56 protein-coding genes (2 of these 56 cut by a window edge) are annotated in these 57671 nt (G+C 43.8%); 25 read left to right on the forward strand and 31 right to left on the reverse strand.

The annotated features are described in order from the left end of the window. Positions 1 to 536: the beginning of a peptidase T gene (pepT, locus tag R7Q46_RS14270; RefSeq protein WP_053304524.1), read on the reverse strand. It extends 694 nt beyond the left edge of the window; 536 of the gene's 1230 nt are visible here — the first part of the coding sequence; its start codon is at positions 534 to 536; its stop codon lies beyond the left edge, outside the window. Positions 537 to 705: 169 nt separating this feature from the next. Further along, positions 706 to 1569 carry a DUF6279 family lipoprotein gene (locus R7Q46_RS14275; protein ID WP_262647044.1) on the reverse strand — a complete coding sequence of 288 codons (864 nt, stop codon included), beginning with the start codon at positions 1567 to 1569 and terminating at the stop codon, positions 706 to 708. 261 nt (positions 1570 to 1830) lie between these two features. Here R7Q46_RS14275 and R7Q46_RS14280 point away from each other — a divergent pair, with 261 nt between their 5' ends. Next, positions 1831 to 2004 (forward strand): hypothetical protein, encoded by a 174-nt coding sequence (locus R7Q46_RS14280; RefSeq protein WP_005373524.1) that lies wholly within the window; start codon positions 1831 to 1833, stop codon positions 2002 to 2004. 90 nt (positions 2005 to 2094) lie between these two features. Here R7Q46_RS14280 and R7Q46_RS14285 read toward each other — a convergent pair whose 3' ends face one another. Beyond that, on the reverse strand, positions 2095 to 2727 hold the full coding sequence (locus R7Q46_RS14285) for a response regulator (RefSeq protein WP_262647045.1): 633 nt from the start codon (positions 2725 to 2727) through the stop codon (positions 2095 to 2097). Then, on the reverse strand, positions 2714 to 4450 hold the full coding sequence (gene narQ / locus R7Q46_RS14290; RefSeq protein ID WP_031781281.1) for a nitrate/nitrite two-component system sensor histidine kinase NarQ: 1737 nt from the start codon (positions 4448 to 4450) through the stop codon (positions 2714 to 2716). The genes R7Q46_RS14285 and narQ overlap by 14 nt, the downstream gene beginning before the upstream one ends. A 247-nt stretch (positions 4451 to 4697) precedes the next feature. Between narQ and napF the strand changes: the two genes are divergently transcribed. The 6 genes from napF to R7Q46_RS14320 all read left to right on the forward strand — a co-directional run bounded on the left by napF (position 4698) and on the right by R7Q46_RS14320 (position 9312). After that, positions 4698 to 5183, forward strand: coding sequence for a ferredoxin-type protein NapF (gene napF, locus R7Q46_RS14295; RefSeq protein ID WP_005373529.1), 486 nt, complete (start codon positions 4698 to 4700; stop codon positions 5181 to 5183). A 47-nt stretch (positions 5184 to 5230) separates the two neighbouring features. After that, positions 5231 to 5539, forward strand: coding sequence for a chaperone NapD (locus R7Q46_RS14300; RefSeq protein ID WP_005373535.1), 309 nt, complete (start codon positions 5231 to 5233; stop codon positions 5537 to 5539). After that, positions 5536 to 8025 (forward strand): periplasmic nitrate reductase subunit alpha, encoded by a 2490-nt coding sequence (napA, locus tag R7Q46_RS14305; protein ID WP_005389060.1) that lies wholly within the window; start codon positions 5536 to 5538, stop codon positions 8023 to 8025. Before R7Q46_RS14300 ends, napA begins: the two co-directional genes overlap by 4 nt. Before the next feature lie 78 nt (positions 8026 to 8103). Continuing rightward, entirely contained in the window at positions 8104 to 8559 is a 456-nt protein-coding gene (locus R7Q46_RS14310) for a nitrate reductase cytochrome c-type subunit (protein ID WP_005389061.1), read from the forward strand. A gap of 28 nt (positions 8560 to 8587) precedes the next feature. After that, a complete protein-coding gene (locus tag R7Q46_RS14315; protein WP_005373542.1) occupies positions 8588 to 9166 on the forward strand; it encodes a NapC/NirT family cytochrome c in 579 nt (192 codons plus the stop codon). An 11-nt stretch (positions 9167 to 9177) separates the two neighbouring features. Further along, positions 9178 to 9312: a TIGR02808 family protein gene (locus R7Q46_RS14320; protein ID WP_005373546.1), complete on the forward strand. Its 135-nt coding sequence runs from the start codon at positions 9178 to 9180 to the stop codon at positions 9310 to 9312. A 170-nt stretch (positions 9313 to 9482) separates the two neighbouring features. On the opposite strand, the gene phaC is transcribed toward R7Q46_RS14320, so the two are convergent. The 4 genes from phaC to R7Q46_RS14340 form a co-directional block, all read right to left on the reverse strand. Next, complete coding sequence (gene phaC / locus R7Q46_RS14325) at positions 9483 to 11258, reverse strand: class I poly(R)-hydroxyalkanoic acid synthase (protein WP_213883397.1); 1776 nt, start codon at positions 11256 to 11258, stop codon at positions 9483 to 9485. Between the two features lie 66 nt (positions 11259 to 11324). After that, positions 11325 to 11672, reverse strand: a complete 348-nt coding sequence (locus R7Q46_RS14330; protein WP_005373550.1) for a phasin family protein — start codon at positions 11670 to 11672, stop codon at positions 11325 to 11327. Positions 11673 to 11716: 44 nt separating this feature from the next. Further along, complete coding sequence (locus tag R7Q46_RS14335) at positions 11717 to 12925, reverse strand: acetyl-CoA C-acetyltransferase (protein WP_318077566.1); 1209 nt, start codon at positions 12923 to 12925, stop codon at positions 11717 to 11719. 12 nt (positions 12926 to 12937) lie between these two features. Further along, positions 12938 to 13678 (reverse strand): SDR family oxidoreductase, encoded by a 741-nt coding sequence (locus R7Q46_RS14340; RefSeq protein ID WP_318077558.1) that lies wholly within the window; start codon positions 13676 to 13678, stop codon positions 12938 to 12940. A 739-nt stretch (positions 13679 to 14417) separates the two neighbouring features. Here R7Q46_RS14340 and R7Q46_RS14345 point away from each other — a divergent pair. Together R7Q46_RS14345 and R7Q46_RS14350 are read left to right on the forward strand one after the other, a co-directional pair. Next, on the forward strand, positions 14418 to 15038 hold the full coding sequence (locus R7Q46_RS14345; RefSeq protein ID WP_262647050.1) for a LysE family translocator: 621 nt from the start codon (positions 14418 to 14420) through the stop codon (positions 15036 to 15038). Between the two features lie 15 nt (positions 15039 to 15053). Continuing rightward, a complete protein-coding gene (locus tag R7Q46_RS14350; protein ID WP_005373566.1) occupies positions 15054 to 15320 on the forward strand; it encodes a hypothetical protein in 267 nt (88 codons plus the stop codon). A 58-nt stretch (positions 15321 to 15378) separates the two neighbouring features. Here R7Q46_RS14350 and secF read toward each other — a convergent pair whose 3' ends face one another. From secF to R7Q46_RS14370, 4 genes are all read right to left on the reverse strand, one after another. Beyond that, complete coding sequence (secF, locus tag R7Q46_RS14355) at positions 15379 to 16281, reverse strand: protein translocase subunit SecF (RefSeq protein ID WP_005373567.1); 903 nt, start codon at positions 16279 to 16281, stop codon at positions 15379 to 15381. A 2-nt stretch (positions 16282 to 16283) separates the two neighbouring features. Next, positions 16284 to 18122 (reverse strand): protein translocase subunit SecD, encoded by a 1839-nt coding sequence (gene secD, locus R7Q46_RS14360; RefSeq protein ID WP_154204239.1) that lies wholly within the window; start codon positions 18120 to 18122, stop codon positions 16284 to 16286. A 164-nt stretch (positions 18123 to 18286) separates the two neighbouring features. Then, a complete protein-coding gene (locus R7Q46_RS14365; protein WP_005373572.1) occupies positions 18287 to 18766 on the reverse strand; it encodes a hypothetical protein in 480 nt (159 codons plus the stop codon). 168 nt (positions 18767 to 18934) lie between these two features. Further along, the gene (locus tag R7Q46_RS14370) at positions 18935 to 19603 is read right to left on the reverse strand and encodes an SH3 domain-containing protein (protein ID WP_047101210.1); all 669 of its coding nucleotides are present in this window, start codon (positions 19601 to 19603) and stop codon (positions 18935 to 18937) included. Positions 19604 to 19713: 110 nt separating this feature from the next. On the opposite strand from R7Q46_RS14370, the gene R7Q46_RS14375 reads away from it, so the two are divergent. Continuing rightward, positions 19714 to 20262, forward strand: a complete 549-nt coding sequence (locus R7Q46_RS14375) for an ATPase (protein ID WP_213897921.1) — start codon at positions 19714 to 19716, stop codon at positions 20260 to 20262. Positions 20263 to 20788: 526 nt separating this feature from the next. On the opposite strand, the gene R7Q46_RS14385 is transcribed toward R7Q46_RS14375, so the two are convergent. Then, positions 20789 to 21412 (reverse strand): class I SAM-dependent methyltransferase, encoded by a 624-nt coding sequence (locus tag R7Q46_RS14385; protein WP_053304531.1) that lies wholly within the window; start codon positions 21410 to 21412, stop codon positions 20789 to 20791. Between the two features lie 5 nt (positions 21413 to 21417). Next, positions 21418 to 21873, reverse strand: a complete 456-nt coding sequence (locus R7Q46_RS14390; RefSeq protein WP_005373581.1) for an Lrp/AsnC family transcriptional regulator — start codon at positions 21871 to 21873, stop codon at positions 21418 to 21420. Between the two features lie 148 nt (positions 21874 to 22021). Between R7Q46_RS14390 and R7Q46_RS14395 the strand changes: the two genes are divergently transcribed. Both R7Q46_RS14395 and R7Q46_RS14400 read left to right on the forward strand, forming a co-directional pair. Further along, positions 22022 to 22948: a DMT family transporter gene (locus R7Q46_RS14395; RefSeq protein WP_053307237.1), complete on the forward strand. Its 927-nt coding sequence runs from the start codon at positions 22022 to 22024 to the stop codon at positions 22946 to 22948. 95 nt (positions 22949 to 23043) lie between these two features. Further along, on the forward strand, positions 23044 to 23706 hold the full coding sequence (locus R7Q46_RS14400) for a flagellar brake protein (protein ID WP_064369362.1): 663 nt from the start codon (positions 23044 to 23046) through the stop codon (positions 23704 to 23706). Between the two features lie 2 nt (positions 23707 to 23708). Here R7Q46_RS14400 and R7Q46_RS14405 read toward each other — a convergent pair whose 3' ends face one another. The 8 genes from R7Q46_RS14405 to R7Q46_RS14440 form a co-directional block, all read right to left on the reverse strand. Then, complete coding sequence (locus R7Q46_RS14405; RefSeq protein ID WP_017635179.1) at positions 23709 to 24746, reverse strand: DUF2955 domain-containing protein; 1038 nt, start codon at positions 24744 to 24746, stop codon at positions 23709 to 23711. A gap of 12 nt (positions 24747 to 24758) precedes the next feature. Beyond that, positions 24759 to 25817: an HlyD family secretion protein gene (locus tag R7Q46_RS14410; RefSeq protein ID WP_005373588.1), complete on the reverse strand. Its 1059-nt coding sequence runs from the start codon at positions 25815 to 25817 to the stop codon at positions 24759 to 24761. Positions 25818 to 25852: 35 nt separating this feature from the next. Further along, positions 25853 to 26308, reverse strand: a complete 456-nt coding sequence (gene slyA / locus R7Q46_RS14415; protein ID WP_017635177.1) for a transcriptional regulator SlyA — start codon at positions 26306 to 26308, stop codon at positions 25853 to 25855. Positions 26309 to 26603: 295 nt separating this feature from the next. Continuing rightward, entirely contained in the window at positions 26604 to 29180 is a 2577-nt protein-coding gene (luxQ, locus tag R7Q46_RS14420) for a quorum-sensing autoinducer 2 sensor kinase/phosphatase LuxQ (RefSeq protein WP_158155831.1), read from the reverse strand. Beyond that, complete coding sequence (locus R7Q46_RS14425; RefSeq protein WP_005385634.1) at positions 29180 to 30277, reverse strand: autoinducer 2-binding periplasmic protein LuxP; 1098 nt, start codon at positions 30275 to 30277, stop codon at positions 29180 to 29182. Before R7Q46_RS14425 ends, luxQ begins: the two co-directional genes overlap by 1 nt. Positions 30278 to 30608: 331 nt before the next feature. After that, positions 30609 to 30926 carry a GIY-YIG nuclease family protein gene (locus tag R7Q46_RS14430; protein WP_053304534.1) on the reverse strand — a complete coding sequence of 106 codons (318 nt, stop codon included), beginning with the start codon at positions 30924 to 30926 and terminating at the stop codon, positions 30609 to 30611. Next, positions 30923 to 31573 carry a YceH family protein gene (locus R7Q46_RS14435; RefSeq protein ID WP_318077559.1) on the reverse strand — a complete coding sequence of 217 codons (651 nt, stop codon included), beginning with the start codon at positions 31571 to 31573 and terminating at the stop codon, positions 30923 to 30925. Before R7Q46_RS14435 ends, R7Q46_RS14430 begins: the two co-directional genes overlap by 4 nt. Before the next feature lie 165 nt (positions 31574 to 31738). Continuing rightward, a complete protein-coding gene (locus tag R7Q46_RS14440) occupies positions 31739 to 31963 on the reverse strand; it encodes a hypothetical protein (protein WP_005385630.1) in 225 nt (74 codons plus the stop codon). 220 nt (positions 31964 to 32183) lie between these two features. Between R7Q46_RS14440 and R7Q46_RS14445 the strand changes: the two genes are divergently transcribed. Then, the gene (locus tag R7Q46_RS14445; protein ID WP_005373603.1) at positions 32184 to 32498 is read left to right on the forward strand and encodes a DUF496 family protein; all 315 of its coding nucleotides are present in this window, start codon (positions 32184 to 32186) and stop codon (positions 32496 to 32498) included. A gap of 121 nt (positions 32499 to 32619) precedes the next feature. Next, on the forward strand, positions 32620 to 33963 hold the full coding sequence (locus R7Q46_RS14450; protein WP_318077560.1) for an MATE family efflux transporter: 1344 nt from the start codon (positions 32620 to 32622) through the stop codon (positions 33961 to 33963). Between the two features lie 68 nt (positions 33964 to 34031). Here the strand turns inward: R7Q46_RS14450 and R7Q46_RS14455 are convergent, their stop codons facing one another. Further along, the gene (locus tag R7Q46_RS14455) at positions 34032 to 36668 is read right to left on the reverse strand and encodes an ATP-binding protein (protein WP_318077561.1); all 2637 of its coding nucleotides are present in this window, start codon (positions 36666 to 36668) and stop codon (positions 34032 to 34034) included. Positions 36669 to 37283: 615 nt separating this feature from the next. Between R7Q46_RS14455 and R7Q46_RS14460 the strand changes: the two genes are divergently transcribed. After that, positions 37284 to 38717: a glyceraldehyde-3-phosphate dehydrogenase gene (locus R7Q46_RS14460; RefSeq protein ID WP_025767937.1), complete on the forward strand. Its 1434-nt coding sequence runs from the start codon at positions 37284 to 37286 to the stop codon at positions 38715 to 38717. Between the two features lie 240 nt (positions 38718 to 38957). Beyond that, a complete protein-coding gene (locus R7Q46_RS14465; RefSeq protein ID WP_104976599.1) occupies positions 38958 to 39179 on the forward strand; it encodes a hypothetical protein in 222 nt (73 codons plus the stop codon). A 125-nt stretch (positions 39180 to 39304) separates the two neighbouring features. Here R7Q46_RS14465 and R7Q46_RS14470 read toward each other — a convergent pair whose 3' ends face one another. The 4 genes from R7Q46_RS14470 to R7Q46_RS14485 form a co-directional block, all read right to left on the reverse strand. Further along, a complete protein-coding gene (locus tag R7Q46_RS14470) occupies positions 39305 to 39634 on the reverse strand; it encodes a hypothetical protein (protein WP_213886158.1) in 330 nt (109 codons plus the stop codon). Positions 39635 to 39963: 329 nt separating this feature from the next. Next, positions 39964 to 40578 (reverse strand): LysE family translocator, encoded by a 615-nt coding sequence (locus tag R7Q46_RS14475; RefSeq protein ID WP_005373611.1) that lies wholly within the window; start codon positions 40576 to 40578, stop codon positions 39964 to 39966. A 109-nt stretch (positions 40579 to 40687) separates the two neighbouring features. Next, positions 40688 to 41602 (reverse strand): LysR family transcriptional regulator, encoded by a 915-nt coding sequence (locus tag R7Q46_RS14480; protein WP_017819875.1) that lies wholly within the window; start codon positions 41600 to 41602, stop codon positions 40688 to 40690. Positions 41603 to 41642: 40 nt separating this feature from the next. Then, on the reverse strand, positions 41643 to 42098 hold the full coding sequence (locus R7Q46_RS14485) for an Lrp/AsnC family transcriptional regulator (protein WP_005373615.1): 456 nt from the start codon (positions 42096 to 42098) through the stop codon (positions 41643 to 41645). 327 nt (positions 42099 to 42425) lie between these two features. Here R7Q46_RS14485 and yjeH point away from each other — a divergent pair, with 327 nt between their 5' ends. Continuing rightward, a complete protein-coding gene (yjeH, locus tag R7Q46_RS14490) occupies positions 42426 to 43688 on the forward strand; it encodes an L-methionine/branched-chain amino acid transporter (protein WP_005373616.1) in 1263 nt (420 codons plus the stop codon). On the opposite strand, the gene R7Q46_RS14495 is transcribed toward yjeH, so the two are convergent. Next, positions 43689 to 45134, reverse strand: coding sequence for a PLP-dependent aminotransferase family protein (locus R7Q46_RS14495; protein ID WP_318077562.1), 1446 nt, complete (start codon positions 45132 to 45134; stop codon positions 43689 to 43691). 100 nt (positions 45135 to 45234) lie between these two features. On the opposite strand from R7Q46_RS14495, the gene R7Q46_RS14500 reads away from it, so the two are divergent. Further along, complete coding sequence (locus tag R7Q46_RS14500) at positions 45235 to 45891, forward strand: pyridoxamine 5'-phosphate oxidase family protein (protein WP_206970339.1); 657 nt, start codon at positions 45235 to 45237, stop codon at positions 45889 to 45891. Here R7Q46_RS14500 and R7Q46_RS14505 read toward each other — a convergent pair. Beyond that, the gene (locus R7Q46_RS14505; RefSeq protein ID WP_318077563.1) at positions 45872 to 47194 is read right to left on the reverse strand and encodes an ATP-binding protein; all 1323 of its coding nucleotides are present in this window, start codon (positions 47192 to 47194) and stop codon (positions 45872 to 45874) included. The genes R7Q46_RS14500 and R7Q46_RS14505 overlap by 20 nt on opposite strands. 3 nt (positions 47195 to 47197) lie before the next feature. Continuing rightward, positions 47198 to 47890, reverse strand: coding sequence for a response regulator transcription factor (locus R7Q46_RS14510; RefSeq protein WP_005373624.1), 693 nt, complete (start codon positions 47888 to 47890; stop codon positions 47198 to 47200). Between the two features lie 366 nt (positions 47891 to 48256). On the opposite strand from R7Q46_RS14510, the gene R7Q46_RS14515 reads away from it, so the two are divergent. Together R7Q46_RS14515 and R7Q46_RS14520 are read left to right on the forward strand one after the other, a co-directional pair. Beyond that, positions 48257 to 49798, forward strand: coding sequence for a hypothetical protein (locus R7Q46_RS14515; protein ID WP_318077564.1), 1542 nt, complete (start codon positions 48257 to 48259; stop codon positions 49796 to 49798). Positions 49799 to 49810: 12 nt separating this feature from the next. Further along, on the forward strand, positions 49811 to 50500 hold the full coding sequence (locus R7Q46_RS14520) for a hypothetical protein (protein ID WP_031778188.1): 690 nt from the start codon (positions 49811 to 49813) through the stop codon (positions 50498 to 50500). Between the two features lie 91 nt (positions 50501 to 50591). Here the strand turns inward: R7Q46_RS14520 and R7Q46_RS14525 are convergent, their stop codons facing one another. After that, positions 50592 to 51593, reverse strand: coding sequence for an AraC family transcriptional regulator (locus R7Q46_RS14525; protein WP_213871424.1), 1002 nt, complete (start codon positions 51591 to 51593; stop codon positions 50592 to 50594). Positions 51594 to 51700: 107 nt separating this feature from the next. Between R7Q46_RS14525 and R7Q46_RS14530 the strand changes: the two genes are divergently transcribed. The 5 genes from R7Q46_RS14530 to codB form a co-directional block, all read left to right on the forward strand. Beyond that, positions 51701 to 52027 carry an MFS transporter gene (locus R7Q46_RS14530; RefSeq protein WP_017635162.1) on the forward strand — a complete coding sequence of 109 codons (327 nt, stop codon included), beginning with the start codon at positions 51701 to 51703 and terminating at the stop codon, positions 52025 to 52027. Next, positions 52027 to 53250, forward strand: coding sequence for an HlyD family secretion protein (locus R7Q46_RS14535; protein WP_213871425.1), 1224 nt, complete (start codon positions 52027 to 52029; stop codon positions 53248 to 53250). The genes R7Q46_RS14530 and R7Q46_RS14535 overlap by 1 nt, the downstream gene beginning before the upstream one ends. Before the next feature lie 101 nt (positions 53251 to 53351). Then, the gene (locus R7Q46_RS14540) at positions 53352 to 54674 is read left to right on the forward strand and encodes an ABC1 kinase family protein (protein ID WP_213871426.1); all 1323 of its coding nucleotides are present in this window, start codon (positions 53352 to 53354) and stop codon (positions 54672 to 54674) included. Positions 54675 to 54786: 112 nt separating this feature from the next. Further along, a complete protein-coding gene (locus tag R7Q46_RS14545; protein ID WP_005373641.1) occupies positions 54787 to 56133 on the forward strand; it encodes a magnesium transporter in 1347 nt (448 codons plus the stop codon). Positions 56134 to 56936: 803 nt separating this feature from the next. Beyond that, on the forward strand, positions 56937 to 57671 hold the 5' portion of the coding sequence (gene codB, locus R7Q46_RS14550) for a cytosine permease (protein ID WP_213871427.1). Its footprint extends 504 nt past the window's final position; the window shows 735 of its 1239 coding nt (coding positions 1-735); its start codon is at positions 56937 to 56939; its stop codon lies beyond the right edge, outside the window.

The raw sequence follows: 57671 nt of genomic DNA on the forward strand, positions 1-57671 counted from the left end.
CCACGACCGATTTCTTCATCCGGAGTAAAGCCGATACAAATGTCGCCGTGTGGAATGTCTGGGTTTTCCAGTAGCAGAGCTACCGCGGAAAGAATCTCTGCGATACCGGCTTTGTTATCCGCGCCAAGTAATGTAGTGCCATCGGTAGTAATAAGATTGTGGCCATGTAGGTGATGTAAATCGGGGTATTGCACGGGAGATAACACTTCATCCCCCAACCCTAATGCAATATCGCCACCTTGGTAATCTTCGATGAATTGCGGCTTTACGTTTTTGCCAGATGCATCCGGCGCGGTATCCATATGGGCAATGAAGCCGATAGGAGGAACCTCATAATCAATATTGGCTGGCAGTTTAGCCATCAAATAGCCATTTTTATCCAAAGTCACGTCACTTAAACCAAGCTCGATCATCTCTTTTTTAAGTAACTCAGCAAACACAAGCTGACCAGGTGAACTTGGGCAAAGCGTCACATGTGGATTGGATTGGGTATCAAACGTGACGTATCGAAGAAATCTTTCAACTAAATGTTTCATATTTATTCTCATTGTTTTGTACGATGAGGCCTTATCACGCATTATAAGCTGACGTTGCCTCATCAAACCTCACGCTATGTTACGCTCTTAGTTCAATAAGAATTTGCTTTGAATCATTTTTTGATAAGAAAGGCTTTTGCGCTTTGCTTCCGCTCATTGAAGCATGAATTTAATCTAAAAGTTCCTCTGCCAGTACTCGCCACTCTTTAACCTTTTCACGAAAATGACGCCATTGCTTATCGGTCATCGAACGAGAAACATCTAATGTCAGTTGATCAACCAATGCAAAGTTAGAGTCAATATTCAGAGAAAGCTGCTCACTATAATAACTCTCTGGCTCGAACAAGAGTCGCATAAATATATCTTGATAAGTCACAACATTAGATTTGTTGTCGAACAAGTATTCGAGCTCTTGATATACCGTGGCTCGATAATCTCTCCATAAAGGGCTGTTTAAAATAACTTGCTGAGAAAATCTTTGAGCTAATTGACGCTGATTTCCTGATAGATTCCCCAGCCATTCTTCCATCCACTCTTCAGTGTTATCCAGAATAATTTCACGCACTTCGTCTTCTGTCTTATCGGCATATTTTGCGTTTCGCTCTTGATAATGTTCTTGTACATTACTCAAAAACTCGCGTTCTTGCTCTTTCGTTAATTGCAAACTTAACGCAAAAAGATCTGGTGCTACTTTGCTGACCACTCTATCGTAATGCGCTCGCATTCTATCTCGATTTTTTTGTAAGTAATTTAAGGTGATATCGCTCGCTTTTAATCTCTCAAGGTCTTTTAAATGTTCGATATATATTGGTAACTCCTCTTTCTTGTGCCAGTCTGCCAACAATAATAAACGCTCTTCCACTAGGACTTCTTGTTCCCCTTGCAACGAGACATAGTCCTCTAAGTAATCGAGCACGAACCAATCGATATTGCTGTATAAAAACTTTTTCGCACAACCGGCAAGCAGAAATACGAAACAAAATAGAAGGCCATAACGAAGCGCCTTATTAGATACATCCTTTAATTTAGTCACTTATTCGTATTCCCTTTTCTGTTGATTAAGTTCTATACTCAACCTGTATCACTTAGTATTGCGGCAAACTTACACCAGTGTGACAAATATTGATTGCCACCTTAATAATATATAGAGTTTGAAATTAACTTTTTGATCACAGCTATCCGCAAAAAAGTGAGTTAGAGCGCAATTATCGGCTAAAAAACGTACCGAACGACGCTCCCTATAACGGCATATAATTTGCATGGATGTTTTTTGGATGGTTTATGGAGGCGAAGTATGGCAGCCGCTGAGCAACTTGATACCAGTGTAGAATATGAGATTCGATATTTTGAACAGGGGAAAATGCACTGCATGAGAGTCATTGCTGAAAGCAAAAAAGTGGCTTATCAGTACTATTTGGAGTGTGGTAAGCACAACAGTGACTTGTACTCTATTCGCCCAGACAAGTAAAAAAACCGCCTAACAGGCGGTTTTTTTATTCGTCAGAAACAATATAACTATTTGATTTTATTCATTATTACAGATTAAAATCCAACAATGTTATTTGATGTCGCCAAAGCGCTCAAGATAAAGGACGGTTGCTGCAGTACGAGAAGGGACTTGAAGCTTTTTAAGTAAACTCTTCATATGTACTTTAACCGTAGACTCAGAGATAAAAAGACGATCGGCAATTTGCTTGTTGCGGAAACCTCTTGCCACCTCTCTTAAGATCTGAGATTCACGATCGGTCAGTGTATCAAACACGTCCTCTTGCTCTGAACGTTCACTCAAATACTTAGAAACTTCTTGGCTGTATGCCTTGTCCCCTTGGTGCGCTTGTTTTAGCAACTCAACCAACTCATCGGGCTCAGTGTCTTTCAATAAATAGCCATCGGCACCACTTCGAACTATTGCTTCGATATCTGCTGGGCTATCTGAAACGGTTAGAATGACAATTCTGGCTTCACAGCCATCTGCACGCAGTGCTTGCAAAGTATCAAGGCCAGACATGCCTTTCATATTAAGATCAAGAAGTACAAGATCCAGTTCCAGCTCATGCGCTTTCGCTACTGCATCCGCGCCATTACTTGCTTCTGCAATAACCTCAAACTCAGACTCAAAGCTTAAAAGCTGGTGGATACCTCTTCGCATGAGTGGATGATCATCCACCAGCATTACTTTACACACTGTCACTGTTTACTTCCTTACTATGTTGGAATTCTAATTTTACGGTACAACCTTTGTTTATCGATGCTTCGATGTGCAGATCGGCATGCAGTCTAGCGGCCCGCTCTTGCATGATACTCATACCGTAATGATTTAATTTTTCGTCTTGATGTTCAAAGCCTATTCCATCGTCGCTAACGGTTACTGTGACTTTTCCATCATTATCGAGACATTGAATGTGAATATTATCTGCTTGCGCATGTTTGATAGCATTAATTGCCGCTTCTCTTATCAACTGTAGTAAATGAACCTGCTGATGTGCATCCAGTTCAGTTGATGAAAGTCTATTTTTTAGCGTAATGTCCGCAGCAGTTTGTTCACTGAGCGTTTCAACCATGTCTTGCAATGCTTGGCCAAAACTGCCCTCTTTAATCGTAAGACGAAACGTCGTCAGTAACTCGCGTAACTGCGTATAAGCCGCAGATAAGCCCGTATCTAGCTCAGCAATAACTTGATTAGCCTGCGCGATCGCCTTTTCGTCAGGCAAGTTCTTTACGCTTCTCTTTAACAAAGCGACCTGAATTTTTAAGTAAGAGAGTGCTTGAGCCAATGAATCATGCAACTCCCGAGCAATAGTGGCTCGCTCTTCCATCAGCAGAATTTGTTCTGCTTGGCGCTGCGCCCGATTGTAATACACGGCGCGTGATAAAATCTGCACGAAGTTGTCAATAAGAGCCTCGTTCGGACAAGGTAACCCTGCTTTCCAATATAAATAACCCAAGTGCTCGCCATCTAGCATCAGGGCTTTACCGTGGCAATCTTCATCACAATCTTGGCAGCATTCTTCTCCTTCCATCAATATCCAGCTCGGTTCTCCCAGCTGCTCGATTTCAAGTTTGGCCGCTTTAATGCCCTCAAGACTGACGATATGCTGCAAAATCGCCTGGAAATTGTCTTGATTAATACGCGACGCCGTGAGTTCTTTTGACGAGTCATACAGCACTTCTAAAGACTGGTTGGCATGCTGCAATTTACGTGTTTTCTCATCAACCGCTTGTTCTAATCCTCGGTACAACTTACCAAGGTCTGTCGCCATCCGGTTAAAGGTTCGAGTCAGTATTCCCATTTCATTATCGCTAGATACATTGAGCGATATATTGAATGAGCGATTTTTAATTTGCTCGCTAGCAAAAACTAAGGCACGCAGAGGCCGAACAACTTCGAGGCGCACAAAATGAACGACAAACATACTGACACAAAGAATGCCCCCCAACCCTAACCCGCCGATCCAGGCTAAGTTAATCAGTTTTTGCTCCGAAAAGCTTTGCAGCTTAAATACAAACTCATCGATTTGTTCAACAAAACCGGCCACTAGGAGTTGATATTCTGCCGGGTTGTCTCCTCTCAGCACCGCCTTGAGTTCATGCCATCTGATAATAAGACGGTAGTAATCGTGAGTGATGTCTTCAGGCACAGACCAATGCTGAAGCGCTTTCATTGAAGGTGAATATATCGAATGTTCAAATGCGTCAATATGTGAAGAATAGTCAACAGATTTAACCTGAATATCATTCGCCAGACGGTAGCTTTGCATTCGCATTGAGCCAGCAACATTGACGGCTTCAGCATCGTTCAAGCTAGACGCTAAAGTAAAAATCGCAAAACCAGTCGTAGCGACTGAGAGCAGCAAAATAAGAAGCATCGCGGACGCAATCGTGCGCGTCACCGACTTTTTCACATTTTTAAACAATCTGAGTTCCTCGCCAATTAACAATCCTATTTGTACGTGCAATGAACCCATTACCTTTCAACTTTATCAATATGTGATCACCTGCGACGGAATTTATTGATCCAAAACAATATTGCATACCATTTACCCCCTAAGAGGTATTTATACAAATATGTCAAAAACTACAATTTCGTTAGTTTAAATGACAGTTTATTAATGAAAATTGTGGACTATGCTTAGTTTGGGTTCCAAGTTTCGAGGTGACTAAGTGGTAGACCTTTCCAGAAGAAGACTCTTTGCAAGAAAAGCGCACCCCGACAACGCCGTACGTTTGCCTTGGTTAACTAAACCGCAACAGTTTACGGACGATTGCACTCGCTGCGGTAAATGCATTGAGGCCTGTGAAACAAAGATTATAACCAAAAGTGATGGCGGATTCCCCTCGGTCGATTTTTCCATCGATGAATGCACATTTTGCTATCAATGTGCAAACGCCTGTCCTGAGCCCCTTTTCTTGCCAGAAACAGAACAACCTTGGCAAGCAAAAGCAAGTATCAACGATAACTGCTTAGCAAAACAAAATGTCGAATGCCGAAGCTGTGGGGATATGTGCGACCCGATGGCAATTCAGTTCAAATTAGAACTGGGGAAAGTAGCACAACCCAATTTAGACCTTGATGAGTGTAACGGCTGCGGCGCCTGTGTTTCAGTGTGCCCGACTTCATCCATCAATGTGAGCAATACAACAGCCTAAGCCGAATGTCGTCGGCCAAAGGCAATAAAAATAAATGAGAGAGCTATATGTCACTAAATGAAGTGCATATTTCAAGTTTGGTAGTACATGTGCTGCCGGAACATTTGGACGAAATCAAACAAAAGATAGAAGCACACGAAAATGCGGAAATCTATGGTGACAGTCCTGAAGGCAAGATTATCGTCGTACTTGAAACTGAGAACCAAGGTTTCATCACAGACACTATCGATGCCATTAACAATTTACCGAACGTCTTAAGCACGGTATTGGTTTATCACCAAATCGAAACTGGGCTTGAAGAAACGGATGAAGAAGACACTGGAACACAACATTCCCAAATCGAGGGTGAAGTATGAAAATGACAAGACGTGCGTTTGTGAAAGCAAACGCGGCTGCATCAGCTGCTGCTGTCGCAGGTGTGACACTACCAGCATCTGCAGCCAACCTGATTGCAAGCTCTGATCAAACCAAAATCACATGGGACAAAGCACCTTGTCGTTTCTGTGGTACAGGCTGTTCTGTTCTTGTTGGCACTCAAAATGGCAAAGTGGTAGCAACACAGGGTGACCCAGAAGCACCAGTAAACAAAGGTCTAAACTGCATCAAAGGTTACTTCCTTTCTAAGATCATGTACGGTCAAGACCGTCTAACTCAACCGATGCTACGAATGAAAGATGGCAAATTCCACAAAGATGGTGAATTTACACCTATCTCTTGGGATGACGCTTTCGACATCATGGCTGAGAAATGGAAAGCTTCCCTCGAGAAAAAAGGCCCAACAAGCGTAGGTATGTTTGGCTCAGGCCAATGGACAGTAATGGAAGGCTACGCTGCATCAAAGTTAATGAAAGCAGGCTTCCGATCAAACAACATTGATCCAAACGCTCGTCACTGTATGGCTTCTGCCGTTGTAGGTTTCATGCGCGCATTCGGTATCGATGAGCCAATGGGTTGTTACGATGACTTCGAGAACGCAGACGCTTTCGTTCTTTGGGGCTCAAACATGGCAGAGATGCACCCGGTTCTATGGACTCGCATTACTGACCGCCGCCTAAGCCACCCTCACGTTAAAGTGAACGTGCTTTCTACTTACTACCATCGTTCATTTGAGTTGGCTGACCACGGCTACATTTTCAATCCTCAGTCTGACCTTGCAATTGCTAACTTCATCGCAAACTACATCATCGAAAACGATGCAGTAAACTGGGACTTCGTGAACAAACACACGAACTTCACTCAAGCAGACACTGACATCGGCTACGGTCTACGTGACGACGATCCGCTACAAAAAGCAGCGAAGAACCCGAACTCTGGCAAACTCACTTCTATCTCATTCGAAGAGTACAAGAAATCAGTAGCGCCATACACAGTAGAGAAAGCATCTGAAATCTCTGGTGTTGAGAAAGAGAAGCTTATCGAGCTTGCGAAGCAATACGCGGATCCAAACACGAAAGTGATGTCTCTATGGACGATGGGTATGAACCAGCATACTCGTGGTGTATGGATGAATAACTTGGTTTACAACATCCACCTACTAACCGGTAAGATCTCGACTCCGGGGAACAGCCCATTCTCACTAACGGGCCAACCATCAGCATGTGGTACCGCTCGTGAGGTTGGTACGTTTGCTCACCGCCTACCAGCGGATATGGTGGTTGCTAACCCTAAACACCGTAAGATTGCAGAAGACATCTGGAAACTGCCAGAAGGTACGATTCCACCAAAACCTGGCTTCCACGCCGTATTGCAAGACCGTATGCTGAATGACGGCGTTCTGAACTGTTACTGGGTTCAATGTAACAACAACATGCAAGCAGGTCCAAACATCAACACAGAACGTCTTCCAGGTTACCGCAACCCAGAAAACTTCATCGTTGTGTCTGACCCATACCCGACAGCAACAGCACAAGCAGCAGACCTTATTCTTCCTACCGCAATGTGGATTGAAAAAGAAGGTGCTTACGGTAACGCAGAGCGTCGTACTCAAGCTTGGTACCAACAAGTGGGCACGGTCGGTCAAGCAAAATCCGACCTTTGGCAGCTAATGGAGTTCTCGAAACGCTTCAAAATGGAAGAAGTGTGGCCTGAAGAGCTTCTAGCGAAAGCGCCTCAATACCGTGGTAAAACAATGTACGACGTACTTTACCGCAATGGTAACGTCGACAAATTCCCTATCGAAGAAGCTCGTGAACTGAATGACGATGCTCACCACTTCGGTTTCTATGTTCAAAAAGGTCTGTTTGAGGAATACGCAACATTTGGCCGTGGTCACGGTCATGATTTGGCTCCATACGACCGCTACCACCAAGTGCGTGGTCTACGTTGGCCTGTTGTTGATGGTAAGGAAACACAGTGGCGCTTTAAAGAAGGTTCAGACCCATACGCGAAAGAAGGTTCTGGTTGGGACTTCTACGGCAATGCTGACGGCAAAGCGAAGATCATTTCCGCGCCATACGAAGCGCCACCAGAAGTACCGAACGATGAATTTGATATGTGGTTATGTACTGGTCGTGTTCTTGAGCATTGGCACACAGGCACCATGACTCGTCGTGTACCTGAATTATACAAAGCAGTACCAGACGCAGTGTGTTACATGCACCCAGAAGACGCAAAAGCACGCAATGTTCGTCGTGGTGAAGAAGTACTCATGGCAAACAAACGCGGTGAAGTACGCGTTCGTGTTGAAACTCGCGGTCGTAACCGTCCGCCAAAAGGCTTGGTATTCGTACCGTTCTTTGATGCACGTATTTTGATTAACAAGCTTATCCTAGATGCGACTGATCCACTGTCTAAACAGACAGACTTTAAGAAGTGCCCAGTCAAAATCACTAAGATTGCTTAACCTTCAGATACTGAATGCTACGGCCGTCATTATGGCGGCCTAATAAAGAATTTAAGCCATAAAGGCGGAGATGAAATGATGAAAAAATTACTTGTCGCAGTTTTATCTGTAGGTGCGTTAGTGACAGGCATTGCGCAAGCTGAGTTGGATAATCCAGGTGGTATTGGTGGTCTAGAATCTTTACGTGGAATGTCTCAATTGGAAGATACGCGTCCAGCAGACGAGTTCAAAGACTTCCCTAAAGATCAAATTGTTGAAGACAGCTATGTTTATCAACCACCGTTGATCCCACACAGCATTCGTCACTACGAAATTTCGTTAAATGCTAACAAGTGTCTTGCATGCCATAGTTGGAAAAATGCAAAAGAGTCAGGTGCGACTAAAATTAGCGTAACGCACTATGTAAACAGAGAAGATGCGGTACTGGCAGATATGTCTCCTCGTCGTTACTTCTGTTTGCAATGTCACGTTCCACAAACGGATGCAAAACCACTAGTGGAAAACGAGTTTAAGGCAGTCGATTCGCTTCAGTAATTGAAACGCGAGTACTAAGAGGTTACTTATGAAAATACTTAAAGCGTTTTGGAAGAGACTGTCGAGCCCGAGTAAAGCTGCCGCTGGTGTGGTTTTATTTCTAGGCTTCGCTGGTGGCCTTCTATTTTGGGGCGCATTCAACACAGGTATGGAAGCAACCAACACAGAAGAATTCTGTTCTGGCTGTCACGCGCCGATCGTTGCTGAAATTCAAGAAACAATTCACTACTCCAACCGCTCTGGTGTTCGTGCGATTTGTTCAGACTGTCACGTTCCTCATGAATGGACGGATAAGATCGTTCGTAAAGTACAGGCATCTAAAGAGCTATTTGCACACTTCGTAACGAAGACGATCGATACGCCAGAGAAGTTCCAAGAGCGTCGTGGACACCTCGCAGAGCGAGAGTGGGCACGTATGAAGAAGAATGACTCTCTTGAATGTCGTAACTGTCATGAGTTTGATTTCATGGATTACTCTCAGCAAGGATCACGTGCGGCAGAACAACACTCCACCGCTCTCGCTTCAGGCGAGAAAACATGTGTAGACTGTCACAAAGGTATTGCGCACAAACTACCAGACATGAGCGGCGTTGAAGGCTGGCACTAAGGAGACTTACCATGAGTACATTAGAATCTGTAATTTGGCATATCCTTGGCTACAGTGCTATGCCAGTGATTATTCTTTCCGGCTTTGTGGCGGTAGCAGCAATCTCTCTCTGGCTGCTGTCATTTGGTAAGGATAAAGAGGTGTAACGTAACGCATCTCTACTCGTCAACTAGCCTATTTGTTGACACTGAGCGCCGAGCAAATGCTCGGCGCTTTTTATTTATTACTCAATGGTACTTGCCAACCATAAACAAGCAATCATACATAAAGAAAGCGACCATAAAGGCCGCTAAGATTTACTGCTATAGGGAGTTGTTTAAGATTCTTTTACTGGCAGAACCTGTTTGACGTATTGTCCTGGCGCCTCATCAATAACCGGATGGTTTTCTGAGCCAATAGGGAAAGGCTCAACTTGCTCTTTAGGGTTGAATTGGAGTAACCACTCGTTCCAGTGTGTCCACCACGATCCCTCTCTGTGTTCCGCGTTATTCAACCACTCATCAGCAGAGTCATCCAAATTATCGTTCAACCAATAACCATACTTATTTTTAGCTGGAGGGTTCACGATGCCCGCAATATGACCAGACTCACCGAGGACAAACGTTTTGTTACCACCCGTGTTCAGCGCACCACGGTAAGTTCCCTGCCATAACGCAATGTGGTCTTCTTTCGTTGACACAAAATAGCTAGGAATTTTGATCTTATTTAGATCAATCCATACTCCACCAATTTTGACGCCTTTATCTTGCACCAGCTTGTTCTCTAAATAGAGCTCACGAAGCAAGAAATTATGAGACGCGGCACTGACGTTGGTGCTGTCACTATTCCAGTACAACAAGTCAAAATCGACTGGGCTATTGCCTTTCAAGTAGTTGTCTACGTAGTAGTTCCAGTACAAGCTGTTTTCACGCAGTAAACTAAACGTCACGCTTAAGGAACGGCCGTCCATATACCCTTTTGCGTTATTTTGCGCTTCAATAGCACTAACAATGGTGTCATTGATATACGCGCCGACTTCACCTGGTTGAGAGAAGTCGAGCAACGTGGTGAAGAAAGTGGCAGACTTAATGCGCTTCTTCATACGTTTTGCAGCGTAGTACGCAACCGTGCTTGCTAAAACAGTACCACCAATACAGTAACCAGCGGCATTGATTTGCTCTTGTCCTGTTATATCTTCAATTGCAGCGACGGCTTTCACTACGCCTTCTGTCACGTAGTCACCAAACTCTATGTGCGCTTGTGCCTTGCCTGGATTGCGCCAAGACATCATAAATACACTGTGCCCCTGCTCTAACAACCATCGAACCATTGAGTTCTTTGCCGTTAAATCAAGGATGTAGTATTTATTGATGAAAGGTGGGACGATGAGCAGCGGCGTCGCATTCACTTTCTCTGTTAGAGGTCGATATTGAATCAACTCAAACAATTCGTTTTGAAAAACCACATTGCCCTGTGTCGTCGCAACGTCATCTCCCACGCGGAATGCATTGTTATTCGTCATACGAATTTTTAAAATGTCTGCGCTCGACTCAACGTCTTCTTTCAACTGCTCTAAGCCTGCCAGTAAGTTTTGACCGTTTTGCTCAAGTGTCAGCTTCAAAAGCTCTGGGTTAGTGGCGATGAAGTTGGAAGGAGAAAGGGCGTTAATGGCTTGGCGAGAGAAAAAAATAATACGTTCTTTCGTCTTTTCATCTAAGCCTTCCAAAGACTCGATGGTGTCCAGATAGGTCTTACTAAATAAAAGGTAGGATTGTTTGATGAAGCTATACATGGCTTCATTTTGCCACGCTTCGTTTGAGAAACGCTTATCGCCTTTTTCAGCTTCGACGATTTGTGCTTGGTTCCCTGCCAATGCAACATTCTGCCAAATTTGCAGCTGCTGTTCCCACCACTGTGCTTGCAGCTTTAAAATCGCAGCAGGCTGATTCGCAGCTTGTTCGAACAGTTTGGCAGTATCCTCAAAGTTCACTTCTTGCATGGCCTTGTTTAAAGGAGAGTTCACGACTGCCTTGTTCACTTCGAAATCATGCCACCACTGATGATTGGTTTCCTGAAGCTTCACAAGATAGTCCGAAAAGAAGTGTTGAAACATAGTCTTACTCCTATATTCGGAAAAAACAACGCCGCCCAAATCTAGGGGCGGCGAGAATCGGACAAATTACGCTGGAGTAACAGTCTTAAGATTTTCCGAAGTCATTTTCTCAACGTCTTCTTTGAACTCTTTTGCAATCGCTTGAAGCTTGTTGCTGTCATCCATCATTTGTTGAGAAAGTTTAGTAAGTACGCTTAGTTGCTGGCTGTTGAAAGCAGTCAATGACGTTACGTCTTTGATTTCTGTCGCTGCTTTCATCTGGTTTAGACCCACTTCACTGTATGTGCGAATGGCGTTCAATTGAAGCTCGGTCAACACTTCTACGTTTTTTGTCACTAGCTTGTTGAACTTCAAGTAAGGTTCTAGATTTTTTTCAGTTTGATCGCTAAATGTTTTGAAGAAATCTGTGTACATGGTTTGTCTCCTAGAGAAAGAATTAAAAATGTCCGTTTAAATAATTACTTAACTGTCTTTACAACCACAGCCGTGCCCATGCCGCCGCCCACACAAAGTGAAGCAACGCCATATTGACCATTTTGCTTATGAAGCTCGTGAACCAGCGTGACTAAGATTCGGTTTCCAGATGCACCAAGCGGGTGTCCTAGCGCGATAGCACCACCGTTAAAGTTCGCTTTATCTTGAATCGCGTTAACTGGAACTTGGTTTGTTTCCGCCAACTGATGAATCACGCCAAGTGCTTGCGCTGCAAATGCTTCGTTTAACTCGTAAACGTCAATGTCATTTACTGTGAGTTCCGCTTTTTCGAGTGCTTTATTGACCGACTCTACAGGACCTAGGCCCATGATCTTCGGATCAAGACCCGATTGCGCATAGCTTACGATCTCAGCAAGCGGCGTTAATCCATGCGCTTTAACTGCGCTTTCAGACGCCACGATAATCGCACTCGCGCCATCGTTAATGCCTGATGCATTACCCGCAGTCACAGTGCCTTCGCGGTCAAAAGCAGGACGTAGCTTGCTTAAGGCTTCCATTGTCGCGTTCGCTTTTGGGTATTCATCCGTATCAAACATCACGGTTTCACGGCGTTGCTTTACTTCCACTGGCACAATTTCGTCTTGAAATTTGCCAGCTTCGATAGCGGCTACCGCTTTCTGTTGGCTAGACAGCGCGTATTCGTCTTGCTGCTGGCGAGTTAAGCCGATTTGTTTTGCTACGTTTTCTGCCGTCACACCCATGTGATATTGGTTGTATACATCGGTTAAACCGTCCGCTACGAGCAGATCTTTTAGCTCCAGATTGCCCATTTTGTTGCCATCACGAATGCTGCTTGGTGCGGCAAACGGAATCTGAGACATGACTTCAACACCCGCTGCAACAACGATCTCAGCATCGCCACTACGGATATGGGACACGGCATCCATGACCGTTTTCATGCCACTACCGCAAACCATGTTTACGCCATATGCAGGAACAGATTCAGGAATCTCCGCAAACAGTGCCGCTTGGCGGCCAACACCCATTCCTTGACCTGCACCAACAACGTTGCCAACAATCACTTCGTCAACCTTGTCGCCAGGTAACTTTGCCGCTTCCAACGCGCCTTTAATCGCTACTGCTGCCAGATCGCCAGCAGAAGTATTTTTCAGGCTGCCACCAAAAGCACCAATTGGAGTACGCTTCGCCGCTACGATAAATACTTTTTCCATCATCTTCTCTCCTTAGTGCATGTATAGGCCGCCGTTCACCGACAAAGTCTCTCCGGTGATGTAGGCGCCCGCATCGCTGACCAAGAAGCTCACTGATGCTGCAATTTCTTCTGGTGTCGCAAGACGTTTCATTGGAATTTGGTTCGTGATGGATTCCAGCACTTCTGGCTTCATTTGCTCAACCATTGGCGTACCCGTGTAACCCGGAGCGATAACATTAACTGTCACACCCGAGCGAGCACCTTCGTATGCTAAGGCTTTAGAGAAACCGATCATCCCAGCTTTCGCCGCCGAGTAGTTTGCTTGACCAAACTGCCCTTTAAGACCATTGACTGAAGAGATATTGATGACACGACCACCGCCTTTTTCGCACATTGCTGCAAAGAGGGGTTGCGTAACGTTGAATAAACTATTGAGGTTGGTATTGATGACATCATTCCAAGCTTGCGCAGTCATCTTTTTAAACACGCCATCACGTGTGATTCCTGCGTTGTTGACAACAACATCAATGGTTCCTTCCTCCCCAAGCAATTGCGCCAATTTCTCTGCACACTCTGTCGTGTTTGTTACATCCAACTCAAAAAGTCGAACCTGATCTTTGGTAAACCCTTTGTTGTTGAACCACTCCAGCGCACATTCGTAGTTACCTGTGAAATAAGTAGCGATTACACGGTAACCGTCATTGACTAATTGAGAGGAAATAGCAGAACCAATTCCGCCTTTTGATCCAGTGATCAAAGCGACTTTCTTCATTGAAGACTCCATTCTTAACGGCATTTAAAAAGCAAACTTAATACACTGATGAAATAGTTCACCAACTGACGTGTTTATTTATTCTTTTGACAACCAATCCCGTGCTGCCTTTATTTTAAGTTAACCTAGAAATATTACATTTCAAATAAAAAACTCACCCAATTGCATAAGATTGATTTAGATCTCATTACCCGTGAAATGTTATAAAATGGTTAATTTTACATAAGTCATTGTTTTAAATCACACTTCTACAAAAGCCACACCAACAGAAATAGAAACATAATTATTAAATATCATGCACTTACATACAGAATGGTAGACGTTACATTATGTCATGATTTAAGATCTGAAATTTAAGCCTATATGATTACAACAAACTTGATATTAGAATAACAATTCAAATATCAGTAAAAATAATTATCAAACATATCATTTAATTACTGCATTTAATGATAATTTAGTTATCAATTCGATTATTTTAATACAGTGATGATTAATACCGATAAAATATAATAAATTAAATATATTTAATCTAAAAATGATATAAGAGCTTGTCTCATACTAGTGCAATACGCACTATTATGACGCATAGATTAAAATATAATTTCATTTTAAATTTATATATTCGAAGAACATCAACTAGCTACTAGTGAAAGTAATCGTTCGCTTTGTAGTAGCATCCTTTTCCACTTTGCACTATCTTTGTGGCTTCTCTTTAATCACTAAATCATCAACAGATATGAATCTTGCATTGCTCAGTATGTTCATCCCTACTTTCTTTTTTGTCTCAATCACGCCTGGTATGTGCATGACTCTCGCCCTAACGTTAGGTATGAGTATCGGTTATCGTCGCACGTTATGGATGATGATAGGAGAACTTCTCGGTGTCGCGCTGGTGTCAGCCTCTGCGGTGTTAGGTATCGCTGCGATTATGCTCAATTATCCTTGGATGTTTATCGCGTTAAAGTTCATTGGTGGCGGTTATTTACTCTATCTTGGAGTTGAAATGTGGCGGTCGCGAGGGAAACTTGCGATTAATGTCGACAACTTAGAAACACCAAAGAGTGACAATATCGCACTTATCATGCAAGGCTTCGTTACCGCAATCGCAAACCCAAAAGGCTGGGCATTTATGATTTCTCTTTTACCGCCTTTTATAGACCAAAACGCAGCGCTTGCACCGCAACTAATCATACTTGTCTCCATTATTTTACTGTTTGAGTTCATTTGCATGTCTCTGTACGCTACTGGTGGTAAAGGGTTGAAACACGTATTAGGTCAGTCTAAGAATGTACGTCTAATGAACCGTATCGCAGGCACTTTAATGATGGGAGTTGGTGTCTGGTTGCTACTAAGCTAAGGCAAACTGGAAACAATGAAAAATATTCTGAATAAAATAGCTAAAGTCATGGGTGAAGTATTGGACTTTCAAGCCCGAGTTTGGGTTGTGAACGTCTATAGCGGTGAGCATAAAGGCGAGTCTTATGTCGTTAATGAAGATGCTTTCTCTGTACCTCTTCAGTGGATGAAGAAGAAAGGCTACCAAGAGCCAATGTTGAATAAAGTCGAAGCAATGAAGCGCTCACAAGTCTTAGAGTTCGACTTGGGACTTGTGAAACATCGCTTGATGCGCGTGAAATAAGCACAAAAAAGCGCCACTCAAGATGAGTGGCGCAAGCACTTTTACCTTAAAAATAATGCTACGGCGCAGCGTCGATCTCAACTGGAAGATAATGTTTCGGCTCCAGTTTCAACCACTCAGGCAGCACAGTACCAATCGAAATCGAAGACCATGTCCCCGACAGAACGCCAATAAACATGGCGGTTGAGAAACCAGCCAAAGGCGCTCCTCCCATAATCCATAATGCACCAACAGTGATCAATGTCGTACCAGATGTCACCATAGTGCGTGAAAACGTCGCGATAACAGCTTGGTCATTGATGTCTTCTGTTTTCCAACTCTGTTTCGCAATCAACAGCTCACGGATTCGGTCTGCAATGATGATCGAGTCATTCAATGAGTAACCTAAAATCGCCAGCACAGCAGCAAAAACGGTTAAGTTGAACTCCATTTGAGTAATTGCAAAGAAACCAAGCACTAAGATCACATCATGGGCCAAAGCAAACAGTGAACCACTGGCCAAACGCCACTCAAAACGGAAACACAAGTAACCGAGAATACTCAACACACAAATCAACAATGCTAAGCCACCTTGTTCAAACAAGTCTTGGCCAACTTGAGCGCCAACTATACTGTTGCTGACAACATCAACTTGGTGAGAGATTGGCTTCAACACCTCTTCTACACTTGGCAACGTTTGTCCATCTTCCGGCGCAGAGTAACGAATCACCCAACGGCCATCTTCACCAGAGCGTGTCACTGACGCAGATTCACCAAGCTTTGGTTGCAGAACGTCAAGCAGATCATGGTTAGTTAGCTGCTTATCTACCTTTACTTCTGTCACCATACCGCCAGTGAAGTCCAAACCTAGGTTCAACCCTTTAAAGCCTAGAGCGACGATCGCGATCACCGTTAAAATGATGGAAACTAGCGTAGTAAAGTAGCGAATTTTACGAATATTTTGTTTTAGCATTTCGACCATGATTAAACCCTCACATCACGACGGGCATCGCGGCCCCAAATTAAATTGATCATTGCTCGAGAGGCAAATACGCCTGTAAACATACTGGTTAACAAACCTAATCCGAGTGTTAAGGCAAAGCCTTGGATTGGGCCATTACCGATGGCGTACAAAATCACGGCGGTGATCATGGTAGTAATGTTGGCATCAAGGATGGTCGAGAATGCGCTGTCAAAGCCAAGATCAATCGCTTGAGCGAAGCTGCGGCCTTCACGCATTTTGTCCTTAATACGTTCAAAGATAATAACGTTGGTGTCTACTGCCATACCGACGGTTAACACTAAACCGGCAATACCCGGAAGCGTTAGAACCGCTCCTGGTAACAAGGCGATTAAGCCAAGCAAACAAAGCATGTTGGCGCAAAGCGCCACGTTCGCTACCCAACCTAAGCGGCGGTACCAAAGTGCCATAAAGGTCAGTGTTAGTCCCATACCTAAAGCCAGTGCTGCAAAACCGTTTTCAATGTTTTCTGCACCCAGAGAAGCACCGATTGTTCGCTCTTCCACAATAGTAACCGGCGCGGTCAGTGACCCCGCGCGAAGCAATAGCGCCAACTGCTGCGCATCGTCCATGCTACCTGCCCCAGTAATACGGAACTGGCTACCAAGCTGAGATTGAATAGTCGCGACGCTGATAACGCGCTCACTACGCTCAGTTACACCGCGATCGTTTGTTTTGTATTCACGGTAAACGGTCGCCATTGGCTTGCCGATGTGAGTTGCTGAGAAGTCACTCATTTTCTTACCACCAGCGTGGTCAAGAGAAATATTGACTTCTGACATGCCCATTTTGTCGACACCAGCACGAGCGTTCACGATGTGCTCGCCCGTTAGAACTGGTCGTTTTGACAAAATCACAGTACGACCATCATTATCTTGAAGAACAAGATCTTGGCTGCTGTGTGCTTGGCTCGCATCTTTCACTTCATAAAACGCCAAGCTTGCTGTTGCACCAATAACGTTTTTCGCTTGAGCAGGATCTTGTACACCAGGGAGCTCAATTCGAATGCTCTCTTTACCTTGGCGTTGCACTAGTGCTTCTGTGATACCAAGTTCTTCAATACGACCACGCATGATCTTCAGGTTTTGTTGAAGAGTCGACGATTGAAATTCTTGGATATTTTGTTCACTCGGTTCAAGCACAAAGCCACGAGATGAACTTTTTGAAATCCAGCCCGGGTAATTTTGACGCAAGAACTTGTTCACTTCCGACAATGCTTGCTCGCTGTCACTGTTTACCGTAATTCGGTTGCCGCTTTCTGCTCGAACTTGCACACCACGAACACGTTGATCACGTAGGTTCGCTTTGATTTCATCAATCAATGCATCACGTTGTTCTTCAAACGCTTTATTCACATCAACATTCAACAAGAACTGAACGCCACCACGAAGGTCAAGACCGAGCTTAATTGGGCTAAAGCCCATCTCATTCAACCATTCTGGCGCAACCGATACGTATGAGAAAGTGATGCTGTCGTCTTTATTTAGCTCTTTGTTTAACAACGCACGAGCTTTACTTTGCGCATCTTCACCATCGAATACAATGGTTGTTTTGCCGTCTTTTTCGATGATTTTGTCGGCTGAAATATGGTTGGTTTTTAGCAGTTGATTCAGATGAACAACCGACATTTCACTGTTGTTTTGCTCCGAAAACGTCAACTGGATAGAAGGCTGTTCGCCAAACCAAGTTGGTATAGCACTTAGGGTTAAAATAATGACCGTCGTGATTAATACGACATATTTCCAAGCTGAGTAGTGATTCATCAGCTTTCTGTTCTTTTGCTGCTTTGGTGTTTTTTTCATGTAAACATCATCCCTTCACGATGAAGTGAAGCTTTTAATAACAAGGCTTAACACACGACAGATGCTCCCAGAATAAATTCAGGGTATGAAATGCTCAGAACGCTCACGTCCTGTCGAATACAATCGTCGTGTTAAGAGTGCACAATGGTGCAAATAAATGGTGTTTAGGCAGAAAACTGACTATTGAGTGCGACGTACATGGCATTGGTCTCTTTCCAACCAGAAATGCGATGATCGCTTGTGAAATGATAAAATGTGGACTGGTTGTGACGCCAGTTAATGTCCATCAAGCTGTATGCGTAACCCGCATCAGCGTAAAACGGAGTAGTGAGATCGCCGACAAAATCTACGTGCTCGTCATCAAGCCCTTCCCGTAAGTAAGACGTCCAGCGCTGAGAGTTAAACAAAGCAACGGAATCGAGACTTGCATGGCCTTCAGATACGGGAGATTGAGAGCTTTCTTCTGAAACTTCAGAAAAATCGACGGAAGAGTTTGGCGATACACTTACGGCTACAAAAGGTTGTAGCTTAGAAAAGTGCGGTACGTGAGCCTTGTGATCGATTTGCGCAGCAGATACATGCACTGGTAGCAATACCATTGCAAATAGCAGCAAAATCAACTTTCTAAGGTAAATCCAAGGCATAGGAACTCACTAAAAACACAAAGAGCCAAGTTAGGTCACTTGACTCGTTGATAGTATTCCTATTGATTATGGTTCACAACTAAAAAGTTATAAATCTCTGATTTCAGGTTTGCATCGTTATTGCTTTTATCAAAACGTCTTTAGAGAACGAGTGTAATTAGTGGTGAGCTATCTATAAAAAATCTCGCCCTTATCAACATCTAAGTAGATCTTATTCTCTTGCTCCAAACCGCCACAATAGATGAAGTAAACGTTGCGCTTTTTGAACGTCACAGAACGCACCCAACCACCGAGCTCCTCAAAATCACTCGGGTCACAGGTTTCATCGTCTAACAATTGCTGTGTTTTCTTACGGAAAATATCCAAGTGAACTTTTAAATCATCCGACTTCTGTAGGTATTCATCCAATATCTCTAAGCGCTCTTGCTCTTTAATAACTGGCTCTGCATCCGATAACCCTTCAGCATTCAACCATTCGGCTTTTTCTTCACCACCCTCTTCATAGACAAGATAGCCGGAGATTCGGTACCACCCATCTACTTTTTCTAACACCGATACTTTTTCTCCCTTATAGAGCGTATCGACAACTAAAGCATTAAGGTTAGGCTTGTTGTAAACATTGACACGACGCTCAATAACGTAGTACTCGGTAACTTCCGGGGGAGCGGCTTCTAAATCCAGAATCGGTTTGGATGTTTCTTTTTGCAGTGAGGATTGCTCGACTTGCGTAGCCTTTGGTGCTTCAGGTTCATCTTTCTGCATAAAGAAGAAATAGTATCCAGCCCCCGCTCCGCCGAGCAACAGCATGACAATCAATGCGACGAGAATTTTCTTCATGCCCTTTTCCTTTTCATTCTTTATTCTTTATTCTTATCCCACCAGCAGCACGCATGTCGTAGAAATTTGGGTATATACTCAAAAGAGCAGGTCAACTAACGCGAGCAATAATGATCAACAGACTCAATTGGATACTACTATTTCTTCTGTTCCCGATAACGGGGCACGCCAATATTCAATGTAACCCATCGTCGTGGAATGACAATCTTACCCAATTCAATCGTTTAGAGTCCAATTACAATCAGCATGTTGAGGTATTCAATACACTTTTGACCGAACATAAACAGCGTCAGTTATTGTCCGAAACCTTTTCACTGCATGAGCTCGTGCTACTTTGGCGTGCCAAGTCGAACCAAAATGTGTTCAAAGCGCAATTAAAAGCATCGATTCAATACAAAGAAGAGCTCACAACTAAAGCGAATCAGCTGCTTAAATTGAGCACACAATCCCAATGGTCAGCAAATGGGTGGGAGATACTGGCCCAGAAGTGCCGCGAGTCAAACAAAACAGCCAATCAAATAACTGCGGAATGGTATAACACCAACGCTTTGGAACTTGCTGAAGATTACAAGCGCCTCTCTTCACAATATCAAACTCTGTCACAAGTCTATGATAAAGAAGCTCGAGCGCTTCAATACGCTCAATATGTTTCGAAGTAAAAACAGAGCCAGTTTTGAATAGACGATGTTGGTTTTTCACTCCAATATTGGACGTTATTCGTACTTTTTATCTTTCCTTAGTCGTGAATGATATCAAATGTAAATAATGGGATTGTTCCCTTTGACAAACTTGACTAAACCATGACCAAGACAATCAATTTATAGAGACATACGTCACATTAATGCTTTACTTATGGACATTTTTTGGTTAGCTTAGCCATTAATAAAGTTTAATAAAAAGTCACATTTGGCTGGAGATGATGCTACAAACATGGTTATCAATCGATTAAGTAACAGGGAATGTCCTAATGCTACCAAAGCCAAGTTTTTGTCAGTAGTTAGGCACGTAAAAGAGTTCGGTTCAATCAGTGATTTGGATCTTTGTAAAATCTTCGGAGAAACAATATGGAGTGATGGGAGGGAATACCATTCAGCCGCGTTCTCATTCAAGGTTGATAGATACACAGGTAACTGTGAAATCTCACAATACAAAAACCAATAAGGCTTAAGAATTTATTAAGCGGAGTCAGGAAACGGACTCCGCTTTTTTGATCATGGCAATCGTAAAGTCGTGCTCGGAGTACCCCTCAATCAATCGTGTATTCGGACACAGCAACCGACAATAGCGAAAGACACCTTCTTTATTGTGCGACGCTAACATTTTCATGCTGGGTAGTTTGGATTCATCCAACAAGTTAAACACACAACCTTTCTCTGTCGCTCGGTACATTTTCTCAATCATTTCAATGGTGTGATTTGGGTTGGTGGATTGATAGTTCAATGATCCGGAAGCAAAAACAAAGTCGCAACGAGGCAATACCAACGTTGAAAAGTCGCCACATATAAACTTACTTTGCGTACGAAAATCTCGTTTTCTGGCTTCAGAGATAAACTGTTTTTGCTGATCAATGCCAATATAGCTTTGAGGAAGCCCCCCCATAAGTTCGATAAACGCTAACAAGTCTCCGTAGCCGCACCCAATATCTAAAATACTTGAACCGTCTAACGTTAACCCTCGGCACAACGCCTCAAAACGGCTGATCTGACTATACTTATCTGCCCATCCCAGAGTTCGGGCTCTGTCTTTACCAAACTGTCTATATCGCTTTCGATGATAGTGGGCAATCTTAAGTCTATCGAAAAATTTCATCTTTCTTATGCATAAATCGGCAAACTGCCATTTCCTTTCACTTGTCTAATCGCCAGGTGGGTATGAATATCTTTCACATTTTCTAATCGCTGTAACTTTCTAGTAAATGTTTCATAACCAGCGAGATCTTTACTGACCACCTCTAACAGGTAATCATAGGCCCCTGATACGACATGGCATGAGATCACTTCATCCATCTCAACAACGGCATGTTCAAACTCATCAATCGAAGAAGCTTGGTGGTTATTTAAACTCACTTCAACAAATACAGTCATCGCGATGCCTACGGTGTCTCTGGACACAATAGCTCGATAACCACTAATTACACCTTCCTGCTCCAAACGCTTAATGCGCCTTGCACAAGGTGATGCCGATAGCCCTACTTGGTCAGCAAGTTCTGCAGTTGTCAAAGTGGCATCCTTCTGCATTAGGTTGATAAGTTGCCTGTCAATTTTATCCATTTATTCTTCCGTGCCTTTAATCACTAATAATTAACATTTATACGCAATTTATCACCAACATCAAGCCTAATTACGTCAAACTTTGCCTCCCTTTGGCAAGAGTTTTATTCAACAATTAACACATCATTTACAAATGGACATGTCGATAATGATCTTGGGATACGCAGCTATATTAACGACCTTACTGCTTTGGTCTGGTTTCTTTATTTCTTTAAAAGGGGGCGCAATTTCTGCCTTGCAGCCAGCCGATATCGCGTTAGTTCGCTTTCTCATCCCAAGTATAATTTTATTACCATTTGTGATTAAGCATAAACAGTCGCTGCGCGTAGTGCCTAAACGCTACCTGGTTGGTGTTGTGGTTGGAAGCGGCCTTCCCTATCTTCTGGTCGTCGGAACGGCTATGCATTTCGCTCCCGTGGCGCACGGCAGTGCATTAGTACCTGGCACTTTGCCATTGTTTGTTTCTGCTATCGCGGTACTTTGTTATCAACAGTCGCTGAGTGCTCACCGCTTAATCGGGCTTTCTACGGTGTTGTTAGGGATTTTCGTATTCCTTCTTTCTAATAGCGGCGCAGAGTACAACTGGTCTCAATTACAAGGGCATATCCTGTTTCTAACTGGCAGCATCATGTGGGCTGCTTTCACCATCAGCGCTCGTGTCGCCAATCTTAATGCACACGTCTGTGCAGGATTCGTTGCAATCGCGTCTTTGGCTCTGCTCATCATCGCCGTTGGTTTCGGGTGGGTAGACAGTTATTTGGTGGTAACACCGTTCAGCCAGTGGCCATGGGAGGAGTTATTTGGCCACGCGATGCTACAAGGTGTTGGCGCAGGTTTAATCGCTTCTTTCACTTTCATTTATGCAATTAGGATCATCGGTGCCGAAGCCAGCGCTGCTTTTGGTTCATTAACTCCAGTCGTCGCGACACTTCTTGCCGTTCCAATTTTTGGTGAACAACCAGATTCTCTCACTTGGTTAGCGCTGATGTTGGTCACATGCGGCAGTATTGTGGCAAGCCAAATCTTTATGAAAGGTGGAATGAACCAAACTTATCGCCCACCACTTCACAGATAGCGATGATTTTACAAAAACTTATGCCTTACTATCTTGAATAACAAAATGGCGTTTTGATAGCCTCAGCTTAACTAAAAAATTAAAACGCCAATGTGATGCCAGCCACTCATACTAAAGATGAACTGCATAGGTTTCTCAAACCGGGAATGAAACTTTCTACTAATTTCGAATTTGGGCCTAAGGATCAATATACGTATTCCACCACCTATCTTGGGATGAAAGAAAATGCTTATTTGATTCTTGATATACCAATGCGTTTGCTTGAAGAGCAAGTGATGAGAAAACTCCCCAACGCCGATGTCATCGTGCGTGGTGTATCAGATACGGAGTTAGGCCATGTCATTGCGTTTAAGTCCAGCGTGCTGACGACGACCGTTCGACCATCCCCCCTTTTGTTTATCCGCATTCCAGGAACATTTGCAACCAAACCAGTTCGGGAACATGAGCGTTACAAGTTGCAAATGGACTGTAACGTTATTCATGCAGGGAATGTCTACGACGGCAGCCTTATCGATTTCTCTCTAGCAGGTGTTGGTATATCAACCTTGATTGAGCCCGAATTCAACGTGGGTGAGAGTGTTACCATCGAATGCCCGTTAAGCCACTATATCGGAGAAGAAAATCGATGTGTCATTGCCAACATTAAGAAATTGGTGAAGGGATGGGTAGTTGGAATTAAGTTTGCCAGTCCCATTGCGATGACTCACGAACTAAAAACAGAGTTACTGGAGCAATCCTTTCTAACCAGTAACGTCTGAACTTACTGCTCGCTAAAGCGCGTCGCCTCAAAGCTGTTGAGTATTCTGTGAACCGTATAGGTCACAAGCAGCGTCGCAACAATAGCAAACAAAATACTGCTCACGCGATACAGCGCACTGAACATTAAGTCACCATCCGGAGTAAGATATTGGCCGAACAAAATGCCTAATGTGGTTAAACCGCCAAATCCGGCTCCCGAACCGCTAGACTCTTTCACGTGCATATAACTGAACATCATCGCACCAATCCAAAGCAATGGGACGATAAACAATAAGGTATCCGACCAATCGTATAATACAAGTTGTCCGACGATACCAAAGGTCACCCCCATCAAGGTCCCCATTGCTCTTTTTCGCGCATACCCTAAAGCACCGTTCCAATGCATAGGAAACAATAAAAGTAAGGTTGTCGCCTGAGCAGACATAGAGTCACTGAGGTCAAATAGCTGGAATACAAGGAAAGACATTGTAGCGATACTCGCCCCCATAAGGGCTTCATGACGCATTCGATGACTCTGTTTAGGCTGCGACGGTTTCGCTGGTGGCTGACGAGGTTCCGCATCGGGAATCAAAAATGTCACCACATAAGCAACGATCACTGAAATAACATTCGCTTGCAGGTTGCTAAATATTAGGTCATTTAAGTCAGTGGTTGGATAACTCGCAAAATGCAGCATGATGCTTAAGCTCAGTACGCTGTTCGCTCCAAATAAGAACAAGCTCCCTTTTGACATACAGGCGAATTTATATAGGAACAACCCGAATGCAATGATTGTCATCATGCCTGGGTGCCCACCAAACAACCCACCAAGCACACCAACTTCTAATCCACACACAACCGCTGAAAAAATCAGTTGTCGTGCGGCATGTAGACTCATGACTGGCACCATTCCAAGTAACAGCATCGGGGTTACAGTAAAGAATACGCCATAGTTCCAACCAAATACTTTACATAAAGTGAAACCAATAGTCGCACCAGTTGCAATGCGCAAACACTGACGGAAGTCGTTTTCCGACATGGGGTGGTCCCATAACTTCATATCGCCTCCTCGTTAATAAATATAATGAAGAAGACTCAAGAATTGGATCTGGCATCTCGCTAACCAGCCAGATAATGCGTTTTCTGGCAACAACTGCACGGTTGCTCGTGCCCCTGCTGGAAATGCACGCTGCTGAGGCTCATCGATAGCTAAATGTAAACGTAAGCGCTGCGCGTCTCTCACCCAACGGTTTGAGTCAGTTGGTGTTGCTAAGCGACCATCCGCATCGAATTGACCCGAGCTGACCCCGGCATCCACACTCGTAATACGAGCTTCAAATACATCACCAGGTAAGCTATCAAAAGCCACTAACGCACGGCTGTTCTGATTAAAGTGTCGTAAACTCTTTTCACGAAAGTCGGCAATGATATCCACGTCATCGGAGACTAAAGCGACAAGAGGTGTACCAGCTGCCGCATAGGCCCCCGTCTCCAGCTGCAAGTTAGCGACAACGCCATCATGTTCCGCCGAGACTTGAGTGTAAGACAGATTAAGTTCCGCTTGTTTTAGCTGGTTTTGCGCTACGCGGATATTCACATTCGTCGCGCCTAAATCACCGCGGTTTACTTCCAACTCTTTTAAACGAGCACGTGCGGCCAGTAAGTTCGCTTTAGCTGCCGTTGCACTGCTCTGTGCGTCATCGCGCTGCTGTTGCGAAGTACCATTACGGTGAAACAGGGTATTAAGACGTTTTGCTTCGCGAACTTTTTGTTCCGCCACGATTTTGCTCGCTTCAACGTCTGCTTTTGCCGCAGCAATAGAAGCATCAAGTTGTTCGTTGTTTTGAATCACACGCTCAAGGTTAAGTTGAGCCTTTTCTACGGCGAGCTGATAAGGCTGGGGATCAATCTGAAATAGTAGATCGCCTTGGCTTATTTCTTGGTTGTTGGCAACATAAAGATGCGTAATCTGCCCACTCACACGGGGGGCCACTTTAGTTACCACACGCGTTGCCATTGCCTGAGGCGTCAACGGCATGGCGAGATCTGCAACTAGAAAATAGGCAAAGACAAGGACAAACGCGACGCAAGAATATTTGATCCAACGTGCGAATTTTTGATCTGGAGTCATAGGCGTTTACTTCTCTTTTTATTCGGTTTTCTGACTTATTCGCTAAGTGAATCAAGCGCATTGTGAGCAATCTGATCAAGAATCAATGAAAGCTGCTGAAGTTCCTGGTCGTTGATGTCCGTTAGGAGCTTGCTTCGAACTTGAAGAATTCGAGCCTCCATTTGCTTTAGTAGGGTTTTCCCCTCTTCTGTGAGGCTAACAATACGTGCTCGCTTATCGTGTTCACAGCAATGGCGAACGATCAGAGATTGCTCTTCTAATAATTTTAATGTTCGCATCAACGACGCTAACTCGATCTCAAGCGCTTCAGCCAAATGCTTCTGACTGATGTTGTCACCCATTCGATAAAGCTTCCATAACGCAGTCCAACGCGGATACGTTAGGTTTAAAGGCTCTAACTCGCGATCTGCAACCATTTTCCACAAACGAGCAACACGAGATAATTTTTCAGCCAGAGAAAGGTCTCGCAAACTGTTGATGTCTTGAATCATAAGATCTACTCAATTACTTAGCGTGCTAAGTAATATAAAATAGTTAGCACGCTAAGTAAATATCTTTTTGTGATTGAAATCACGTTGGGTGTGTCAGTGAAGGGGCAGAAATCTAAGTAACACAACACGATGTTTGAACTTGAAATGCAGCGATGTACACAACAAACGTCGAGACCAATAAAGTCTGATTTGTATAAGAGTAAAAGGGTCAGATACAAAAAAGCACAACCCACAGTCATGGTGTTGTGCTTTTCAGATAATGAATAATTGGGTTATCTCGTAGTGAGCCAATTATTCATGTTCGCTCGACTAAGAACCGCTGTTTAAAATCCACAAATGCTTCATGGAGCGCATTTTCTTTAATCGGCTTGAGAAGCACGTAATTTGCACCCGATTCCATAAAGGCGTCACTGGTTTCTTTCGCGGTGTCAGCAGTACACGCATAAATTGGCGTGCCTAGTTTTAGCTTTTGTCGGATCTCTTTGGTCGTTTCAATTCCACCAAGATGCGGAAGTTGGTTGTCCATCAGTATCAAATCGTAAGTATGATCTTTTAAGAATTCCATTGCTTCTAACCCATCTTTCGCCCAATCAACCTGCATTTTGTACTTGTTACAAAACGCTTTTAGAATGAATGCGTTAGTATGGTTATCCTCTACCAACAACACTTTGAGACTCTCTGCAAATAGTTCACCTGGCTTAACTCGCAAACTCGAATCAAGAGGGGTGAGTACTCGCTCACGATCTTTCACTGGCATTGTAATGACAAAAGTCGTTCCTAAGCCTTTCTGACTACGGACTTGAACATCACCTTCCAGCATGTCGACAAGGCTCTTCACAATGGTCAGCCCTAAGCCACTGCCACCGTATTCTCGAGTCGTTGTTGCTTCTTCTTGAACAAAAGGTTCGAACATTTGGTCGAGTTTGTCAGACTCGATGCCGATACCTGTATCCGTAATTTCCACGACCAGCACGCTATTGTCAGCACCATAGAACTGCTCCAGTTCAGCATGCAAGCGCACGCTACCCGAGGGCGTAAACTTTACTGAGTTACTGACTAGGTTGAATAAAATTTGGTTCAGACGAACTTGGTCAGTAAAGATTTCAACATTGGGATCTATTTTGTTTTCAATGACAAGGTTGACGCCTTTACTTTCACAAATAGGACGATAAATGTTTTCTAACGTTCGAATTGTATCAGTGAAAGAAAACGGGTGCTTTTGGATATTAAACTTACCCTGCTCAATCTTCGAAAAGTCCAAAATATCATTCAAAACAGCAAGTAAGTGCTCACCACTATGTCGAAGTACGTCAATTTGGTTATTCTGCTCTTCTGTTTCCACAGAGTCTTTTAGCAATTGAGCAACCCCTAAAATTCCATTGATTGGCGTTCGGATCTCATGGCTCATTTTAGCCAGAAAGTCGGCACGGGCTTGAGCAGATTTCTCTGCTTCTTTGCGCGCCAAGTTACTCTGTTTTTCCGCCTCAATTAGCGTGGTTATATCCTGACCTTGAACAATAATACCGCTAATATCTCCATCAACTCGAATCGGCGATAAGTTCCAGCGATATACTTTGTCTCCAATTGGCACATTAACGCCTGTCAACGTAGCTCCCTGAGCCGCCATGCGAAGGTGTGGCATCAACTTTTCTTTGAAACCTTTGAACACTGGGTGCATGGTTTCAATATCGTTTTCCATGACTAACTCTTTGCGTGCTGCCGGATTGATTTGGATAAGTACACCCGATTCAGACCACACCATAATAGGTGATAACGCAAAGTTAAACAGGTCTCGGAAAGACCGCTTTTGTGCTTCAAGCTCTTCAAAAGTGTTTTCTAGTGTCGAACCAATATGATCGAATTCCTCAATATCTGACCCCTCAAAACGCTCAAATCCTTTTTCTTCACGAGCCGAGCGGGTATATGCCATCAGGGATCCTAACTCTTCAACTACTCGATTCTCGATCCATTCTTTAGTCATTAGCGCAATCATAACCATACCGATAACTGAGGCTAGCATTGCTAGCAGGTGTTGGATTTGCAATGTCACCACGCTCTGATTGTCTTGCACAGTAAGCAAGCACAAGTCAGTCTCGGCGGCATTTACCTCAATAGGGGTTTTGATGATCAATAATTGGTCAAGCTTGTGCTGGGACTCTCGTCGTTTGAGTACGTCAAATATTTGATAAGCCTCATCTCCTACTAATGAGCTTGCCAATGGTGTGTTGTTAGCGACCAACACAACATTGTCGACGTTGCCTTCATTTTTTAACCTTTCCATCAACCCAAAGTTATTATCTAAAACAACAACATTGTAAGAGTACCCCATCACTTCACCGGTTTTAGGTTGTAAAACGGGTACACGACGAAGTAAAAGATGGCGAGTTCCCATCGGGGTCTGTGAGGGTAGATAATACCAGTTGTTGCTAAAGGTCACTTGACTGGCAAGTCGGCTAAGTATCAGGTTGTTGATGCCATAGAAATGCGCGTTGCCATCGTCCCAAATAATACCTTGATGATCGGTTAGGAAACGAAACTCCGGTGTATGGGAAGGATCACTCTGGTCAATACTCATGAAAAAGTAATTGAGTGCCTCTTCATCACGTTCTGTATAAAAATCCAATACAACATCACTTTTCGAATTGCTGTTGTGATGAATCTGAATCGCTGCAAAATGGCTATCAAAAATGTTCAGGATCAGGGCAGAGGTCTGCTGCTTGGTTCGGTCGACTTCCTGCCAAATAATCTGCTTCGAGAAGTAATAACTCTGAACAAAGATGCCTAGAATGATCGGAGCAAGTACGAGAATAATTATTTTGGTAATAAGCGTCGACAGTGAGCGACGCTTTCTTGTTTTTGATGTAGTTGTCATCAATTATCTGAGTATCTAAATGCACGTTTTCTTAATGCTTCAATTCTTTCTGGAGAGTCCGATTTGGTAACGACTTCAAAATCACCAGAGTAAACAGTGGGAACTGGCTTTCCTTCTAAATCCCACTTAATGGCCTCAGCCATTGCAATACCTGTATCATCGTTCATACGCATAACGGTAACGTCTAACTCCCCTTTAGAAAGCGCCTCTAACTCTGCTGAACCGCCGCCCCAACCATTGATCATGACATCATCACGACCTAACTCTTTAAGAGCGTCAACAGCACCTAATGCTACATCGGTAGAACACGCGTAAATGAAGTCAACGTCCGGATACTTCTCCAAACTGGCTTTTGCAGCTTCATACCCAGATTGCTTTGTTGCTTTGGTGTAGTAAGCAGATTGTAGTTCAAATTGATTATCGCGGTTCACTTGGTTGATAAAAGTGTTGCCTCTGATGTCACTAATGTAGCCCTCTGAGAAGTAGAGAACACTATAGTGGCTATGTTTAGGGAAACGCTTGCCAAACTCAACGGCCAATTCACGACTTCCTTCTGCGTGGTCGAAACCAACATAAAGAAACGGCTGATGATGTTCCCAATCCCTAACAGGTGTGGTGATATTTTGTAAAATTAACTTGGTTTTCTTTGAATCTAAGACATGCTCAACAAACTTACGATGTCTTGTGGTATCTAGAGTAAAGATCAAGTAATCGGAGTTGCTTTTCAGCGCCTCCATTAAAGACAAACTTTGCTGCTTTATATCTGCATTAGGACGAGTAAACACTTGATTTAGCTGATAGTCGATATCAAGCTTATCTAGGCGTTTTTCAAACGCGTCGATGTTTCGAATCCAATAATCAGAGATCTGCTGCCCTGGATAAACAACAGAAATTTTCAGTGGACGCTTTTTGTCTTTTGCTACGGGTACAGGGGTTTCTCTTACCACTTCAGCCAACGCACTAGTTAGCTGCTTCTGTTGTGGAAACTGGTCTAAAAACTCTTGATATGCCCAATACCCATTAAGAACTTGGGTGGCCTGCACATTCGGCGCAAAAGCGGCCATTGAAATCAGGGAGAATACTAACGCTTTTTTCATCTACTGCTCTTTTAGCTTTTTTATGAGCCTAATTCAGCTCTATTCATTACCTAGCCGAGTCATCCTATACTCTTGTAATCTACCTTCCTCTTAGTGCCTGTTTCAATAGTAAATTAGTTCTTGGTCTGAGTGGATGCAAATGAAAGTACATTGAGTCGCTTCCTTTATCTCGATGACGCAAAGACATTTCGCGCTTTTCATATTCAGGACCTATAAACAGAACACCAGCCCATTATGCGTCAGTTTATTCCTACATGGTACTCCAAAAACAAAAAGAAACCGCCAATGTGACATGGGCGGTTTCCGTGTATCTTTGCGTAGCAAGGGCTTATCAGAGTGCCACTATCTCTAACATCATTTGTTGATGTTCGTCGACGACAATATTTGCTTTTGACATAACGAGCAGCTCTTTTTTCGCTTTAGTTAGTTGCTTAATATAGTACTCTGCTCGCATGGCAAGCGTCTTTGACTCAAAATCCGATGACCATTCCAATACCAAAGGGCCTTTTCCCTTCAAAGCTTTCGCTCCTTTTCCGGTTTGGTGCTGATTGAATCTTCGTTCAACATCATTGGTAACACCACAATACAACGCGTTGCGGTTATTTCGTATCAGATAGACACTCCAACGCTGCGTTGTATTTTCCATCATGAAAGCAGTGACTCAACCTTAGCTTTTAATTCATCCAGCTCTTCTTTCAGCTGAGCGACTTCGAGCTCTAGCTGACTTACTCGATCGGAGCTCGAGATTGCAGCAGACACAGGCGCTGCAAGTTCGGACGCATCAACATCACCACAGAACAAATGCATATAACGCGACTCCCGCTTACCAGCCTCACGTGGTAATTTGACCACTAATGGTCCTTTCTCTTCGCTTGCTAAATGCTCAAGGACCGTTTCCACTTCTTTTACATCATGAAATGTCGCGAGACGATTAGTACGAGTACGAATTTCCCCAGGTGTTTGAGCACCGCGCAAAAGCATACAGCATACAATGCCCTTCTCCTGCTCTGTCAGCTTTAAATCACCAAATTCCGTATTACAGAAACGGTGTTGATACTTGCTGACGCGGCTGTTGAACGCACTTTCGTCACTGACGAGCCTGCGCTCAATAAGAGCATCAACGGCATCGAGAACGTCTGACTCAGATAGTGACATCACGGGATCACGGTTGCTTTTTTGATTACACGCGTTGGTTAATGCGTTTAGGCTGAGGGGGGAAAGATCTGGGGTAGTGACTTCTTTTTCGATCAAGCAACCAATAACTCGTGCTTCAATTGCCGTTAGCTCAACTTTCATAATGCATTTCCTTATTATTTTTGCATTTGACTTTGTACCTAAATCGCTTCGAAATCATACGCCATAAATTCACACAGCAGTGCAAGAAGCGTTAGCGGTTCAGGTGTTGGTGTCAGGCTAAAGCATAGCGTAAGACCTGACACCCCTTACGAATAGGGTCAGGTATCAATGCTCCGAGAGAATCGGCACTCTCGTCAAATTGCCATCTTGGTCGACCATCATTATTTTTGAACGATTAAGCTCAACTTCGATGATTTCGAGTTGCTCGCGAGCGTTGATATACGCCGTTTTTAACTTTTCAGCCACAGAGCGAGTGACTTGCTCATTATCTTGACTATTTACTTGCTCCGCAGTGTTACCAGAGTCCATATCAAGTTCATCATTTTGCATTCAATGGTGTTGATAATATAGTGAAGGCCACGTTATGACAATGAATCGATGGATTCTACAATGTTGGCCAAAACTCGAAGAAAGCAGCACGATTATATGGACACAGCGCAATTGGTTGAGAAATGTTCAACTCTGCATTGCTATTGATCTAAAGACTGTTATGCCACTGGATGTTGTGCTTTAATCGAGGAAGATATTCATAAAATTAGGAAAGAGAACTATGAGTAGCGTATTTGAAATCGTTAACCAAGCTCGTCGTAAAAACAAACTAAAACGTGAGCTTCTTGATAACGAGAAGAAAGTTCGTGATAACCGCAAACGTGTTGATCTTCTAGAAAACCTTCTAGACTACATCAAACCAGAAATGACTCACGATGAAATCGTCGCAATCATCAAAAATATGAAAGCAGACTATGAAGATCGTGTTGATGACCACATCATTAAAAGCGCTGAGATCTCTAAAGCACGTCGCGACATCAGCCGTCGCATTCGTGAGCTGACTGAAGAAGACAAGCAAACTAGCGGCAAAAAATAAACGCGTAAGCTAGATTTTCGAACCCCGAGCAAGAATATCTTCCTCGGGGTTTATTTTTGTCTCTAAACTAACCGCCGTGTACAATCAATCTAACTCTTATTCCTAACGCATTCAGCTTTCTATGTCTTCAACTACGACAAGTACACAACCAACGCTTGCAAAACAATTATTTACGATGACCTGGCCAATGCTATTTGGCGTTCTGTCTTTAATGAGCTTTCAGCTTGTGGATAGCGCGTTTATCGGTCAGCTCGGCGTTTTACCGTTAGCCGCTCAAGGTTTCACTCTGCCTTTGCAAATGGTCATTATCGGCATTCAAGTCGGTCTAGGAATCGCAACGACAGCGGTCATTTCTAAAGCTCTTGGAGCGAATGAAAGTCGGTATGCCAAACAACTTGGCGGATTAGTATTGATGATCGGCTCAATTGGTGTCGCTATTTTTGGCGGGCTAATTTGGCTTTTGCGCTACCCCATTTTAGCTCTATTAAGCGCTCCAGAATCTGTTATGCCGATAATCGACAGTTACTGGCCTTGGTGGTTATTAAGCTCATGGACTGGTGCGGTTTTGTATTTTTATTACAGTATCTGCCGAGCTAATGGCAATACAATGTTACCTGGCACAATGATGATGATAACCAGCGGCGTGAACCTTGTACTCGATCCGCTATTTATTTTCACGTTTGACTTGGGTATTAACGGAGCGGCAATAGCAACCATCGTCGCTTTTGGGTTTGGTATTTTAGTCGTCGCTCCTCGCGTGAAAAAGAATCACTGGGCAACGACACAATGGCAAGATCTTAACGTAGCCAAAAGTGTTGCATCTATCGGTAACATTATGGGCCCTGCGATGATTAGCCAACTGCTGCCACCGTTGTCTTCCATGCTAGCAACAAAATTATTGGCAAGCTTTGGAACCGCAGCAGTCGCCGCTTGGGCGCTTGGTTCACGCTATGAGTTCTTTGCTATCGTTTCGGTCTTGGCGCTGACAATGTCTATGCCTCCAATGGTTGGACGCTTACTTGGAGCAAAGAACTATGAAGATATCCAAAGGCTCGTCAGTATTGCCGTAAAATTCATTCTAGGTTTCCAACTTTTGATCGCTGCCATTACATTTGCCGTCGCAAACCCACTCGCATTATTGATGACAAGTGATGTGCAAGTGGAGCAAGTCTTGGAAATGCATTTACTGATAGTGCCGATCAGTTTGGGGTCATTAGGGGTTTGTATGCTAATGGTTTCTCTTTGTAATGCATTAGGCAAATCTTACACCGCGCTCACCATTTCAGCGCTGCGCTTGTTTGTCTTTTTCCTACCGTGCTTGTGGGTTGGCGCTCAAATGGATGGAATCCGAGGTTTACTCTTAGGCGCTTGTATCGGCAACCTGTTAGCTGGTGTTTCCGCATACCTAACCTATCGCCAAACCATACGCAAACTCACAGGCGCTCAAGCCAACGCACAACAATGAATAATCAGAACTCAGCCCCTGAAGTGGGGCTTTATCGTTTTGACACCTTGTCTAAGTTGAAATGTTAGCTAGGCGAGTTTTAATTCACTAAAGAGCTCAAATAACTGGTTCGATTTATACGGCTTAGGTAAATAAGCATCCATACCTGCCGCAAAACAGTTGTGGATGTCTTCTTCCAAAACACTCGCAGTGAGTGCGATAATCATCGTTTTTTCACGTCCTGCTTTCTTTTCCCAACGACGAATTTCTTTCGTCGCGGTCAGTCCATCCATCACGGGCATCATGCAGTCCATTAAAATTGCATCGAATTCTTCTCCCTTTGTGATGGCTTCTAACGCTTCTTGACCGTTGCTTGTTATCAAATAGTCATAACCTGCTTTATCCAGAAAAAAACTCGCTATTTTCTGGTTCATCAAATTATCCTCCGCAATTAAGATCCTCCGATGAGAGCGCGACGCTCGATATTCAGAGCTGACAACATTATTGGTGACATTGTCACGTGATATAGTCTTTTCAACCTTAGCTAAATCATCAATGACATGCTTAAATCGATTGCCAAGGAAAGGTAATGTGAGTACGGCATGTACTTTTTCTGCATTTTCGTAGGGAGTGGATAAATGATGCTGGCAAATAATCACACGGCGAAGATCGTAATTAAATGATAGATTATCCAAGATTTCATCGGTATTAGCGTCGTTACTGTGGCACAGAAATATGACATCAAAGTCATCATTTATCGCTTGCACTTCATTCACATTATTAACACCAAAGAGATTGATTTTCGCTAAGCGACACTCTTTTAATACTTGGTCGGCGTAGTCGTAATTTGAGCAGATCAAAAGCCCTTTATTAATCACCTCCGAACGCCAGCCAAACACCGGAATTGCTTCAACCTCAATCGAGAATTCAAAGCATGTGCCCACTCCTTTTGTAGATGTTGCTACGAGCTTGCCCCCCATCATCGACACAAGCTGACAACAAATTGCCAAACCCAACCCTGTGCCGCCAAATTGCCTCGACACTCCTTCATCTTCCTGAGTAAAGGGTTCAAAAATCGTGGTTAACTTATCTTGATCAATGCCTATTCCGGTATCTTCTACTTTAAACGTCAGCACTCCACGTTCTTTCTCAAGTAACTCCTCATAACTAACATCAACGCATACATGCCCACTTTCGGTAAACTTAACCGCATTCGATACCAGATTCGTAACTACCTGTTTGACACGATGATCATCGACCATCACGCGAATGGGGATATTTTCAGCTAAATTAATACCTAACTTTAGCTGTTTAGATGTTGCTTTGGATTGGAATAAAATCATCGACTGATACACGACTTCTCGGATATCCGCTTCTACTAGTGACAGCTCCAATCGTCCAGACTCGATTTTAGAGAGATCCAATATATCGTTAAGTAAAGTAAGCAGCGTTTGAGATGAGGAGTCAATGTCATCAACAACTGCTTGTTGATGCGAAGACAACTCACTTTGAGAGAGTATTTCTGTCATGCCCATAATCCCGTTAAGGGGCGTGCGGATTTCATGTGACATGTTGGCAAGAAACACAGATTTTGCACGATTAGCCGATACTGCTGACTCTTTTGCATGCAGTATTTCTTCAGTTTGTCTCTGCATTTCTTCAACCACTCGATTCACTTGCTGAGCAAAAATGGTCAGTTCATCACTTCCATCAACTTTGACTTTTGTTTGCTTCTCTTCGGAGTTGATCAACGCGTTTAAAGTATGAATGATCGCATCGAGTTTGCTGTTAACGCGGAACCAAGTACTAAATCCGAGCCAACAAAGCAGGATAACCACTAAGGCAACGCCAAAACTGATCATGGCTATATTGGCCTTTTGTTCATGAACCTGCGTGAGAAGCGACTGCTCAGTTTGTTTGGTGAACCCATCGATGAGCACTTGTAAGCGCTGCACACGAAAATCGAGTTCTTTTAAATACGCGGCGTAGTCACTTTGTGACATGTCTCCTGACATTAATTGTCCGCGAGACGCCAAGTTTCTCTGATATCTCGGCGAAGTAAACAAGCCAAGCAATTTATCCACTTGCTCGTATGACCCACCTAAGTTTAAAAACGCATCCAAATTTTGCTGCTGTCGGTCAATCGCCTGATAAAACATACTTTGACTTAGCCGACTCTTAGGGTCTTGGACTAAACGGTTCGTCAGCCAAGCTTCTTTCTGTGTCCAAAAAGAGAGCTGAGCAAGGTAGGCAATAAAATTTTGCATGCGAATGCCATCGTCACTGCCATACCATTGATGATTTTGCAACAAAGAGCGCGACATATTTTGGAGCTGTTGAAATGCCCAATCACCCAGGTCGTCCATCTCACTCAATCTACCTGACAATACCCCCAGCATGGCTTCTTTCAGTTCATCAGCATACTCAGCAGTATTAGGGTTACTCACAAACTTTTGATGCAAAGAAGAAATAACTTCACCTTGTTCTTCAATATTAATGGCTGCAGAGACTTGAAGATCAGGCTGTCGGCGTACTTTCTCTATGGAGTAAATAAAGTGGGAGGCCTTGGATATCAATTGGAAACCTTGAATATTGCTAACCGTTTGATTGAGACGGCTCACGCGCAACGCATTATCAGAAAACTGCTGAACTGCAAATACCACGATTACCACAGCGGGTAATAGTGCGAGGAGTGCTAAGCGTGTTTTTATTGATAATCTCAACATCCATCAGCCTAATGGTTGATTTCATCCGTTTATTTAATATTAGACTAGTTTCCCGCATTGAAAGGCATATACGACATTGTTACTTTCAAACAACATTCACCTACCTAGATTATGGTTATTGTGAGTGTTTTATCATCGGCTAATGAAGTGGCAATTGTGATTTAAGTCATATTTTTTGATCTTAAAGTTGGATGCAAACAATAAAGTTTCACTCACAACTAAGAGTCGCATCACTTTTCAGGAAATCATCTATTGTATGTTTACCTATTGAGTTGCCTTATCGAGTCAAATCACACAAAAATGCAAAATATCCATTTTTGTCAACAAAACTAATTTGAAAGCAAACGTTATCATCGCAAAAAAAGTAAGTTACTTTCTAAATGTCAATACGTGAAAACCACTGCTTTAGTCACATTAATCCACCACTAACGTCCCCTTAAGTAGTGTTTTACACTGGATTTAATTTTCCTAGCAGAATAAGGACTCCGACCTTAGAATCCGCACACATAACTATTACAACCCGATTACATAACCCACCACACTCTTGCACGCTGCCGAAGAGGCAACAGCAGAGAGTATGGTTAGCCCCCAAAACGTGAAAGGTCTAATACAACAATGAGTCCAGAGAAATATCTCCAAGACTGGCAAACTAGCCAAACGATTGCTGAATCTATTTCCCCTCTAATTGGTAAGCTATATCGTCAAAAAGGAATCGAAGTGGTTCTGTTTGGTAAAACGCTTATTAATGCTACTACTATAGACATTCTCAAAACTCATCGCGTTGCAAGACGTTATACCGGTAACCCACTTTCGCTTGAGCACACGATGCCTATTATTCAAGCGCTTTGTGAAATGAGCATTTCTTCATGCCGTGTCGATGTTGGCCAATTGGCAACTATGTACTGGAATGAACATGACGATACAAGCTCTCTAAACGATTTCCTTATCACTGCACTTGATGGCGCTCGCGACGCAGATTCTTCATTGAAAGCGCGTGATGTGGTTCTTTACGGGTTCGGTCGCATTGGTCGACTACTTACTCGCCTTCTCATTGAGAAAAGTGGTCCAGGTTACCCACTAAGACTACGTGCGATTGTGGTTCGTGGCGGTAAAAAAGGCGATTTGGAGAAGCGTGCTAGCTTGTTGCGTCGTGACTCAGTTCACGGTCAGTTCAACGGTAGCATTGTTATCGATGAAGAGCGTAAAGCACTGATCGTTAACGGCAACTACATCCAAATCATCTACGCAAATAACCCAAGCGAAGTGGATTACTCAGCTTTCGGTATCAATAACGCGCTAGTTGTTGATAACACAGGTGTTTGGCGTGATTCTGAAGGCCTGAGCCAACACTTAGCGTGTAAAGGCGCAGAGAAAGTACTGCTAACAGCACCAGGTAAAGGTGACATCAAAAACGTTGTATTCGGTGTAAATGAGTCGGTAATTAAAGAAGATGACACCATCATCTCTGCGGCAAGCTGTACAACAAATGCAATCACGCCAGTCCTTAAGGCTCTGAACGATAAATATGGTGTTCTTTCTGGCCATATTGAAACCGTGCACTCATACACAAACGACCAAAATTTGATCGACAACTTCCACTCTGGTGACCGTCGCGGACGTAGTGCTTCACTAAACATGGTTCTGACTTCAACAGGTGCGGCAAAAGCAGTTGCTAAAGCATTGCCAGAGCTTGCAGGCAAGCTAACAGGCAACGCGATTCGCGTACCGACACCAAACGTATCTATGGCAGTCGCTAATCTAAACTTAGGTGAAGACGTAGACCGTGATTCACTGAACGATTACTTGCGTGAAATGGCGTTGAACTCTGAGCTTTCGGCACAGATTGACTACACCGATTCAACAGAAATTGTATCAACTGACTTAGTTGGTTCTCGTCATGCAGGCGTCGTAGATGGTCAAGCGACTATCGCACAAGACAAGCGTTGTGTACTTTACATCTGGTACGACAACGAATTCGGTTACAGCTGCCAAGTTGTGCACTGTATGGAACAAATGATGGGTGTTCGTTACCAAACATTCCCTCGATAGGTGAACTTTGCTCCACAACGTTAACCACATAGCGTAGCGGACAATATCTCATATTTGTTCTAAATAATAAGCGCCATGCGCATTACTAATATTTTTCCCCGTTTATACGCCTGATCACCCTCAGGCGTTTTTTCGTTTCATTCATTTGACACTCTCCGGACAAAGTGAACGTCAGCATTCATGTTTTGTTCATGTTCACAGCATTAATCTGAGCACATAAATTACAGAGAGGTCATGATTATGAATCGGATTATTGTAACTGCACTAGCACTGATTACCGGCTTTTTTACGTTAGTATTTAGCTTGATCATTGCGATTCCGTTGACCATCGCAGCATTAATTACCGGTAAACGTATTGAAAAGCGCGTAAAGAAAATGCAGAGAGAAATACACGAAGAGTATGAGTTTAATACGGGTAAAGCAGATGCGATTGAAGGTGAATTTGAAGAGGTTCGCCGGTAAGTAAATAAGATTTAGATGAGTTTCTCTCCCCCGACAGCTCCTGAGAAACTTCTTGCTTTCACCCTGTCCTTAAAATGGCAGGGTGCTTTTTTGAAAAGCACAATATTGAATAAACACCTAGCGGTTTATTGCTTTATCTTTTTGTTGTAGGAGGCTGTGTAACCAGCCTCCCATAAATCACCATCGACACCAGAGTATGGGTTGGATTCTTTCGGAGCGCCGCTTAGGCAAGCATCTTTGCCTTCCTTCTTAATTTCATCGATGTGATTTAAAACAAAGTTAAAGTGTTTAGGATCAGCCTTTTGTAGTAACCCGTACAAAAGGCCAAAGCCAAGCATCGTAAATACAAACAGTTCAAAAAACACCCAAATGCTCTTTGTTGAAAAGAATATCCAAGCAACGCTGCAAACACTGGTCAAAATTACTACTGGAGCTAAATCTACTATTCTTTGCATATTGCTCTCACCTTCTAAACGGTCATGAAGTCTCTACCCCTTTCATAGGGTAAGTAAGAGGAAAGTCCGTTTTTATCCAATAAAGCACTCTCGACTTAATATGCGACACTGTTAGTATTAACGTTAAGTGGCTATCGTTCTCATTATAACAATGCGTTGGAAAGTAGCTTTCACAGCAAATGAGAATATGAACCAAAGTAACACTATTGATAATATTAATTTTAGCAACGTTTAGCGTCAGAATTACGTAAATTGTGTAAGGGTTACTGAGAGTAGACAAAAAAGCAGCCACACGGGCTGCTTTTAGTATTTCTGTCTTGCGAGCTTGTCTATACCGTTACGACCACTCTAAGAGCCAGCAGCATGAGTACTACTCCTGACAAACGATCAATCAACACTGCCTTAGAGCGAATTCTGTCAACGACTTTAGAGCTCGATAGCACTAGGGTAATAAAGGTGTACCAAAGCCCATCCACAACAAACGGCGTGGCAACAATGATCATCTGATTACTCAAATCATTACCGAGCGCGACAAACTGACTGAATAATGCGATAAAAAACAAAGCAATTTTGGGACTTAAAATCGAGATAAAAAAGCCTTCTCGCGCAGACTGGATTACCGTTGTTTCCTCACCTGACTCCAACTTCGCAGCCACACCACCTTTTGAACGCAAAGCATTAAACCCTAAATACGCAAGATATGCCGCACCCACAAGGCTAATCGTCTTGAACAGCATCGGGCTTTGCTGCAAAACAACAGCGAGCCCAATCAAGGTAATAAACGCATATATACCAATGCCAAACGCATGAGCCCAAGCCGTAGCTAATCCATTGATACGTCCACCAGCCAACGAGTGCTTAGCGACAATAGCTAAGCTGGGACCTGGTGACATAGCCCCTAATAAACACACGGTAAAAAGTGATAACCAAACTGTTAGTGTCATAAGAATCTCCCCTCTTTGAAGCTCACTCTATCAACAGAAGAGGTATAATTAGAAATCAAAGTTATTCATACTAATCATGACTTCAAGTCATAGCTAAACGGTGTACGTATTAGCGAATGGAATATTCAGAGATTTGCATTACTGAGCGAATCTCTTCTCGCACCCATTTATGCGCAGGATCCGTGTCGTATTTGGGGTGCCACATTAACCAATATTGATGAATAGGTGTTTCGAGTGGTAATGCTTTATGGGTTAAGTCCCAATGCTTAGCGAGGTTAACGGCAATATGTTCAGGAGCCACCATCAGGTGCTCACTTGCAACTAAGCGATTGATCGCAGCAGAGAAGAATGGAACCTTAAAGGTAACGTGGCGGGTGTGCCCTAGCTCTTTCAATGCTAAATCAGTGTAGGAATCTTTGTCTCCGCCGCCAGTCACTTTGATGTGTGAATATGAAATCAAGTCTTCAATACTGATCTGGTCCTGCTTTGCTAAAGGATGAGAAGATTTCATCAAACAAACTGATGAGTCCTCACCAATTTTAACGCTCGACACACTCTGTGGTTTTTCTGGATACATAGAAGACGCGATATGGATGCCCGTCTCATGAAGTTTATCAAGAAAGTTGGGTTGCCACAGTCGATACGCCATATCCAACTGTGGCGCTTGTTCACCCAAGTGAGAGGCAATATCGGGCAATACGTATTGCGCCACGTAGTCACTAGAAGCAATAACAAGCTCACCTTGCCACTGCCGCGGCTCAAAAGGTTGGTCATCGAGTAAATGGTCAAACTCAGCCAGTAATGCATCAAGCTTTGATTTTAACGCTATTGCTCGTGGCGTTGGTATCAGTTGATTACCTTGACGAATAAGCAGTGGGTCACCACACAGATCGCGCAATTGTGCAAGCTGTCGACTGACGGCAGACTGCGTAATGTGCAAACGGTCTGCGGTCCGGCTGACATGACACTCCTCTAAAAGTACATGCAAGGATCTAAGTAGATTCAAATTAATGTTGTTTAACATATTCGCTCAGAAGGGTTTTCAACATGGCATCCATTCATGGTCACTTCACAAACAGGTTCCCAGTCGTGTTAAAGAATTCAGCTAAGACGGTATGAGTCATCAGGTTTCGAAGCTCTGGATATCGTTGAATTTGATCTCTGATTTCGTTCAAGCGAGCCATCGTAGGCACTTCGACAAAAACCATCATGTCCGTCTCACCGCTGATCGCATGACACCATTTTACGCCATCAATTTTGTATAATTCGTCCGCGTATGATTCGCAATAATACGTAGAGGTTGATTTATCGAACTTTAAGGCAAAATAGGCGCAAATCGAATCCCCACCCGAAGGCGCAATTTCAGCGTGATACCCTAGAATCACTTTGTCATGCTCTAGCTTACGAATACGGGCCGTTACCGCAGAACGAGAAAGGTTTACTTTATCCGCAATTTCAGTCACCGACAGCCGAGCGTTGTGCCTGAGCAGATCCACAATCTTATGATCAAACTTGTCCATACCGTTACCAAGCTTTCCTTATTTTTCTCATTCTATACCGATTCTAACTGCATAAGAAACCGACATTTTGTTGGAATTATTTAAAACAACCGTCATATTGACGGTTTAGTAAATCATTTTGTTATTAACATTTTGGATATGCTATTTGGCGGGCATGAGATGAGTGCTGTTATCCATTTCAACAGAAAATAGATAACACATTGAAATCAAATTCCCAACTTAAGTACTCAGCACATAAATAGCATCGCTTAAACACATAAAACGAAATAACCAGAAGCCACAAGCTTTTTCGTAATAAGCCTCATAACATTGGATGAATCAATTCGCATGGAAGAGCTCAAAAAAGACATTTCACTCACATCAGGTATCGCACAGTTATCCACCACATTAATGGGAACGGGGCTGTTTATGATCCCGGCTATCGCAGCAGGTATAGCTGGCCATTTTTCACTATGGGCTTGGATTTTATTGTTCATCGCGATTTGTCCTATTGCGCTGACTTTTGCTCAACTGGGTAAACGATACCCCAACGCGGGCGGAACAGCCTTTTTTGTACGCAAAGCCTTTAACGCCAAACTGGAAAGTAGTGTCGCTTGGCTATTTGTTAGTGTCATTCCGGTAGGGGTTCCGGCCGCGATTGCACTCGCCGCAGGCTTCCTACAACAAATATTGCCAGAGCCTATTAGCAACAATCTGTTTGCACAAGTTCTCACGGTAGTACTTCTTGTGTTCGTCAACTTGATGGGCACAAAATCATCAGGTCATTTACAAACTCTTATTGCTTTGAGTGTCTTCGCACTTGTTGGCGCATTTTTATGGAAAGGCGACGTTAACAACGCCGATCTTGTGATGCCCGCCATCACACAAGAGTCAATTTGGCCTATTACCGCAGCGTTAGGCGTGATGTTCTGGTGTTTTGTTGGCATAGAGGCTTTTGCCCATATGGGGGAAGAGTTCAAAAACCCTCAAAGAGATTTCCCTATTGCCATTGTGGTCGGTTGTTTTGTAGCAGGGGCTACCTATTGGGCATGCTCTGTCGTTATTTTAAAATTTGGCGCGTATGGTAACGCTCAATTTGATAACGCATCCATCCCCTGGCTTAGTGCCCAACTACTAGGCGATGGAGCCAAATGGATAATCAGCTTGATAGGTTTCTCCGCTTGTTTCGCGAGCGTTAACTTATACACACAGAGCCTAGCGCGAATGGTCTGGGCTCAAGCTCGTGAACATCGTCCTTCTAGTCCACTAGCCAAGATTTCACGTCGTGGTGTCCCTTTCTCAGCCACCATATTAGTTGGCGGCATATTATTGATATCTTGTGTGATAGGAACCCTATCACAGCTCGATCTGGAGTTTTTCCTAAAACTCGCAAACAGTGTATTCGTTCTGGTTTACATGTTGGCGATGTTAGCCGCTTTCAAATTGCTTCGAGGATTTGGTAAAACACTTGCGGGACTGTCCCTACTGCTTTGTACCGGTGTTTTTATATGTTTAGGCTGGTCAATGTTTTATGCACTTGGCATTTTTACTCTACTTTTACTGCCTTGGAAACAGTGGCGACATAAGCGACAAACACGTGTAGTTGAATAGTCATCGCTTCCCATTTCGAAATATGTGAGCTAAACGTTGGATACCAGCGTCTATGTTCTCTAACGCGATATTGCCGTAACCAAGCACGGCACCATGCCAGTGACGTGCTTGAAAATCTGGGTGTTCATAATAGCTCAAAGGTCGCAAGATGATCCCTTCATGCTCTGCTAGTTTTATAAAACGCTGCTCATCCATACCGTCTTGCCATTTCAACGTAACATGAAGCCCCGCCGCTTGGCTAACGACGCAAACACGGTCGCCAAAATGCTGTTGAATGGATACATGCATCTGTTCATGCTTAGTTTTGTACAGTCGACGCATTTTTCGAATATGACGTAATAACCCACCTTCAGTAATAAAGTCTGCCAATGCTTCTTGTGTATGCGTCGGCGAATCACCACTTAACGCATCCTTAACCACTAAGCATTGCTCTACTAAACGTTCAGGAACTACAAGGTAGCCAAGCCGCAATCCGTTAAACATCACTTTACTGAAGGAACCCACATACAACACACGATCATCTCGACCCATTTGAGCTGCTAGCCCCTGTAAGCTGGTATAGGGACGATGAGCAAACTGGAATTCGCTGTCATAATCGTCTTCGATGATCCAACGTGACTGTTCGACTGCCCAGTTGATGATCTTCCCTCTTTGCTCAGTATTGAGTGTGGTGCCCATCGGATATTGATTGCTTGGGGTGATATACAGGGCATCGGCATCGCTTGTGGTCACAGCTTCCACATCAAAGCCTAGTTTCTCTCGGACGAATAAAGGCTCAAATTTATACTGCTGGAATTGAATCAACTTCCGCATTTGCGCGTAACCTGGTTGCTCCATCAGAACCTTATCACCTTGTTTGAGCACTACCATCGTCGCAATCGACAACGCTTGCTGCGCCCCAGAGGTAATAATAATGCGCTCTGGAGAACAATTCACTGAACGGCTTGATGCGAGGTAGTCAGCTAAAGCACAGCGCAATGCCCAACTACCCTGAATATCTTGATTCCCCAACAAGCAAGTACGAGACATATGGCGAGTGAGTAACTTTTGCCATTGCGCCATCGGAAATGCGTCCAAATCCGGCACACCCGGTGCAAATGCGCGGTTGATATCAAAGTGAGCTTTCGGTGATGAGTCTCTCTGAACTGAACTAGGTTCAGGCAAGTACTGCTCTGGCAGTTCTACGGCAACATAAAAACCAGAACCTTTTTGGCTGTTCAAGTACCCTTCCGCCACTAACTGTTCGTAGGCAGAAATCACGGTATTCCTACTTAGATTAAGCTCTTGTGAAAGCTTCCGCGTAGAAGGCAGCTTCCCATTCTTCACCCACAGTCCTTGAACAATTTTCTTGCGAATAGCAAAAAACAACGCTTGCTGACGCGTTCCATCACTGTCTTTTAAATGCAGGTCACCGATATCAATCAAAGACAAACTGGATCCATCCATTAGTTAAAAGTGGCTCTCTTTAAGCTACCAGTTAAACGCTACATTGCAATCAAAGAATGAGGATCAATCGCTCGTAATCGTGAGCAAACAAGGAGAGAAAATGCTATCCAACACCAATAGAACGGAAATTAAGAAAGGCGCACATAAAGCCGTCTCTGATGTTAGCAAACTGCACGCCATCATAGATGAAAGCCTAATCGCTCATATTGCGATAACCAACGAGTCAGGCCCTGTGGTCATCCCTATGCTGGCATGGCGTGTCGATGATTACGTGTATATCCATGGTGCCAACAACAGTCGACTATTACGCTCACTCAAACAAGGAGTGCAAACGTGCTTAACCTTTACTTTGTTTGATGGTTGGGTATTGGCTCGAAGTGCGTTTCACCACAGTGCGCATTATCGCAGTGTTGTGGTCTTTGGCCAGTTTGAGATGGTGGAAGATAACCAAGAGAAAGACAGGTTGCTGAATCACTTTATTGAACAGATCGCTCCGGGGAGAACAGAACAAGTCCGTTTGAGTAATGAAAAAGAACTCAAAGCCACCATGCTGCTGCGTATTCCACTCCTAGAAGCATCAGTGAAAATCAGCAATTTTGGCGTCAACGACGATGCGGAAGACATGGACATCCCTGTTTGGGCAGGTGTCCTACCCTACCGAACCGTCGTAGGTCCACTGCAAGCTTGTGACGATTTGTATGAAGGTATCGAAGAGCCAGACTACCGCAGTGCCTACTCTAACCGTTGGCAGGAATAAGCACCGTAAAACGTGCGCCGCCTAAGTGACTCTCGCCGACAGAAAGCTCCCACCCCAGTTGCCGCGCTGCACTGGTAGCGATGGCAAGCCCTAAACCAAAGCCTTTCATGTCGGCGTTGCGGCTATTGTCTAAGCGCGAAAATGGCATAAATACTTCTTCTCGCATCGCCTCAGGGATGCCCGGACCATCGTCCTCAATATCGATGCTCCAGCAATCCGCTACCGTTCGAATCGTCACCTCAACGCAGGACTCACCATAACGCTTGGCGTTTTGCAGTAAATTATCGAGGACAAGGTTACCCAAAGTAGGCTGAAAGTGAATCAATTGGTTCGCGAGTTTATTTTCTGCTCTCAACATGGCGGACTCTAAGCCTAGGTAGTTCATGCGGCTTTTACACCAAAGTGGCAGTTCCATGGTTTCAACAGAATCGATCCATGAGTGGTTTTTCACACTCAAGCGAGACAGCATGACAATGTCGGACGTTAAGTCCGTCACGACATCAACGTATCGTTCAATATCGTCATGTAACTCTGCCTGCATTTCACCACTCGTGCGTCGAGCTAAATCCGTCGCTAGCTGAATACGACTCAGCGGAGTGCGCACTTCATGAGGAATAGCTTGAGTAAAGATGTGTGTTTGGCGTACTCGTCTCTCAATCTCTTCAGACATGCAGTTGAAGCCTTGGGCGAGCTCTTTCACGGGTTGCGAAAATTGCTTTAGATCGACTCGCGTATTCAACTCACCAGAACCAAATTGTTGTTGCGCAGCCGTTAGTTGCCGAATTTGGCGGTCAAGACGTCGTACAGGTATGTAAACCATAATGCCTAAACTGCATACAACAACCAAAAGTAGAGTAAGTATAAATACAATCTCAGAATCTTCATTCCAATCAACGTGTGGGCTAAAGAAATCCGTTTTTTCTTTGAAAACTAAACTCTTCGAAGTGTTAGGCAAAGGGAATACCGCAGCATAGGTACTGCCATCAATAAGATAAACAGGTATCCCCTGCATACGGTACAGCAGATTACAATCTCGACAAGGCGGTGATCCGTCCCAGTTTTCAACCAATGTTAAATCAAAGATAAAGAAATCTTGCTTGCCGTTTTCGGTTAACTTCTTGTAGAGAGAATCCGGAGTGCCTCGTTGCTCAATGTATTGATCGACAAAATAAGCACCGTCACTCAAAAAAACACCGACTTCTGTTTTGCGCATGTACTCTTCCCCCATAAAGAGAAACAAAGCAACAGTCAGCGCAAGGCCAGTTACTAACCCCACATATAGACGAGTAAACAGGGAAAACATGCGTCATTTACCTGTCAGCATGTAGCCGTGGTGACGTATGGTTTTAATGGTAGCCGTATGGATATGAGCCTTAGAGAATTTCTTCCTTAGTGAGGATATACGCATATCAATCGAACGATCAGTAATACAGTATTCAATGCCTCGGGCAAGACGGCAACATGATTCACGAGATACTGGCTTATCGACATTCAGCATCAGGAGCTCTAAAATTTCAAACTCAGAACTCGTTAAACCAATATCTTTTTGCAAATAAAATGCTTGGGAGCGACGAAGACAAAGACTAATGCCATATCGGCTCAGCTTTTCTTCTTCAACGATATCAACTTGACGACAATAGCGACGCAACGCTGCTTCAATACGGGCGAGCAAAATATTACCTTTTATCGGTTTGGTAAGGTAATCATCAGCACCGAACTTAAATAAGCTCACCTCGCTCATTTCATCATCGGTCGCAGTCAAAACAATGATAATACCATGATAAAACTTACGCGCCTCTTGGCATATTTCTGCGCCATTTTTTCCTGGTAACATCAAATCTAACAGCACTAGGTCCGGCTTGAGCCCCTTAATCGTTTCTAATGCATTTTGACCGTTATCGATGACAGTTACCGTATATCCTTCGGCTTCGAGGTACATTTTGGTTAATCGAGCAATCTCTGAGTCGTCTTCTACCAGTAAGATTGTATTACCCACCATGAATCATTTACTCCACCAATATGATGGAGGGAGTATATCGCTCGCCCTATACTGCGCAACCCACTTAAATGATAATTTTAATAAAAAGCAGGCTTACATACGCTTACAAACCATACATATACGATAATCCTAATCATTCTATACCCCTAAAACCATGCAATAACCTGAGGTTTTATTCATTATCAGAATATAGCTTCACAGAGAAAATAAAATTCGGAATAAAAATCCACTATGTTTTTAAATATATCGAATAATAGGTCTTACCAAAAAACAATATCAACATATATGACTTAGTTTGCTTATATAGACAGGACTTTATGTTGCTTCTAAGTTTCTTGCTCTAATAAAGTCTACGAGTAACATGAAATGAGATATTCCAAATTAACGCCTTTAGCCATATTTTGCGCGATAAGTCTAACTGCTTGTGGCGGCAGTGAATCTAATTCGAAACCATCGACAACGACACCTCCAACACCACCAATGCCAACATTGAGCACTGTCACAATCCCAACTGTCGTTTCTACAGAGTTTCCAGCCAAGTTAAAAGTGGCTGCTGATGCTGGCTTCACCCACTATGTGAAAATCTCCCTTTCCGAAGCAAACAACAACGATACATTTCACATTGTGGCTGTTGATGACGGTGCGAATAATGAAAAAATCTTTCGTGCAGCCAAAATCATCCAACACCTTCTCACAAACCAACCAGACTCTAAGTACGGTGCTGACAAGTCTCGTATCGCTAAGACATTAGCCGAGCGTGATGCCACACTAATGCTGACCGAAAACGATGAACAGAATGATGAGATGTTAACCAAAATCTTTATCAACGAACTGATTCGCCAAGATAAATTGAACGATGCAGTTACAAACTCGGGCTTAGCACACTCTTTTGATACGAGTTCTCTAGAAAAGTTTGTTGTAAGCATGATCGTACTTAACGAAGATGATATGGATACACTTGTCACATCTATCGCGTCAACATTAGTAACTAGTAAAGAAACACCAAACTGGCTAAGGAATAGCCAATCTTTAATGTATCGAGAACTGACAGTTGAAGGCGATTGCCATTACATGAGTAATTTTGCCGATTACTGCGCCAATCTTGGTAAAAAAGCCGAACGAGACGCCGCTTTTGAAGAAATTTTACACTTGGTCCAAGCGCAAGGTATTGCACCTAACACGGCGACTGCGGCACTGCAAAATGACATTCAAGCTCATGCGTTAAGCATCTATAACGATATTCAATCGGGCAAACCGACAGTGTGGCGCCCTACTCAGTATGACTGGGACGATTGGAAATCGGACGACTTCGATCCTGAAAGTGTGAAACAAACGGGCCCTTCATATTCTCACGAATATTTTGCTGCCGCTTTTGAAGCGTACATGGGCGTAGCAAAAGCAAACGGACATGGTTTAGATGGCTACCAAGCGTTAACGCGTGAAGAAATGCAAACCCAAGATCCACAAGCCGTTGATTGGATCAGTGGCTTATTCCACGGATACTTGCAATATGCCGCGAATATCGACTCTGCGGGCGTCAAGCTCTACACAGAAAAGACAAATCCAGGCACAGTACCTACCTTCCGTATGGCTCCCAACAAAGACGGTTCGATAGAAGCGTACACCTACAAATCTCAGTGGCTAACAAAAGTGAAGATCATTGGCGACGACGCGATGAATGTGATCGGTAATGATCAAAACAATACTTTTGAAGGCAACAGCAAAGACAACAGCATTTATGGTGAAGGCGGTATCAACACCTATATCGTGCCACACAAACTGGCGGAATGTACTGTTATCAAAGCAAAGAGTGTTTCTGTTGAGTGCCCAAATACAGGCACTGACGAGTTGTACGACATTCAGAACATCCAATTCACCGACCAAACCCTAGATGTAACCAAGCTATAAACAATGAAAAACATGAAGAAACTTATTCTATTCGCTCCCTTGCTCCTTGCTGGTTGTGGTGGCCTAGCCGTCATGGATCGTACTGATGCCGTAAAAGCACAACCAGAAATGCTGATCAAAACCGACGGTGATTTTTGGGGATTCGGTGCAGATGGCCATTTTGATTTTGCTGGTAAGTACAAAGGCAAGTATTCACGCAGTGCTTCTAACTCAAGTTGGTTTAACCGTATCTCTTTCAAAGAAGGTTCAATGGGCGCAGAAGTGACTCGTATCGACAGCGGGGAAACTTGGCTTTTGAACTGCACCGGAGGCGGTATGTCGGTTAACTACATGGGCGTCGATTTTGGTGGGAATGATCCTTACACCTGTGACATTACTCAAGATGGTAAAAAAGTCGGTGAGTTTGCGATGGAGCCAAAATCCGCTCTCATCGACATCAGCTTTGAGAAGAAAGAGACAGGCGTAGTGCGTATTGGTAGCACCCACTTTACTGTAGAAACTGTACATACTAGTCCTGACGCCATGATGGCGGTAGACATTCCATTGGGGTATAGCTTTAAGGAAGGCACACAAGAAATTGCCGCTGTGCAGACGAACGGTACCATTGCGGTACAGATGCTCCCTGAACTTAGCGAACAAAAAAAGGATGTAATTGCCATCGGCGCTGTTGCAAGTGCACTAAGTTGGCGCCCTAAAAAATAGCCATTACATAAAACAACAACACACAAAAAAACAAAGCCCTCTACTTTTTTGAGGGCTTTTATTGCTTGTACTCATAGAGATAAGTGGAGCACTACTTCTCTAATCTTCCCGTATACTGCTTGGGCGTTAATCCACGATGTTTCTTAAACATACGATTGCAGCTCGCCACATTGGTGTAACCAAGGCGCGTGGCAATGTCATCAATACTCACGCGCTTACTCAACAAACCAGCTGCAATATTACTCAATACATAGCCAGAAACCGTCGAAAAATTGAGTCCTAATTTATGCAAACGGCGTTGAAACTGCTGTTCAGATAAATCAAGCAGAGAAGAAACGCGCTCTAACGTTGGCAATCCATAATGGCTGCTGTAATTCACCACTTCATAAATCACTTTCAACTCATCTTCTGGGTCGGGCATATTAAGCAAATCATCCAAATCGGAAAAACTCATCGCTAGACGGTTGTCTTCTCGATGGCTCACTTGGCGAGAAGCTAGTCGGTCATCTCCCGGGATCCATATCTCTGTTTTTGGCTGACTCCATTCCACCTCGCAGCCGAAATATTCCCGGTATCGCTCAGTATTTTTTCTCGAGCCTGAAACCTTGACACGTAAAGGCTGGTAATCTTTGCCAAGAAATTCGCGTAACACCTTAATCATAAATACCGCACAGCGGATACTATCGTGCACCTTTACTGACGTTTCTATAAACGGGTTGTGGTAAGTCCATTTGATGATTTTACCCGACTGTTCGCCAGCAAAAAACGCCCCTGATTGTAGGTTGCTCACACCATAATTCACTCGCCGAATGGTACTGGCTAAATCATTGCCGGAGAATAACCAGCGTCCCACTGGCCCTAGCTTTTGCAGTTCAATACCTCGGCTGAGACTCAACACCACATCCGGGTCACCACTGGCTTGTTCAACACAACGATACCATTCCGCAACGGCTTTTAGCGGGATCAGTGTCATTGGGTTACGAAACACCGATGCTGGGATCCCTAACTCATCCGAGTCCAAATTGTATTTAGATAACGCGAGGTTATGCATGTTTAGAATGCCCATCGCGCGAATAAACCGAACCGTTTTCATAACCAATCACATCAAATTTAATCCTGTAGTGATTGAATCTGTCACAAAGAAAGCCGCAAATCAAATTCAGATCACAATACGCCAACAGTTTGATAGAGGAGCGTTTAATGAGTTTACTGAGTGTCCCATTTGTCGGTACAGGCGCAGATACAGCGTTACATGTTGTTGCTGCTGTCGTTTTAATCGCGAGTGTCGCGGGCGCGTGTTACGGCTTTTGGAAAATCCATGAATTACCTATCAATAAAGCACACAGCAAAGATCATCATCAGATAGGGCTCATCACTGCGCTGACCTGGATAGGGTTTGTCTGGCACTGGGTTTGGGTGCTAGCCGTGATCTTTGCATTTGTTGATATGGAAAAAGCCATCATCAATCTGCGTGATACATGGAAAAGTAAACCGCAAACAGAAACACAGCCAAAAGAGGAAGCATAATGTTAGAAGGTTTAGCGGTATGGGCACTCTTCATCTATCTGCTGCGTTTGGTTGGCATGCCTTGGAACAAAGCAACCAAATCGTTCGCTTATCTTGGCGGTTTGAGTTGGCTGATGTTCGTCTGGGTAGGTTTGATTAACTTCACCCCGATGGATTTATCCGGCGGTTCTGTCGTGCAGTCACCACACATCCAATTGCGTCCAGATTCAACCAATGTAAAAGGTAAAGTTGACCACATTTACATTGAGCCGAATCAGCAAGTTAAAGAAGGTCAGCTCATTTATGAACTTGACCCAACGCAATACAAAATCGCATTAAATCAAGCGAACGTATCCGCTGATTCTGCTCGCGTTGCATTAGCTACGGCAAAAGGCGACATTGAGATTGAAGAAGCTAACCACGAAGCGCTAGTGCAAGATCTAGAAACATCCAAGAGCCAGTTGGAAGCGGCCAAAGTTGACTACAAATTGCAGAAAAAAATGCTAGATCGTTATGTTGAGCAAAACCGAGTGGTGCAAAACACCATCACGGAAAGCGACATCGACAAACAATCGAGCACGGTAGATATGGCACGTCACAACGTGTTAACCCTTGAGTCTCAAATCAAGAAGAAACAAGTCGATATTTCCCGTGCAAAACTGGCGATTCATAAAGCGGAACTTGCAGTTGAAACCAAACAAGCCGAACTGCGCCAAGCTGAAGAGCAAATTGCAAAAGCGCAATGGGATTTGAATAGCACAAAAGTTCATGCCCCAACAGATGGCTTTGTCACCAACTTTATCCTGCGTGAAGGTCAGCGTGTATCGATGATGCCGCGTATCAACATGTACACTAACGAGAAGTATGTGCTGATGCGAGTGAACCACCAGGCGATTCGTAACATCAAACCGGGTCAGCCAGCGGAATTCTCTTCGTCCGTTTACCCAGGTAAGATCTTCTCAGCGACCGTCGAAGGCATTGTTGAAGCAACAGGTGAGTCACAAGGTAATCTACTGGGTTTCGATGATTCCGTACGTGTCACCACTGGAAAGAACTTACAGAACAAACACCACTTTGTTCGTCTTAAGATTGATGAGCCAGAAGGCTACGACATCCCTGTTGGCTCTGTTGGCCTCGCATGGGTCAGCGGTGAAAAACCGATAGGCTTCATGGCCTTCTTAGATGTGATTCGCGGGATCATCATCCGAATGAAGTCTCAACTGTACTTCTTCTACTCTATCTAAACTCGCAAACCGCCAGTTACGCTGGCGGTTTTCTTTTCATTTGTATCCAAACATATCCTTTTCCCGTATAACAATTAGTTAGTAAATAGCGGAGAAGATTCATGTCGGCAAAGGAAAGAAGCCTACCTACCCATCGCATCTCAAGATTCAGCAAGTTCGCTTCACTTGCTACCCGTGTCGCAGGCAATGTGATTGCAGAAGGCACGAAACAGATAGCCAAAGGCAACAAACCAAAAGCGAAAGACCTCTTGCTGACGCCACAGAACATCGCGCGCTTAACTGACCAACTTGCTCACCTGCGTGGCGCTGCAATGAAGCTTGGTCAAATGCTATCAATGGATGCTGGTGATGTTTTAGAACCTGAACTTGCCGATATTCTTTCCCGTCTTCGTTCCGACGCAGACCCAATGCCTGCAAAACAACTCAACGCAGTAATGGAAAGTTCGCTAGGAACGAATTGGAAAGCTGAGTTTCTGTCATTTAACTTCAAACCAATCGCCAGTGCATCAATAGGACAAGTGCACCAAGCCTACAGCGATGCGGGCGATAACCTAGCCGTCAAAGTGCAATATCCGGGCATACGGAAAAGTATCGATAGCGACGTCGACAATGTCGGTACACTGCTCAAGGTCGTTGGGTTGATTCCCGAGTCTGTCGACTACAAAGGATTGCTCGAAGAAGCGAAAAAGCAGCTACATGACGAGGCCGATTACGCACGAGAGGCACAATTTGCCATTCGTTATCATGACGCTTTGAAGGAGCACCCTCATTTTGTGGTGCCCAAGATTCATACTGAAAGTTGCTCAGACTCCGTTCTCGCGATGGAATTCATTGATGGCAGTCCGATTGAGCAAATCGAACATTATGATCAGAGTACGCGAGATTTTGTCATGCACAGCCTACTCGAATTACTGTTCAGGGAGCTGTTCGAATTTAAGATGGTGCAAACCGATCCTAACTTCGCCAACTACTTATATATCGAAAACACTCGTCAAATCGGCTTGCTAGATTTCGGGGCGACTCGCGAGTACAGCGAGCGGTTCAGCACTGGTTATCGCCAAGCTTTTGCATCTGTCGTGAATAATGACGAACAAGGCTTGAATGATGCGCTTGAACAAATAGGCTTCTTCAGCCAAACCATCCTTCCAGACCAACGCCAAGCGATTCTCGATTTAGTAAAAATGGCATGTGAACCGATGTTAGTTGATGAGCCTTATGACTTTAAAGCCAGCGGCTTAGCACAAAAGCTTCGCGAAGCGGGCACTATATTGAGCATGGAACAAGAATACTGGCATACTCCACCAGCAGATGCCCTATTTTTGCACAGAAAAATCGGCGGAATGTACTTGCTGGCAGCCCGTATTGGCGCAAAAGTGAACATTCGCCAATTGGTACTGCCATATCTCACCATCAACAGCGAATAGCCTATTGTTTTTCTGTTACTTTCAAGTACCTTGAGCAAGGTTAAGATGCATAGTTGTGCATCTCAATAACATGCCATACTTCCATAAAACGAATTAACTATCGGGGTACTCGGTGAGCAAGTTTCAAGATCTCTCCACTCTAATCCAGCAAATTGGCCAAGCCGAAGAAGCGGATCAAGTCGCAACGCTCAATGAATCTATTGAAGCGGGCCTCGAGCCCGGCGCGGTTGCCCTGATTCTAGAAGCATTTCCAATCGACGATCGTGTTCGCTTATGGCGAGCTTTACCACTAGAGCTACATATCGACGTGTTAACGGAAATGCGTGCGGACGTACGTTTCTCTATCATCAATGCGTTATCTGAAGTCGAGCTAAAGCTCACTCTCGCTAAACTCGACAACTTGTCGCTCATCGAATGGGCCGATTCGTTGCCAGAGTCGATCATCAACGAAGCGCTCTCGTTGATAGAAAAAGATGAGTTGGAACTTTACGATCAAGCAAACGAGTATGCTGATGAAGAACTCGGCCACTGGGCTGAACGTAAGATCATCACCCTGCCCTTCAACATTACGATTGGGACAGCTAAGCAGTTAATGGAGCGCTATAGCTACGACACGCCTCAACAGGTGTATCTGATTAATCGTAATAAACAGTATCGTGGAACGGTCAATTACTTCGATATCTTACGTGGTGACCCCGATACTCGCTTAAAAACACTCGTTATTGAGGCTGTGACGGTGCTAGACAGTAAAATGATGCTTCCTGAAGCGGTAGAGGCATTAGAACACAGCACACTGCCCGCTCTCCCTGTAACTGATGCAGACCAAACACTGATCGGTGAAGTCGATTGGCAGTTTGCATTGAGTACACAGCGTGAAATCTACGAAGCACGTTTGATGGCCGGTACAGGTATGGATGAAGGCGATGACTTGTTTGCGCCAGTATTAAAAAGCTCGCAAAAGCGCGGTGTTTGGTTAGGCATCAATTTGCTTACTGCGATTTTGGCGTCTGTCACTATCGGACTGTTTGAAGATGTAATTGCTCAGGTAGTGGCTTTGGCGGTGCTCATGCCAATTGTTGCATCCATGGGGGGCATTGCTGGCAGCCAAACGCTCACTCTAATGATTCGTGCGATGGCGCTTAATCAGATCACCCCAGGTAACCGCTTCAAGCTTTTGAAAAATGAGTTGGGTATTGGCTCTCTGAACGGCATTGCTTGGGCGTTAATCATCGGCGGGCTCGCCGGATTGTGGTTTCAATCTCCGGTTCTAGGGGGAACCATCGCGCTGGCCATTATCGTCAATATTATTACCGCAGCTTTATTTGGTGTGCTGATTCCCATTATTCTGGATAAGTTTAAATTGGACCCCGCTTTGGCTGGCTCGGTGATTCTAACAACAGTGACAGATGTAGTTGGTTTTTTCGCCTTTTTAGGAACGGCGAGTTTAGTCATGCTTTAAAAGGTTCATTGTTTATTAATCAATCATTAGCATAATAGAGTCAAATTGCATAACGCAGTTGCAAATTGCAAACAAACTCAGACTTTAAGCAACGCATGTCACAGAAACTACGTATTTTAGGGCATATTAAAGTTGGCACAGTAACTGCATCATATAAATCGACCCTTCTTAAGCCGAGGGTCACCTAGCCAACTGACGTTGTTAGTGAACTTGATTTTGTTCACATGTATATAAGCCAATCGCACTCTTTGCGGTTGGCTATTTTTTTATGTGGCTATTGCCCTCTTATCCTCTGACCGAGCTCGGTTGTACTTTTCTTACCCACAACAAATTGTTTACTGTTTATAAAATTCAAATATTCGCCCAATAAACCATTAGAAATGCCAGCTTCAACAAAAATAAATCACCTACATAAAATAAAAGCTAGAAAACATACCCAAGAAAAGAACAAATAACGTCCAAACCAAAAACCTCATCATGAAAACGTTTTCTTTTCATAGAAATCGACTGAACAATCCAGAGTTATAGATAAATTTAATCCATAAAAACAAATAGCAATTCAAAACACTAATTTCACATAGAAAACCTGTCTACAAATCATAGAAAATACGTAAAAATAAAATTTTCACTTTTAGAATTGAAAAATTAAACTATTGTTATTTAAGAAAAAACACACACCAAAAACCAAGCAAACGTTTAAATTGCAATTTTATAATTGACTATTAAATTTACATCACGATAATACGCGCCGTTTGCCTGAAATCAGGTGCTATAATTTAATGTTTCAATGTGCGGAGGTAATAATGGCTGGAGACAATAATTACAGTCTTGGACCAGTTCCCAACACGGCCAGAAAAGGCGTGGCGTCACTTATAATGGTGATGTTAGGACTCACTTTTTTCTCCGCAAGTATGTGGACTGGGGGTTCTCTCGGTACTGGGCTCTCCTTTAATGATTTTTTCCTCGCTGTTCTCATCGGTAACCTAATCCTCGGTATTTACACTTCTTTCCTCGGTTACATCGGCGCTTCTACTGGTCTCTCTACTCACCTTCTTGCTCGTTTCTCTTTTGGTTCTAAAGGATCTTGGCTTCCTTCCGCTCTTCTTGGCGGAACTCAAGTTGGGTGGTTTGGAGTTGGTATCGCGATGTTTGCGATTCCGGTGCATAAAGCAACGGGCATCGATACCAATACTTTGATCCTCGTCTCCGGTTTGCTCATGACCGCGACCGTTTACTTTGGCATCTCCGCACTGATGGTGCTGTCAGCAATCGCCGTTCCCGCGATTGCACTACTTGGCGGCTACTCTGTCATCGAGGCAGTAAAGAGCGTTGGTGGTATTGGCGAACTACAACAAGTTCAACCAACCGAGCCACTCGACTTTTCAATGGCTCTCGCGATGGTTGTCGGCTCTTTTGTCAGTGCTGGTACATTAACGGCGGATTTCGTACGCTTTGGTAAAAAGCCGCGCAGCGCCGTGATGATCACCATGGTGGCATTTTTCATCGGTAACTCGTTAATGTTTATCTTTGGCGCGGCA

Source organism: Vibrio sp. 811, assembly GCF_033339195.1.

What these genes read in the sequence shown, in the direction of transcription:
- napA (WP_005389060.1), top strand. Translation starts at nt 5,536, where the DNA reads ATGAAAATGACAAGACGTGCGTTTGTGAAAGCAAACGCGGCTGCATCA.
- R7Q46_RS14410 (WP_005373588.1), bottom strand. Translation starts at nt 25,817, where the DNA reads ATGACTCCAGATCAAAAATTCGCACGTTGGATCAAATATTCTTGCGTC.
- R7Q46_RS14435 (WP_318077559.1), bottom strand. Translation starts at nt 31,573, where the DNA reads ATGAAAGTTGAGCTAACGGCAATTGAAGCACGAGTTATTGGTTGCTTG.
- R7Q46_RS14340 (WP_318077558.1), bottom strand. Translation starts at nt 13,678, where the DNA reads ATGAAGAAAGTCGCTTTGATCACTGGATCAAAAGGCGGAATTGGTTCT.
- R7Q46_RS14455 (WP_318077561.1), bottom strand. Translation starts at nt 36,668, where the DNA reads ATGTTGAGATTATCAATAAAAACACGCTTAGCACTCCTCGCACTATTA.
- R7Q46_RS14540 (WP_213871426.1), top strand. Translation starts at nt 53,352, where the DNA reads ATGTCGGCAAAGGAAAGAAGCCTACCTACCCATCGCATCTCAAGATTC.
- R7Q46_RS14385 (WP_053304531.1), bottom strand. Translation starts at nt 21,412, where the DNA reads ATGAAATTTTTCGATAGACTTAAGATTGCCCACTATCATCGAAAGCGA.
- R7Q46_RS14425 (WP_005385634.1), bottom strand. Translation starts at nt 30,277, where the DNA reads ATGAAAAAAGCGTTAGTATTCTCCCTGATTTCAATGGCCGCTTTTGCG.
- R7Q46_RS14440 (WP_005385630.1), bottom strand. Translation starts at nt 31,963, where the DNA reads ATGCAAAATGATGAACTTGATATGGACTCTGGTAACACTGCGGAGCAA.
- R7Q46_RS14535 (WP_213871425.1), top strand. Translation starts at nt 52,027, where the DNA reads ATGTTAGAAGGTTTAGCGGTATGGGCACTCTTCATCTATCTGCTGCGT.
- R7Q46_RS14390 (WP_005373581.1), bottom strand. Translation starts at nt 21,873, where the DNA reads ATGGATAAAATTGACAGGCAACTTATCAACCTAATGCAGAAGGATGCC.
- R7Q46_RS14375 (WP_213897921.1), top strand. Translation starts at nt 19,714, where the DNA reads ATGATCAACAGACTCAATTGGATACTACTATTTCTTCTGTTCCCGATA.
- R7Q46_RS14450 (WP_318077560.1), top strand. Translation starts at nt 32,620, where the DNA reads ATGTCTTCAACTACGACAAGTACACAACCAACGCTTGCAAAACAATTA.
- R7Q46_RS14430 (WP_053304534.1), bottom strand. Translation starts at nt 30,926, where the DNA reads ATGATGGAAAATACAACGCAGCGTTGGAGTGTCTATCTGATACGAAAT.
- R7Q46_RS14395 (WP_053307237.1), top strand. Translation starts at nt 22,022, where the DNA reads ATGATCTTGGGATACGCAGCTATATTAACGACCTTACTGCTTTGGTCT.
- phaC (WP_213883397.1), bottom strand. Translation starts at nt 11,258, where the DNA reads ATGTTTCAACACTTCTTTTCGGACTATCTTGTGAAGCTTCAGGAAACC.
- R7Q46_RS14495 (WP_318077562.1), bottom strand. Translation starts at nt 45,134, where the DNA reads ATGGATGGATCCAGTTTGTCTTTGATTGATATCGGTGACCTGCATTTA.
- R7Q46_RS14405 (WP_017635179.1), bottom strand. Translation starts at nt 24,746, where the DNA reads ATGAAGTTATGGGACCACCCCATGTCGGAAAACGACTTCCGTCAGTGT.
- R7Q46_RS14485 (WP_005373615.1), bottom strand. Translation starts at nt 42,098, where the DNA reads ATGGACAAGTTTGATCATAAGATTGTGGATCTGCTCAGGCACAACGCT.
- R7Q46_RS14345 (WP_262647050.1), top strand. Translation starts at nt 14,418, where the DNA reads ATGAATCTTGCATTGCTCAGTATGTTCATCCCTACTTTCTTTTTTGTC.
- R7Q46_RS14300 (WP_005373535.1), top strand. Translation starts at nt 5,231, where the DNA reads ATGTCACTAAATGAAGTGCATATTTCAAGTTTGGTAGTACATGTGCTG.
- R7Q46_RS14310 (WP_005389061.1), top strand. Translation starts at nt 8,104, where the DNA reads ATGAAAAAATTACTTGTCGCAGTTTTATCTGTAGGTGCGTTAGTGACA.
- secF (WP_005373567.1), bottom strand. Translation starts at nt 16,281, where the DNA reads ATGGTCGAAATGCTAAAACAAAATATTCGTAAAATTCGCTACTTTACT.
- R7Q46_RS14330 (WP_005373550.1), bottom strand. Translation starts at nt 11,672, where the DNA reads ATGTACACAGATTTCTTCAAAACATTTAGCGATCAAACTGAAAAAAAT.
- R7Q46_RS14525 (WP_213871424.1), bottom strand. Translation starts at nt 51,593, where the DNA reads ATGAAAACGGTTCGGTTTATTCGCGCGATGGGCATTCTAAACATGCAT.
- R7Q46_RS14280 (WP_005373524.1), top strand. Translation starts at nt 1,831, where the DNA reads ATGGCAGCCGCTGAGCAACTTGATACCAGTGTAGAATATGAGATTCGA.
- R7Q46_RS14475 (WP_005373611.1), bottom strand. Translation starts at nt 40,578, where the DNA reads ATGACACTAACAGTTTGGTTATCACTTTTTACCGTGTGTTTATTAGGG.
- R7Q46_RS14370 (WP_047101210.1), bottom strand. Translation starts at nt 19,603, where the DNA reads ATGAAGAAAATTCTCGTCGCATTGATTGTCATGCTGTTGCTCGGCGGA.
- slyA (WP_017635177.1), bottom strand. Translation starts at nt 26,308, where the DNA reads ATGATTCAAGACATCAACAGTTTGCGAGACCTTTCTCTGGCTGAAAAA.
- R7Q46_RS14530 (WP_017635162.1), top strand. Translation starts at nt 51,701, where the DNA reads ATGAGTTTACTGAGTGTCCCATTTGTCGGTACAGGCGCAGATACAGCG.
- R7Q46_RS14445 (WP_005373603.1), top strand. Translation starts at nt 32,184, where the DNA reads ATGAGTAGCGTATTTGAAATCGTTAACCAAGCTCGTCGTAAAAACAAA.
- R7Q46_RS14515 (WP_318077564.1), top strand. Translation starts at nt 48,257, where the DNA reads ATGAGATATTCCAAATTAACGCCTTTAGCCATATTTTGCGCGATAAGT.
- yjeH (WP_005373616.1), top strand. Translation starts at nt 42,426, where the DNA reads ATGGAAGAGCTCAAAAAAGACATTTCACTCACATCAGGTATCGCACAG.
- R7Q46_RS14505 (WP_318077563.1), bottom strand. Translation starts at nt 47,194, where the DNA reads ATGTTTTCCCTGTTTACTCGTCTATATGTGGGGTTAGTAACTGGCCTT.
- R7Q46_RS14500 (WP_206970339.1), top strand. Translation starts at nt 45,235, where the DNA reads ATGCTATCCAACACCAATAGAACGGAAATTAAGAAAGGCGCACATAAA.
- R7Q46_RS14465 (WP_104976599.1), top strand. Translation starts at nt 38,958, where the DNA reads ATGAATCGGATTATTGTAACTGCACTAGCACTGATTACCGGCTTTTTT.
- R7Q46_RS14510 (WP_005373624.1), bottom strand. Translation starts at nt 47,890, where the DNA reads ATGGTGGGTAATACAATCTTACTGGTAGAAGACGACTCAGAGATTGCT.
- R7Q46_RS14335 (WP_318077566.1), bottom strand. Translation starts at nt 12,925, where the DNA reads ATGGAAAAAGTATTTATCGTAGCGGCGAAGCGTACTCCAATTGGTGCT.
- R7Q46_RS14470 (WP_213886158.1), bottom strand. Translation starts at nt 39,634, where the DNA reads ATGCAAAGAATAGTAGATTTAGCTCCAGTAGTAATTTTGACCAGTGTT.
- R7Q46_RS14320 (WP_005373546.1), top strand. Translation starts at nt 9,178, where the DNA reads ATGAGTACATTAGAATCTGTAATTTGGCATATCCTTGGCTACAGTGCT.
- secD (WP_154204239.1), bottom strand. Translation starts at nt 18,122, where the DNA reads ATGAAAAAAACACCAAAGCAGCAAAAGAACAGAAAGCTGATGAATCAC.
- R7Q46_RS14400 (WP_064369362.1), top strand. Translation starts at nt 23,044, where the DNA reads ATGCCAGCCACTCATACTAAAGATGAACTGCATAGGTTTCTCAAACCG.
- R7Q46_RS14460 (WP_025767937.1), top strand. Translation starts at nt 37,284, where the DNA reads ATGAGTCCAGAGAAATATCTCCAAGACTGGCAAACTAGCCAAACGATT.
- R7Q46_RS14520 (WP_031778188.1), top strand. Translation starts at nt 49,811, where the DNA reads ATGAAGAAACTTATTCTATTCGCTCCCTTGCTCCTTGCTGGTTGTGGT.
- R7Q46_RS14315 (WP_005373542.1), top strand. Translation starts at nt 8,588, where the DNA reads ATGAAAATACTTAAAGCGTTTTGGAAGAGACTGTCGAGCCCGAGTAAA.
- luxQ (WP_158155831.1), bottom strand. Translation starts at nt 29,180, where the DNA reads ATGACAACTACATCAAAAACAAGAAAGCGTCGCTCACTGTCGACGCTT.
- R7Q46_RS14365 (WP_005373572.1), bottom strand. Translation starts at nt 18,766, where the DNA reads ATGCCTTGGATTTACCTTAGAAAGTTGATTTTGCTGCTATTTGCAATG.
- R7Q46_RS14480 (WP_017819875.1), bottom strand. Translation starts at nt 41,602, where the DNA reads ATGTTAAACAACATTAATTTGAATCTACTTAGATCCTTGCATGTACTT.
- R7Q46_RS14350 (WP_005373566.1), top strand. Translation starts at nt 15,054, where the DNA reads ATGAAAAATATTCTGAATAAAATAGCTAAAGTCATGGGTGAAGTATTG.